We start from the raw sequence: 57671 nt of genomic DNA on the forward strand, positions 1-57671 counted from the left end.
CGCAAGTTTTATATGTACAACAAGGAAAAGTACACACTTTTCTAAAAACACAATTTTATGAGTTAAAAATAGCTTTTTTAAGCCTATCAATTTTTGTAAAATTGTCCTTTAATCAAAAAAGAAACCTCGCTTAAATCACTTTAAATGAGGTTACTTTTTTTATTTATTTAGAAAATTTAACTTTTTGGAGAGGTTGTGCAACAGCTACCGCTGTTAGGCGCAGTTTATTGAAAATTTATTGCAACCTTTTCAGCAATTCGTCTAAGTACAAATAGATAAGGAAGTAATTTGTTATTATTAGCTTGAGAAGGTAGTATTACTTTATTCTCTCTAGACTCTCTAAGATGAACTAAAACATTTCGAATTTTTTCAATATTTTTTTTAATTAAAATTAGGTCATCATCTTTTAAATTTTCAACAGAATTTGCGTCTTTCAATATTCGATTGATTTTTAAACCACCTTCAAATTCTAAATCTTGACAAAAGAAATCTTTATTTGCAGAAATTTCATTTTTAATATCCTCGATATTAACATTCTCAGTTATTGTTTTTTCTAATTTTATAGAATCATCTTTTTGTGAAAAATGGTCTTTTAATTCTTCTATAAGTGATTTCGAAAAATCTTCTGGTTTATCATAAATTGCAGGGTTTTTGAAGGTTTTTAAAATTTTATTTTGAATTTTTCCATCTAAATAATAATAAGAAGCATATTCTAAAATTTGGAAGTAGAATATGAATTTTAATCTTATATTTTCAGTTTGATTAGCTACCATAAAAGTATCTAAAAGAGTAGAATCAATATTGACTGCGCTAATTAGTCCTGGAAACGTATCAAATAACTCATAAAGACAAGCTTTGTCGTGTTTCTCTTCTTCAAAATTCTTTGCGTGAATTAATATTTTAGGAGTATTCCTATCAAAATATGCCATGTAAAAATTTAAAGATTTTGATAGCCCAACATAATCATGGTCTATATTTTCAAAATTTCCTTTTACATAAAAGCTTGCAATAAAATGTTCCTTAAAATATTCTTTATAAAAACTATCAGTTAAAACGTCTCTTAGAAATCTTAAATTTCTGTAGTCAGTACTACTGTCGGCTGTTCTTTCCTTGAATGATTTAGCAAGTAAGTTTAGTGAATTTGAAATTTTACCAAAACGACATTTAAAAATATTTCCTTTGTATAAAAAATCAAATTCTCGGTCCTTTAATTTACTTTCTTTTTCAATAATACCATATATGAATTCTAAACTTTTACTTTCACTGTCAAATAATGCAACCAACTGTTCGGGAAACTGTAAATTTTTGATTGAAGTTAAATTTTTCCCTTTTTGAAATTTAAATGATACAGATTTATCATTCCATGGATTTAAAATTTCATATTCTTCATTCAAATCATTTATCTCAATTTGAGAATTATTTGCTAAAAGATGAATAAGATTCTGGTTCATAAATGTGTATTTAAATTGCGCCTAACGTTCTCGCGCTACACGCAGGCTGGGATTAAGAAAGCCTAAACTTTCGGTTAAAAACTATTTTTCCAAATACAAAACCATCTTCAAATTAAGCCAATTGCCCAGCTTGCTTGTAGCGTGTGTTACAGGCAGGCGATCTTTCGGATGTTGCTTTCTATTGATTTATTCGTAAAGTCTCCGAAAATTATTTAGAAACTTGGATACTCAGACGAATTGAGAAACAGCATCAATATACTTAGTTATCTGAAAAATCAAGTTTTACAAAAAAATCTCTTCCTTTTGAGTAATGAAGTAATTCCTTTTTATGAAAACGACCTATAATCATTGCAGGATGTGTATTAAACTTTTTAGCAAATTCCTGAATGCTTTTGATAGTTAATGGAATAGCATTTAACACTTCTTCTTCTTGTTCTTTTGAAAATGTCCATTCAACAGCAAATTCATTTGCCTGAGCTTCTTTTTCTAAGTCTGCATCTGAATATTCAATATCTTCTAAGAAAATATCTTTTTTTCCATGCAATAATATATGACCAGCTTCGTGAAAGAAAGTAAACCAAAAACGGTCATTTTGTTTGTATCTTCCTGTCAATTGTATCAATGGATTATCGTCTATCCAACGAGTTGCCCCACTCAAAGGTGCTTTTTTAATACATGGTGTATAGACTACTTTTACACCACAAGCCAAACATATTTGTTGCAACTGCTCAAAAAAATCGTTAGGCTGTGTAGCCATTATGGTTTTAATTTCTTTCAATGCTTTTTTGAATTTAGCTTCTGAATATTCTCCACATTGAAGATGGCTAGCTTGTATTTCACCTTGCCGTATCCAAGCGGAAATAGCATAAGGTTCTTTTGTGTGTGCTAATGATATACGAAATGCAACTTTCAACTGTTGATTGAAAAAATAATCTTTCCAAGCATCTGGAGAACTCACTCCAAAAAAATGAAATAATTCTGCTACTTTTTCTTCAGCTTTTGTTTTTGCGTTTAGCCACCCACATTTCACCATATCGGCAATTGGGAAATATTTTGCCCAGTCTTTTGCTTCCTCTATAACTAAAGCTCTTTTTTCTCTAGCTTTATATTCGTCAAAACTAAACTGTCGTTTAATCCAAAAACTGGCAGGAATTTTTAATACACTTTCAAAAAGAACCGCCATTTCGGGTGTGATGGAACTATCACCTTTAATAATAGCAATGATTGTTTTTTCGGGTTTACCTGTACGGATTGCAAATTCTTTAGGTCCCATTTTCAGCTCTTCCAATTTCTCAGCCAAGGTTTCACCTGGATGGAATGCTATGTCTGTATAAAATTCGTTTACAGTTGCCATAATTGCTGTTTTTTTAATGGTAATCTACTATTTCAATAATCTCCACACCTATAATTTCGAACCAAATATATTGTCCATTTTCATTAGTAGGTATAGGGTTTTCTTGTGGTATAAAAATAAGGCGATAAGGGTGGTCAAGGTCGCAAGCCCATTGTCCTTTGCGTGTTTCTTTGAGCTCGTGATACCGACCGGGTAGGTGTCTTACTTCTTCCAGTGTTTCGGCATCTCGTAAATCAGTCAACCTTTTTAAAAAGAGATTTGCTCTTCTTTCACCCATTTCTTGTTTACACTTTCTCGGGTCGTTAGCTAATTTTCCTAATTTCTTATGTCCAAATTTTATATCCACTGCAAAAGTACTGTATTTATTTTTAATTTACACCAAATGTAAGTTGTTTTTATTTTAAAACAAAATAATATTGTTTGAGCATATAGCTCTGTTGGTTTCTAGTTTGGTAGTTATGTTGTTTAAATTCTCTTTTTGATTTTGTAGAACTTTGAAGATTTTTCTTCTATTGTAAGTCATGAAGTTGATTGTTTTACGGTTGTCATACGCTTGCCTGTAACTTGTTTATATGTATAACAAAATCATACAAAGCCATCCAAAAATAGGTAGATATGTATGATAAATTACATTTTTATACATACAAATCTAAACCATCCATTTCAATCACACAATACGTATAAATACGTATTTTTCATGGTTTTTTGTACGTATTTATACTGATAGGATTATTTTCTTATACGTATTTATACGTACAAAATGGGTTTTCTTGTTTGGTAAAAGTAAGAAGTGTTGGGTTTAGTTTTTTACAGGAAACCGTAGGAAAATGAAAAACGCTTTTGAGGTGGCTGGTTTTGTAACTACTATATATTAGCAGGGCTTTAGTGGTTCTTATGCCATTTTTCAAATGTCATTTCAAACTTTATTTCTCCATTGCCATGGGTGCCTATTTCTGTCCATCCTGTTTTTCTGTAAAATAGTTCGGCTCTTGTATTGGGTGCTGTTCCTAACCAAATATTTTCTTTGGTTTGCTCAAAATACCAATCTAACATTCTATTATGCAATTTTCTTCCGATACCTTGCTTTTCGAATTCAGGTTTTAAAAAGAGTGCCCAAATGTTTTTCTCTTTTAAGTCTACAATTGAAAATCCTACAATTTCATTGTCAATTTCGCAAACCCAACCTTTTCCTCTTTGGGTAATAAATACTTCACAGTCTTCATCGGTAACTAAGTTAGGATTCGATAAGGTGTTTTCTTTTACCGAATTTCTAACCTTTTGAATTTGCTTAATATCGCTTACTTTTGCTTCTCTAAAAATCATTTTTTTGAATATTAGTCTTGTTATTGTATTGTTTCTCTATAGTTTTAATTTCGTCCTTTACAATATCCTCTATAAAATATGCTTCTATTTTTTATAGTAGTACTATTTCAGCAATTTATCTCTTTTTTAAATTTCTACTTTCCAATTAAATAATGTATCGGTCTCTCCAATTTTAATAAAATTGTTTTTTTCAAGAACTTTAAAAGAAGCTTTATTCGTTTTCTCTGTTGAGGCAACTATTGCTTTTATTTCTGGTTGCGTTTTAGCCCAAGTAATTATTCCGTTTACAGCTTCAGTCATAAAACCTTTATTCTGAAATTCGGCATAAGTTCCGTATCCAATTTCAATTTCTCCGTTAGCATTTGGTTCACCGATAATACATAAATCGCCTACCATTTTGTTTTCGCTTTTTGAAATTGCAGTCCAAAGAGTTGAATACAAGTAATTTTTACTTTTGTTGGCTACGTTTGGAAGAATTGTTTGTTCAAATGCTTCTTTTAATTCTGGTGACATTGTTTTTGAAGTTTCTTTCAAGTTTAATTCTTTCTCCAGAGAGTTGTCGCATTTTGCATATTTTATTAATTGTTCGTAGGTAAGTGGTTTTAAAACAAGACGTTCCGTTTCTATCATTTTTATAATTTATAGCTTTTGTATGGGTTTGCTCTTATTTAATAGTAAATTGTAGTTTCTGAATTTGGAAATTTCACTTCGTTATTACCTGGATAAAAGCCATTCATAGTTGGTAAAGTTTTCCTTTTCATTACCATTTCTTCTTTCTCTACTTTTGAAGTATCATTTTCACAATCTTCTGTTTCTTTTTCATAATTGATTTTACCGTTTGAAAGATTATAGTCCATAGTCTCAAAATAATCACAAGGAGAACCAAAATTCACTGTTGCTCCAATTAATTGAAAATCTCCTCCTTGATACCTAAATCTATGTGTATAATTCCATTTTTGACGGCTTCCTCCAAAATGATTAATTACAATACAATTTCTTTCTATTGAGATTTCATCAAAAGGATCGCCCATCATTCCTCCATGTTGACTTGGTAATACTGCTCCAATTGCTTTTTTCCAGAATTCCCATTTGCCATTGTTATTCTTGTAAATGTATATTTGTCTTTCTGTTCCCAAATCTGTTTCCTTTTCGGTATCGTACACAATAACTTTTTCTGGAATTCCATCTTTGTCTAAATCTCCTTCTGTTTCATCCAGAATTTTAAATGTCTTTGGAATTTGGATTTTTTCAGTTTTTTCTAAGGTATCTTGTACTAGTGCTTCTGTAGTGTTTTCTTCTGTTTCGTCAGAAGTTGCAGCAGTTTCTACTGTTTGGGTTTCCGTTTTTTTATTTTCTTCTTTTTTACATGATAGTATCGAAAAAAGAAATAGCACTAACAGGTATTTGGACATACTTTTTTTCATTTGGTTACCAACTAATAAAATAGGTTATAATTGAATTGAAATTTTAATTTATACTTTTTTAAAAGTATAAAAGTAAGCAAATTTAAGTTTTACTTCTTTGAAAGATTTTTGAAAAGGAAATTGGATAGTTTTTTCTTTACTTTTTAAACTCAGCTAGCGTTTTATCTATTAAATAAGCAATACTCATAAAATTATTTGCTAATGCTACTATATCCTCTTGAGCTTTATCATTGTCTAATTTTATCCATCCTTCCATTAAGGTTAATGGACCAAAATTAGTGCTTACATTTTGCCAATTTACTTCTTGCTTTTTAAATTCGTTTCTAAAACTAGTAGCAAACTTTTTGCTTTCAATGGCATATCCACTTAATTTGCGAAGTTTTAATGCGTGGATATTATAAAATATTTTGTTCTTTTTTATGCTTTCCTCATTTACCCAAACTGCAAAAAAGATTCTTGTTGTTGCGTTTACTGGATCTATTTCATCATTTGTCCATTCCTTTTTGTACAATTTTAAAACAACAGAGTTCAAAGTAACACCTACATGCATCTGAAGTTGTTTTGCAGTCCTCTTTTTCTTGTCAAGCTGGTTTGCTGCTTTTTGGAATTTCTCTATATAATATTCAAAGTCCATCATTTCAAATTTAATTGTGAGCTAGAATGAATGTAAACTAATAATAAGCTTCATAAAGATACACTAATTTTAGTTATTGGTATTTAATCAGCTCTTTTTTAAGTAGTTACTTTTAGAAGTTTCTATTTTATTTTCTTCTTCTTACAAACTAAAAAAGCTATTTCTTATGGTTGAAACAGCTTTTTAGTAGTATTAAATTTTATTGTTTACAATCTATTATTCTAATTCTAGAACTATAATAGAAAACGGAGGAATGGTTAAATTTACCTCTTTATTTTTCTTTTTAAAATCAGAAAATGGTTTAGGTGTAATTACATTTGGATTACTAAAAGAATTAAAATCATTTATTTGTTTAGAAGTAAGAATAGTTCCTTTAATTGATTTGTATTTTTTAGTAGAAAGATCAATCTTTATATCTTGTTCTTTTTTAGAATCGATATTCACTATTGATAAGTGTGTCTTATTATTTTTATCAATAGAAGCCGAAACCGAAAGAGCTGGCAATTTTTCATTGTTAAAAACATAGTCATTACAAGTTACTTTTAAAGGAAGTAAAGTTGCTTCTTGATGTACTTTATACAGGTTCATTACATGATAAGTGGGTGTCAATATCATTTTATCACCTTCAGTTAAAATAATAGCTTGTAGCACATTTACTGTTTGTGCCAAATTAGCCATTTTTACTCGAGCTGCATGATTATTGAATATATTTAAATCAAGACCTGCAATTAAAGCGTCTCTCATTGTATTTTGTTGATAAAGAATACTTTGTTTTTGATTAGGCTCTGGGTCATACCATGCTCCCCATTCGTCAACCACTAGAGCAATCTCTTTTTTAGGATCGTATTTATCCATAATAGCACTATGCTTGTTTACCAATTCTTCCATAAACCAAGCTACTTTCATTGTTTTAAAATACTCTTCATCTGTAAAATGTATGGCAGATCCTTTTTTTTCCCAATCAATGACTGTGTAATAATGTAATGCAAGTCCTTTGACTAAAGTTTTTGGGATTTTTTTCATGAGTGTTTCTGTCCATTCATAATTATCACTATTGGCTCCAGAAGCAATCCTAAACAGTCCTCCATTAGTATAATCAGACATAAAAGTGGCATATTTCTTAAAAATATCTGCGTAATAATCGGCTGTCATATTTCCACCGCAACCCCATGCTTCATTACCTACTCCCCAAAATTTCACTCCCCATGGCTCTTCTTTCCCATTTTGTCTCCTTAAGTTTGACATTGGACTTGATCCAGAGAAATTAACATATTGTACCCAATCGGCTAATTCTTGTACTTCTCCACTGCCTACATTTGCTGCTAAATAAGGTTCTGTTTGAAGCAATTCACATAAATTTAGAAAATCATGTGTTCCAAAACTATTGTTTTCAGTTGTTCCTCCCCACCAAGTATTTACAATAGCTGGTCTATTTTCTTTTAATCCGATACCATCTTTCCAATGATAAGTATCTGCAAAGCAACCTCCTGGCCATCTTAAATTAGGAATTTGCAATTCTTTTAGAGCTGAAATTATATCATTTCTAACTCCATTTGTAGTAGGTATTGTTTTATGATCTTCTCCTACATATATCCCATCATAAATGCATCTACCAAGATGTTCTGCAAAATGACCATAAATATGTTTACTAATAACAATTGTGTCTTCACTATCTTGAATAAAGGAAATTGTATTTTGACTCCACACAAAACTAAACGATAGTAATGTGAGCAAAAAAGGGATACTGGTTTTAGATAAGTTGTTCATTATTTCAATTCAAAATTACTTTTTAAACCCTCTTCTGAATTTCCACCCACCATGATAGTGAAAGTACCTGGTTCAACTAAATAGTTACCTTGATTATCATAAAAGCCTAATTCAGCATCTGTTAGGGTAAAAGTAATGGTTTTGGTTTCTCCTTTTTTAAGATGTACTAATTCAAAACCTTTTAGCTCTTTTATTGGCCTTATTAGACTAGCGGTTACGTCATGAACATATAATTGTACAACTTCTTTACCATCATAGCTTCCTGTATTAGTTACTTCTACCGAAATTTTTACAGGTTCGTTTTTATCAAATTCTTTTTTATTTATTTTTAAATTTTTATATTCGAAAGTAGTGTAACTTAATCCGTGACCAAAAGCATATTGTGGTGTTTTTTCAACATCAATATAATGAGACCAAAATACATTTTTATCTGCATTTACAGGTCTTCCTGTGTTGTAGCTGTTGTAATAGATAGGGCATTGCCCAACATTTCTAGGAATAGATATCGGTAATTTTCCGCTTGGATTGTAATCGCCATATAATACTTCAGCTACAGCATTTCCTGTTTGTGTTCCTAATTGCCATGCTTCTACAATTGCAGGAATATGCTCGTAAGCCCATGGTAATGCTAAAGGTCTTCCATTATTCAATACTAAAACGATATTTGGATTTACTTTAAAAACAGCTTCTAGTAGTTCTTGTTGGTTTCCTGGCAAATTCAAATCTGTTCTACTTCTTCCTTCTCCAGTTTGAAAACCATGTTCTCCTAAAACCATTACTACAACATCTGATTTCTTAGCTAATTGAATAGCAGCCTCAAACCCTGATGTATCATTTGTATTAAACACTAGTTCTGCTGTAAAAGTTGTTTCCCCAACAGTCAAGTCCGTTCCTTTTTCAAAAGTTAATTGATTATCCTTATATTTTTGCATACCTTCTAAGACCGAAACAGCTGTATTATCATCTGAAGCAATTCTCCAACTACCTAAAGGACTGTTTTTATCATTGGCTAAAGCTCCAATCAAAGCAATCTTCTGTCCAGATTTCTTTAATGGAAGCAATTGCTTTTCATTTTTTAACAAAACAATCGATTTTTTAGCCATGTCTAAGACCGCTTCATTGTTTTCTTTACTTCCAATTACTTTTTTCTCTCTTTCCTCATCACAATATTTGTATGGATTTTCAAATAAACCCAACTCAAATTTCACACGTAATATTCTTTTAACAGCATCATCTACTACACTCTCTTTTACTTTTCCAGATTTCACTAAATTCACTAATTCAGCTACATAAAAATGAGATTCCATGTCCATATCTGAACCAGCATTCACTGCTTTTGTAGTAGCTTCTGCAGCGTCTTTTGCAAAACCATGATTGATCATCTCTTTAACGGAAGCCCAATCTGAAATAACAAATCCATCAAAGTTCCATTTTCCTTTTAAAATGTCTCTTTGCAAATAAGTACTTCCAGTTGCAGGAATACCATTTAAAGTATTAAAAGAGTTCATAAAAGTACGAACACCCGCATCTTTAGCTGCTTTGAATGGTGGTAAAACTAAATTATGCAAATTAGAGATACTCATATCAACAATATTGTATTCTTTTCCTGCTTCTACAAAACCATATGCCGCAAAATGTTTAGCACAGGCTGCAATCGTGTTTACTTTTGCTAAATCTTCTTTTGTTTCTCCTTGAAAACCTTGTACTCTTGCTACAGCAATTTTACTTCCTAAATAAGGATCTTCACCTGCTCCTTCCATAACTCTACCCCATCTTGCATCACGAGTAATATCTACATTAGGTCCAAAAGTCCAGTTGATTCCTGATGCTGAAGCTTCATCCGCAGCTACTTGTGCAGATTTTTTTATTGCTTCTAAATCCCAACTTGCTGCTTCTGCCAATGGAATTGGACTTAAGGTTTTATATCCATGAATCACATCAAACCCTATAATAAGTGGAATTCCCAAACGGGTTTCTTCAACCACAATTTTCTGTACGGCTTTCACGTTGGCAACACCACGAACCGTTAACATAGAACCTACCCAACCTTTTCGTAAATGAGCATATTTTTTTTCAGCATCACCATTTTTTGGAGCTGGGCCAGTCACTTCCCAAAACCCGTTATACTGATTCATTTGTCCGACTTTTTCTTCTAAAGTCATCTCTTTTAATAATAATTTTATTCTTTCTTCAATTGGTTTCTTAGTATCTAAATAAGGTTTCTTTTGTGCGTTCATAGTTGTGATTGCAAAAGTCGTAAGTATTGTTATTATTTTTAGTTTCATTTAATTTTAATTCTATTATTAAAGCTATTCAGTTATAAATGACGATGCTGGTAAATTAGCTTTATTAAATAATTGTGCTTGAGCAGTGTTTGACCATGCAAAACGTACTTTAAGTGGTTTTTTAACTTTATTTGAAGTTAAAACTACTTTATCATTTTTTATGACTGCTTTAGCTTGATAAAAAACATTGTCAGCACCTGCTATTTCAAATTGGTTTCCTTTTTTATCTTTAAAATAAAGTCCATCATTATACTTAAAATGTACTACGACTTTATTTTTATCGGTTGTAATTGTATCGAAAAGTGGGCCATTTACTAGATTATTGTTAGTTTTATAATACTCTGCCAAAGCCAAATTTGCTAAACGTATTCCTACTGTTTTTTTGTCTTTTGGGTGAATGTCATCAATGGGTGAAATATCACTAGTTAAAACCATTCCTGTTTTTGGAAGTACCAAAGTCTTTCTTTGAAAATTTCTAATTTCTACTCCTCCAAAATGGTTTTCTCCATATTGATAAGGTGCAATTTGCACAAAATAGAATGGAAAATTATCTTTCCAAAGCGCTCTCCAAGAAGTTATTAAGGCCGCAAATGTTTTATCGTAAATAGTAGACCCTACATTACTTTCACCCTGATACCAAAGTGTTCCTGCTATTTTATAGCCTACTAATGGATTAATCATAGTATTGAACGTTCTACCTGATTTCACTGGACAATATTCTGAGGGAGATCTTTTATTAGCTTCTTCAAGTAGTTCTCTATCAGTTTCAATCACCTTTTCTGGAATCCAAACCTCTGCTGGTGTTCCACCCCATGCAGAAACTAATAATCCAATAGGCACATCTTTTAAGTCTTCTTGTAATCGTTTACCAAAAAAATAAGCTAACGCACTATTGTACTTCATAGTCTCAGGTGTGCAGGTTTGCCAACTTCCCATTAGATTGTTTTGTAATGAAGAAGCGGCTGCTTTTTCTACAGAAAAAAATCTAATTAATGGATAATTTGCATTTTTTATTTCTTCTTCTCCATTTTCTATTCCCCAATTAGCCGACATTTCCATATTAGATTGTCCAGAACAAAGCCACACTTCTCCTATTAAAATATCCGAAAGTACTACTTCATTGTATCCTTTTAAAATAATTGTATATGGTCCTCCTTCTTTTGGTGTTGGAATGCTTATCTCCCAGTTCGCTTGATTGGTTCCTGTTACTTTATATTCTTTATTATTCCAACTAGGTTTAATTGTTATCTCTTCCTTTGGATTTGCCCAACCCCATATTTTTACTTCACTATTTCTTTGCAAGACCATTCCATTTGAAAAGATACTAGGTAATGAAATATTTGCCATCAATAGATTGGAAAAAAACAGTAATATATATAAGGTGAATTTATTTTTCATGTACTATTTTTTTAAAAAAAGGTTCCAATTGTGCTGCCATTATTTTGTGGTCTTCAATATCTGGATGATAGCCACAGCCTTTAGGTTCCATTGGTTTATATTCAAACAAAGCTATCTTTTTATGTGTTTTATCTTTTTCAAAATAAGCCATTACTTTCATCAAACAATTTACAAGAGTTTCGTTTCTTTTTCCAGACACCATAGGACTCGTTAGTAAAGCGATCTTAACTTTTGGATTGTGTTTATAAATTGTTTTTATAAAGTTAATATAATTAGTAACATATTTTTCTTCGTTAAATGGTAATCTTGGTTTGGTTCCATCTCCTTCTGAAAGATCATTTGTCCCTAAACATATGCTAACAATATCTGGATGAAAATTAAAATCATAAGGTTTAGAATTATCTTTATTAAGGTATAAATTTTCGTACACATCTGGCATTATAGCTTCTTCTAAGTGTTCATCATTCCAGTTTCGGTACATCCCAATTCCTGATACTGAACTTAATTGAAAATCTACCTTTAAACTTCTTGAAAGAATAGATCCATAAGCCCAATATGCATTATGTTGGTCATACCATTCTCCTGTTCCGCAAGGTATTTCTTTGGTATCATTTCCCATACCACAAGTGATAGAATTTCCTATAAATTCAATTCTTTTTCTAGTTTTATTTTTGCATTTATTCTTTACAACTTCAGCAGTTGTACCTGAAAACAAAACGGAACCATTTGCTGCTTCTGTAGCTTTATATATTGTAAGATGATGTTTCTTCTTCTTTTCAGAGATAGCTATTGGATAAGCTTTAGATTCTCCTTTTTCAACTTTTAATCTTCCTATATATTTACCGTCTAATTCTAAAGAAACATAATTATGATGTTCATAAGTATCGTCACTTTTTAAATACACACTACAATTATTACCTTTAAAATTAAATGAGATAGATGAAGCTGAAGAAATGAGTTTTACATTTCCGTTTGGTACTCTTTCTATTCTACCACTGCATATAAATTCTTTTTCTTTTGGATTAGTATTTGTTTGCTCTTTTTGAAAAGAACATAAAGTTAAACCTATTAAAAAAGGATAGAAAAACGAGGATAATTTCATTTAGATTTTAGTATTTCAAATTAGTAAAACAAACTTATTTCAATTTACAAGAAAAGAGTAATACAATTGCATCAAATTATAATAAAAATAGTTCATTTCCTTTTTTTATGCCTTTTTTTTATAGCATATAGACAATTAAAAGTACTCATTTTTGATGAAATAGTATTAAATTTAAAATAACACTCCAAGTAATTTTACAACATAAAAACTAAGCCAATAAATTATGAAACTAAAATTATTAGCATTCCTTACACTTTTTTTTCATTTTACATTGGGACAAACTCAAGAACCTTGGCACAATCATAAAAACTACAAAGAGGAAATAATTAAAAGTATTAAAGAAAATTCTGAATTTAATTATAATAATAGCATTATTAGCCCACAAAAAAATAATACAAGTAGTTTACCTGTTACTAAATCTAGTAATTTCCAATTTATCAACGGAATTAATATTGCTTGGGTCAATTATGGTAGAGATATTGGTAAAGAAAGTAACGGTACTGAATATCATCCTGACCTAACTACTTTTTCAAACATTATGGATCAAGTAGTAAATGCTGGTGGTGACGTAATTCGATGGTGGTATCATACTAATGGGTCTACAAATCCCGTTTTTGATACTAATAATGATTTTGTTGCACCAAATCCTACTTTTTTTGCTACAGATTTAATTGCCATTTTAGATTTAGCAGCTTCTAAAGGTTTAAAAATACAAATTTGTTTGTGGTCATTTGATATGTTGAAAGGAAGTCAATGGAATGTAAATTCCTCTAGAAATAAAAAAATCATTACTCAAGATGCTTATTTACAGGCTTATTTAAACAATGCTTTGCTTCCTTTGGTAAATACAGTTGGTAATCATTCCGGTTTATATGCATGGGAAATTTTTAACGAACCTGAGGGAATGACGCTACAATATGCTTCTGGTTGGCCCGATTTTACTGATAGGGTAACAATGACTAACATTCAATGGATGATAAACAAGACTACTGCTGCTATAAAAACAGCTCAACCGAATGTAAAAGTTACCAATGGAGCTCTTGGTTTCATAACTGCTATAGATAATAGTTCTAATGGATTTATCAATGAATATACGGATCAAAAGTTAATTGCTGCTGGTGGACAAACGAATGGTACTTTAGATTATTATAATTTACACTATTATAATTGGGCTGGAACCAATGGTTCTCCTTTTCACAATGATTATAGTGCAATGAATTTAGATAAACCTACTGTTATTGCCGAATATTATCCAATTGACACTTTTGGTGTTACGGCTTCTAATCTAGGGACTACTTTACTACAAAGAGGCTGGGATGGTTCTTTAGTTTGGTCATGGACTGACAAACCTTGGAATGAAATAGAGCCAGTTCTTTTAAATTTATCTAGCTTTCTTTCCATTAGCTCTTTTGCTAATCAAAATGAGTTAAATTTATACCCAAATCCTGTAAAAGATAGAATTACCATTACTGGATTAGTTACTAACACTACGATTGAAATTTATGATTTAATGGGTAAAAAAATCTTAACTAAAACTGCAAGTCTAAACCATGATAGTATTGATTTATCTTATCTGTCAAAAGGAATTTATGTATTGTTTTTAAAAAATGATTCACAAACGAGAGGAATAAAAATTAGCAAAGAATAAAAGTTCGTTACTGTTTATTAACCCTGTTTTCTTAAAAAGAACTGTCACAAAATTGATGGTTCTTTTTTTTTGAAAAACTACTATCTATTCATTCAAAACCCTATTTACTTGAATAATTCTAGAGGCAAAATAAGGTTCTTTACTTGATGAAATCATTACACCAGAAGAGGTTGAAGCATGAATAAACTTAATTTCGTCTTCATTTACTTCTGTAATCATACCTACATGAGAAATACGATTTTTTCTTCCAGTAGCAAAGAAAATTAAATCTCCTTTTTGAGATTCTTTCATTTTAATTTTTTCACCATAGTTTGCTTGTGCAGAAGAGGTTCTTGGCAAACTTAAATCGATTTCTTTAAAAGTAGTACACATTAAACCAGAACAATCAAAACCTTTTGGAGTTGTTCCTCCATATTTATATTTGATTCCAATATATTGCGAAGCCTTTTCCACTAAAAAGTCTGCTTTTGAATTAAAATCATTAGACATTTTTTCTACCATTTCTTCCTCATCATAAGAAAGACTTGTAGTATCTTGTTCTGTTGAATTATGAGCAACAACAACTTGTTGGTCTTTTTTAATAATCAATTGGTAACCTACTGGAAAATCAGAAGGTAGATTTGGATTTAAAGTTTCTAATTCATGAATACTTATTCCGTATTGTTTAGAAACACCATATTTTGTTTCTTTACGTTTAATTATGTGAAGTACTGTGAATATAGAATCTTTGTTTATTAATTCATTATCAATCTCATTTTGTTGATTCTCATCCTCTTTATTATTCGCAACAATTTCAACAGTTTGTGTTTTTTCAGTTGCAACTACTTCCTGTGCATTCGGTTTTTGAATATTTAAACGAGTTCCTTTTTTTAGTTTATTGGGTTTGATAGTTGGGTTTAAGGATTCTAAATCTGTAATACTCAATCCATATATTTTTGAAATACTATAAAACGATTCTCCTTTTTTAACTTTATGAAATTGAGGTTTTTCAGTTGTAGCTAGTGTTTTATTTTCCTCTTGTGTTGGTAGTGATAAAACTGCATTTATTTGTAACGTTTTCCCTTTAATTTTGGGGTTTAATTGGTAAATCGTTTCAACTGAAGTATTGTATTTTCTAGCAATGGCATAAATTGTTTCCCCTGCTACTACTTTGTGTTCCAATGTATTTTGCCCAAAAGCAAACGTATTTATCAATACTAAAAGAAAGGTTATTAACTTAATTTTATTCATTCTCAACATTCTATACACTATATTTTGTCTCTAAAAGTTAGAAACAAATATAAACAATATTTATTTTAATCTGTTTTTAGTAGAACTTAACTCTAGTTAAATAAAATGTAATTTATCAAAACCACTCTATATTTACTATTATCTATAGCTTAAAAGGGACTAATTACAATTTAAAAAACTAATTCTTTCTATTTTTTGATATACTTTTTTATTATAAAATAAAGTTTCTCTTTATCAATTGGTTTAGAAATAAAGTCGTTAAAACCTGTATTATTTATCTTATCTATTTCCTCAGGGAACGAGTAGGACGTTTGAGCTATAATTGGAATATTTTTATTAAACTCTCTTATTTTTGCAAATGCTTCATGACCATCAACACTTGGCATTTTAATATCCATCAAAATTAAATCGATTTCTTTATTATTTTTACAAATAGCTACAGCTTCTTGTCCGTTTTTTGCTCTAATTACTTTAAAATTTAATAAATTCAATAACTTTTCAATTAATAAGAAATTGATATTATCGTCTTCGGCTACTAAAATAATTTCTTCCTCACCCAACTCTGTCTCATTAAAAATTTCCTTAGCGACTTCATTTGCCTCATTGTCAAATTGAAAAGGAATTGAAAAGGTGAATGTAGAGCCTACACCTAACTCAGATTTTAAAGAGATAGTGCCTCCTAACATTTCAATGTAAGCCTTTGAAATAGCCAAACCTAAGCCTAAGCCTTTGTTATCTCTATCTGAAATAAAATCGACTTTATTAAACCTTGAAAAGATTTTCTCTTGCAAATCATCTGGAATTCCTTTACCGGAATCTTTTACCGAAAAATGAATTATACTATTCTTTAAATCTAAATGATAGTCTAGAACAATAAAACCTTCATCTGTAAACTTAATAGCATTGGTCAACAAATTAGTAATTACTTGGCTTAACTTGACGACATCTGTAATTACATTACGTTTGGAAATCCTCTTAGGACCAATTAGTTTGAAATCTATATTCTTATAAGATGGAACCGTTACTTTGATAGATTCGAAAGTAGCATGAATCATATTGTTCAAATCAATACTACTGTACTTAGGCTCAATTAAATCGGAATCTATTTTTGACATTTCTACCAAATCATCAATGATATCAATTAAGTTTCTCCCACTTATTTGAATGATTTTTAAATATTCATCCTTTTCTGTATCATTTAAGTTCTTTTTTAGTAACAAATCCGAAAAGCCCATAATAGCGTTCATGGGTGTTCTAATTTCGTGAGATAAATTCATTAAAAAAGCTGATTTCAATTTATCACTCTCTTCTGCCTTTTTTTTTGTTTTCTCTAATTGTATTTTTTGATTGTAATTTTGTTCAAAAAGTTTTCCAATATGTCTAAATTCTCCCCTTATACTTTTTAGCGAATCAATTGCTGACATATTTCCTTTTTCTAGAACTTCTTTAATTAATCTTATAGGTTTTTGTGCCCATTTTTTTGCATAATAAAGAAAAATTAATATTGATATACAAAAAGCAACTAACATTATATATAAAATGTTTCTTGTATTTGTAAAATCTACTTTTGCTTCTCTTTCAAAAAATAAAGAGGCTATTTTCTCTCCTTTTATATTTTTTAAGTCTTTAATGTAATAAATACTCTTTTTACTAATTTTCTTTTCAGGGTCATAAAATACTACAGATGCACTACTTACATTATGAATGTTTAAAAAATATTTTTCGTCTAATAATTTTGCTATAAAAAAATAGCCTTGAGGTGCCGTTTTGTTCTTAAAAGGATCTATTGAAGAATGAATAGTTGCTCCATAAACAGCTACAATTCCTTCTGGAATTTTGGTGTAAAATTTTATTAATTTTTCATTCTTTAATTTCGGAAAAACTTCTTTAGGAATAAAATTTTTAGAATTTATTTTTGTAGTGGAAGCTTTAGATACAAATTCTTCTTCCATCGTGTAAACGTCTATGTAATCTACCTTATAAGAATCAATTAAATATACCACAGAATTATCAAACCATTCTATATCCTTTGTTTGCACAAAATCTACTAAATCATCCCAATAAGTAATTTCATTGATTAATGAAATATAAGAATCTGAATTTAAATCTATTAATCCATTAATTTCTCTTTCAAGACCTGATGAGGAAGTAGTATAAAACTCTTTCTCTTGTTTTTGATTATAATAAAATAAGGAAGCAAAAAGAAGAAGAAAACCAATAGACACAATTAATAATACAAAAACTACTTTTGAATAAGTGGTAACCCTTAGGTTTTTTCTAGCAGCAGTAAATGACATATTAAGGATTTAATTTAATAAACTTAGTTAAAAAATTAAATATTACAAAAATAAAAAACTAATTAATTACAAATAACGAAACTATTAAAGAGTAATCAATCCGTTATTCCTAATAATTTGTAATGGTTTTGAATGCCAAAATAATTCAAAATCTTCAAAATTTTCTTCAAATTCTTTTTTAAGTTGTCCTAGTGTTAGGTTAGCTATATTTTTGACATCTATTTTATCTAAAATTGCATAAAACCATTCTCCTTTTTCTTTATCAAGAGTAATTTCAAATGAATGTATTTTATCATGAAAAATCATTTGTACCATTTCCCAAGAATTTCCCTTTTTAGATTTTGTAAACGTTTTAATTATTGGACTTGTTCCTAACCAAACCACTTTTGCATTTGATTTTAATGAGAAATCTTGTTCTTTTTCTAAACAGTTTGAAATATACTTAGCAGCAATTTTAGTTTTAGGAACTTTAAAATCAAACCAGTCTTGTAAATCATAGTCAAAACAAATCCCATGCATATAATTGAATAATGATTTCTTTAATCCGAAACTAAATTTATCATGATTAATACCCGTTTTATCTTTGAAAACAATATCATTATTTGCAAAAGTCACTTCATTCTGTTGTGGAATAACTCCAAAAGCATCTGGATCTAGTCCAACAGGACTATGTGCTGTCATGGCAAATTGATGCCAAAAACCGGATTGTAAAACTCCTAATTCAAACAATTGACGTACCATTTCTAAACTATCAATAGTTTCTTGAATCGTTTGTGTAGGATAACCGTACATCAAATACGCATGAACCATTATCCCCGATTCAGTAAAATTGCGGGTTACTTGAGCTACTTGTTCTACTGTAACTCCTTTTTTAATTAATTCTAAAAGTCGATCAGAAGCTACTTCTAAACCACCAGAAACGGCAATACAACCAGAAGCTTTTAATACAACACATAGATCAGCAGTGAAACTCTTTTCAAAACGGATATTGGTCCACCAACTCACCACTAAATCTCTTCTTAAGATTTCCAAAGCTACTTCACGCATCAAAGCAGGTGGAGCAGCTTCATCTACAAAATGAAATCCAGTTTCTCCTGTTTGAGCGATGAGTTCTTCCATTCTATCAACCAATAGTTTTGCAGCAACTGGTTCGTACAATTTTATGTAATCCAATGAGATATCGCAAAACGTACATTTTCCCCAATAACAACCATGAGCCATAGTTAGTTTATTCCATCTACCATCACTCCATAAACTATGCATTGGATTCGCAATTTCAATTACTAAAATGTAATTATCTAATTGCAAATCAGAATAATTTGGAGTCCCAACTTCACTTTGCTTATAATCTTTTTTTAAAGTATTGTTTTTATAGACTACTTTGTTGTTTTCTAAGAGAAAAGTACGCTTGAACTCTTTCTCAACACCGCTCGAAATGACAAAATTATATAAAAGCTCAACAGGGAGTTCTCCATCATCGAGTGTAATGAAATCAAAGAATTCGAAGACGCGTTTGTCTTTTAAATCTCTTAATTCGGTATTAGGAAAACCACCACCCATTGCGATTTTTATGTCTGAATAGTTGGCTTTAATAAATTGGGCACAACGAAAGGCACTGTATAAATTTCCTGGAAAAGGAACTGAAAATAATACTAATTTTGGTTGGACCTCTTCTACTCTATGCTTTAGAATGTTTAAAGTAATAGTATCAATGTAAGTTGGTTTATTTTGTAATTCAGCATACAAATCATCAAAGGAGTTTGCACTTCTACCTAAACGTTCTGCGTATCTACTAAAACCAAAATTAGCATCAACACAGGCAACAATAAAATCAGATATATCTTCTAAATATAACGTAGCTAAATGTTTGGCTTTGTCTTGCATTCCCATAGATCCAAAAGCATATCCTAAAGCATCTGGGTCTTCATTAAATAAATCGAAACGAGAAGCTTCAGGTAGAAAATTTCCGCTACATATTTGACGAGCTAAAGAAGGATTTTTTCCTTGTAAGAAAGCAATAACGGCATCAATTGTTTTAATATACTCGTTTTGAAGCGTGAAGATACGCTGTATGTTGTCGGTTTTGGGTTGTTTGTTTTGGGTTGAAAAAATAGCAGTTAAGCCATGTTTGGAAAACAATTCTAGTATTACTTCTATTCCTAAATCCATTTGGAAGGCTGTAATATCTTTGGTATTTAAAAAACCTTTTATATAGGCTGTTGCTGGATACGGAGTATTCAGTTGGGTAAAAGGTGGAGTGATTAATAGAATGTCTTTCATTATAATTTAAAATGAGGACAAAATTACTCCATCTCTTTTAGAATATTATGTATTTGTTGAATTTTATCTATTGGTAAGGCATTTATTTTATTAATGAGTTCGTTGTCAATTTGTTTTTTAGTTAGTGTGTGGAGCGCATGATCTTTAGGAATGGTATCATTTGCGTCAGGTCTGAAATCTAAAATGTCGTTTGGAGTACAATTAAAATCCCTGCAAAATTTTTCTAGACGTTCTAGATTTATTTCCTGTACTCTATTATTTGATAGTTTCGTTGCGTATCCTGATGAGTACCCGTTTTTGGTTAGATAACTAAAGGGTCTAGCGATTCCTTTTAGTTTAAAAATGCGTGCAAAATTGAAATAGATCATGATTTTTTATTTCAAAAATACTAAAAAAGTAATAAGATGTAGAAATAAAGTCTCAATTAGTATTAATGTAGTCATAAGAACACACTATAAAATCGTAAGTAATATTTATTCAGTCGTAAGAATATTATATAAAATAATAAGTAGTATTCATTTAGTCGTAAGAATACGCTATAAAGTCGTAAGTAGTATTTATTTAATCGTATAGATACTCTATAAAGTCACAAGAAGCATTAATAAAATAATAAGTATTAATAACTAAATCACAAGATGTATGAAATAATTAGCGAGATCTCTAAAGTACTTAATTGTCTTTTAATTTCTTCTTGCTGTTATTATGGCATTATTGAGCTATTATTTATTAGAAATAGTTTTAAAATAATGCATTGGTAAAACTACTTCTATATTTAAATACTATTTTTGCCGGATTATTTTAAAGTTTAATATATGAAGCCATTTTATGTTTTATTTTTATTGGTTAGCAATTTAACCGTTTTCTCACAAAAGCAAACTAGTTCTATTGGTTTTATTGAAAACAAAGGACAGATTGTTGACCAAAAAGGGAAAGAGAATAGAAACGTAAAATATCTATTAAACACTAACGGACTAAATGTTCAGTTGAGAGCTACTGGTTTTTCTTATGATGTTTATGAGACAGAGCGCATACCATTAACAAAAAAGGATAGAGAATTTAATGGGGCTAACCCAAATTTTGATACTGGAATAAAAACTCCTGATTACTCTCTAAAATATAATTTTCATAGAATTGATATTGATTTTTTGAATTCTAATAAAAATGGTAAGTTCGTTTTAGATGAAAAATCTTCAGATTATGATAATTATTACAATGTAGCTCATGCTCCTAATGGGATAACGAATGTTCATAAATATCAAAAAGTAACGTATCAAAACATTTATAGTAATATTGATGTCGTTTTCTTCATTCCAAAAGATAGTACAAAAGTGGTGGAATATAATTTTATTGTTAAACCTGGAGGAAAAATATCTGATATTCAGTTAAAATTTAATGGTGGAAAAACGGAATTGGTTGATAACAAAATAAAGATGAACCTTCGTTTTGGACAAATGGAAGAAACGTTGCCTTTGAGCTGGGTTGAAAATGATAATTTAAAAGAAGAAATTGCGATAAGTTATAAAAAAATTAAGAAGAATGTTTATGGTTTTGAAGGGGAAGTAAATCATTCTAGTAAGGTGATTGTTATTGATCCTGTTCCTGTGCGATTGTGGGGGACTTATTATGGAGGGGCTGGTTCAGAATTTCCTAATGAAATTACATCCGATGTTAATAATAACATATATATTTCAGGATCAACAACAAGTTTAAATAATATTGCAACAGCAGGTACACATTTATCTTCAATTCAAAACTCAGCTGGTTTTATTGCTAAATTTGATACTAATGGAGTTAGAATATGGGGCACTTATTATTTTGCAAATGTTATTAGACTTAAAGTAGACAATAATTTTAATGTCTATTCAACTGGAAATGTATTGAATCAATTAAACCTTGGAACACCAGGTTCGCATCAACCTACAAAAAACAATTATAATGATGCATACTTAATAAAACTTAATAGTGCTGGAATTCGTGAATGGGCAACGTATTATGGAGGTGAAAATAATGAAAATGGCTCTGATATAGCATTTGACAATTCAAATAATGTTTATTTATGTGGAGGAACTAATAGCAATACAAATATTTCAACTCCAAACTCACATCAAGAAACAAGAAATTCCTCAAATCAAAATTATGATGGTTTCATAGTAAAATTTAATGAGAATGGTGTTCGTCAATGGGGCACATATCTTGGTGGAGATCAGCCAGATGGACTATTCAATTGCTTTGTAAATGACGATAATTTTCTATATATAACCGGAGTAAGTTCTAGTAGCAATAACATAAGTACAACTAATTCATATCAACCAAATAAAATAGGCACTACTGATGCTATTATTCAAAAATTTGATTTAAATGGGTCAAGAATTTGGGGAACATATCTTGGTGGTGAAGGTTCAGAAAATTTTTCATTCAAAGGTGATTTAGTAAATAATTTTATCTACCTAATTGGTGCAACAACTAGTCAAACAAATATAGCTACTTCAGGAGTATTTCTTGAAACTTTCCAATCAGTTCCAAATAGTTCTGAATCGTATGCAATTATAAAATTTGATATCCTAAATCAAGTAAAAGTTTGGGGAACTTATGTTAATGATCGTGCTGGACAATTATCTGTCAGCAATTTAAACGAAGTGTTTTTTACAGGTGAAGCTCATTCAAACTCTGTAATAGTATCAACACCTAACTCATATATGCCAATAAAAAATGCATATCATAATGTTTTTTTAATTAAACTTAATGAAAATGGGCAAAGAGTTTGGGGTACTTATTACTCAGGAGATAAAGCAACTCAAAATTCTAGAATAGAATTAGACAATCAAAATAATATATATTTATACGGAAATTCTAATAGCAATGTAATAGGTATTGCAACTCCTAATGCTCATCAAACAACTCAAGGATCAATGCCTGAGCAAGATAATTTCATCGTTAAATTTCGAGACTGTCAATCAGTAACTGTTGCAAATTCCAACTCTCCTATATGCATAGGAGGTAACCTTGAATTAACCGCTTCTGGTGGTACAAATTATTCATGGACAGGACCAAACGGATTTACATCAACTGACCAAAACCCAATTATTCCTAATGCAACTGCTATAAATAATGGTCAATATTCTTGTACTATTACAGGAACCGGTGGTTGCGATGACACTGTTACAGTAGATGTAATTGTAGGTGATAGTGAAGCTCCAATTCCTACGATTACAAATTTACAGACTCTTACTGGAGATTGTAATACAACTATTGCTATTCCAACAGCTAATGATAATTGTGCTGGAATAATTAATGCGACCACTACAAATCCTCTTACTTATACAACTGCTGGAAACTATGTAATTACTTGGATATATGACGATGGCAATGGGAATAGTAGCAACCAAACACAATCCATAATAATCACAGCTACACCTGTTCCAGTAACAAATCAAAATTTTTATTTCTGTCCTGGACAAAGTCTTACTATAAACGACATTCAAATTACAGGACAAAATATTATTTGGTACAATGCTCAAACTGGTGGAACTACTTTACCAACTTCTACTCTATTACAAAATGGAGTTACTTATTATGCAAGTCAGACTATCAATGGATGTGAGAGTGATCGTGTTCCTGTAACTGTTACTATTCAAAATATATTAGCACCTACGGGTAATAACAATCAAAGTTTTTGCAGTACTGCTAATGCCACTTTAAATGAGATTGTTCTTACTGGAACTTCTATAACTTGGTATGATAGCTTAAATGGAAATGTAATTTTACCCAATAACACAATGTTAATAGATGGAACTACTTATTATGCCACACAAACGATTAACAGTTGTGAGAGTATCGCAAGGTTTTCAGTAACTATTAGTTTAATCAATACTTTAAATGCTATTGATTATTCGGAATCTTTGTGTGATGATTTAAATAATGGTTTTGAAAGTATTAATCTTACTTCTTACAATTCTAATTTAATTACTTCAATAGGAAATACATTTAGCTATTACAATTCGTTGAATGGAGCAGAAAACGAAATTACTTCTGATGAAATCACAAATCCAACGAATTATAATCTAACTATTGGCAATCATATCATTTATGTTAGAATTGATTCTCCAAGTACTTGTCATCAAGTGGTTACTTTAGATTTTACACTTTACAGTAAACCTTTTTTAACTATTAATGATATTATGCCTATTTGTGAAGGCAGTTACATTACTATTTTTGCTGGAAATGGATATGATAATTACCTTTGGTCAACAGGAGAAATAACTCCTTCTATTACTGTTTTTCAACCTGGAAATTATTCAGTAAATGTTTCAGAAAATCATGGTAATCTGACTTGTTCTACATCTAAAAATTTTACCGTTGTTAATTCGAATATTGGAACTATTTCTCAAATTATTTCTTCTGATTGGACGGATAATGAAAATACGATTAGTGTTTTATTACAATCTAATAGTGAAGGTAATTACGAATATTCTTTAGATGGTATTACTTACCAAGATAATCCTGTTTTCAATGGATTACCAAATGGTGAATATACTGTTTATGTGAATGATAAAAATGGTTGTGGTGAAGTAAAAGAGGAAGTATACCTACTAATGTATCCAAAGTTTTTCACTCCAAATGGTGATGGTTATAATGATTTTTGGAAGATTAAGTTTTCTGAAAACGAACCTAATTTGAGTATTAAAATCTTTGACCGTTATGGGAAATTTCTAAAACAATTTGGATCCAATTCACAAGGTTGGGATGGTACTTATTTAGGCCAACAAGCTTTTTCAACAGATTATTGGTTTACCGTCACACGAGAAAATGGAAAAGAATACAAAGGTCATTTTACTTTAAAACGATAAAATTACAAATAGAAATCTACAAAAAAGAGAGACTGCCTTTTCAGGTAGTCTCTCTTTTTGTATCTTGTAGACTTTATTTTTAGCCTAATTTGCTAAAAAAGATTCCAGAGTACACCACTTAAAAGGCTTTAATTGCTCTTACGGACTTAAGATCGGTTTTTGCTCTTCCACCTGTACCGCCAGACATATAGACTGTTTGAGCGTGTCCATCAGTAGTTTGTCCTCCTTCACGTGAAGTCCAATATTCTCCAACTAAATTGCTACCTCCCATCGTTGTAGCAGTGGCATTGATTACGTCTTTGCTACCTTGCATAAGTTGAAGTTCAACTATGTTAGGTAAGTACCAATTACCATATACTAGACCTAGACTAGTACTATAGGTATAGTATCTTGAACATAACTTTGCAGCGTAATTAGCATCGTAGTCCCCTCTTTGAGATGCAATAATTAGCATGGTATTCGCATATCCCCCACCAATTCCATAGAATTGCGCTCCAGTCATTTCGTTGCTAGTAATCTGCCATGGAGCACCAGTACTTTGGTCTTCAATGGCACATAGTAAGCCATGTTGACCACTTTCATCAACGTAAAACACAATACCTCCTTGCAATTGATCCCCTATTGCATACGTAGTGTAGTTTCCAACACTTTCAGCAGTTTTAGCATGTAAAGCATAAGGCACACTCATTAATTGACTCGTACCAGTAATGGTATAATTTGTGCCACCATCAGGGTCAGTCTCCGTTTTTATAAAAAAGGTATCACTTCCCCAATTAATAGTACTAAATACTCCAGATACATTGGTTCCAGAGCCAATCTCTATACTAATTAAACCATTATTGTTAGTTGTAGGATTTTGTGTTTCTACATATACTGCTGTACCAGTAGTAGAACCTTTAAGAATACTTATTTGCACACCTACAGATTGATTTGTTATTAAAGCATTACTGGCATCTCTAATGACTGCTTGATAGCTCATTTTTTCTGGTGCTTGTGCCAATGCAATTGTATTAAGCAATAATACAGCGATAAGAGTAATTATTTTTTTCATATTTTTTATTTTTTGATAATTTTGAAAGTTTTGATAATGGTGTTGTTTTGAGTTACAGTAAGCATGTAAATCGCTTTTTGATATGCTGCCATAGGAATAGTAGTACTTTGATTTGAAATTGTACTACTTTTAATCACTCTGCCATTAAAATCAATAAGTTGATAGGACATATCCGAAAGTACGTCGTTTTCTTCAATTGTTAAATTTAAAACGTCTGTAGTTGGATTTGGGTAAGCCAACATTTTTAATTGAATTGAAAACAAGTCGGTTCCTAATACCTCTTGAATTTCAAAAGGCTGTTGCACACCTTGTGCTACTGAACCATTTGTACCAGTACTAGTGGTGTAAAATGGTTGCCCTACTGAATAAGCAACACTTCCTTGTGCAGCAGAAGCATCTCCTCCTGAGCTAACGGTTCCATTTTGAGCATTTACAATGGAAAGTCCTAAACTAAAGAGCAAGGCAACATAATACTTGGATTTTTTTTGATCCATAATTTTAGTTTTTTTGGTTAGACATTAATTTATTATTTAAAAAAGACGTGTTGTAAAAACTAACCTGTCTAATTAAAAAAAAAGAATCAATATTAATTATAACAGTAATTAATTCTCATCAAAGATATTTAAAAACTGATGGGATAAATAAAAAAATGGAATAAGAAGGTAAATTTTAGGAACAAGAGTATCAAACTTTCTCTTAAGCACATGACAAAAATCACGTTTCATTGACATTCAAAAAAAAATTAAGATTAATTAATTTACAAAAAGAATCGACATTTCGTACATTATAGAATTATTACTATATCATTTTTAAAATGAAGAATACCAGTCTCGAAGGTAAAAAACACAGTACTTATTTCAGTTTTTATTAACTCACTTAAACAAAAAAAGAGGCAACTTTATTGTAAAAGTTAAACCTCTCTTCTATATATTTTATTCTTTCGTAGATAATAAGAACCTTATTAAAATGTCGACTTACTCTACAAGTAACCTTCTTTTTACACCATTAATAGACAAAAAATAAGTGCCCGATTCTAAAAACTCGATAGGAATAATCTCAACTTCAGCTTTCGCTTTTATTTGAACTCTATTTTTTCCTTTATTATCTGTTATCATAATCACATCGTCCACTTTTACTCCTTGGAGAGTTACTAAATCACTAGCAGGATTTGGATACATTTTAATGTCATTAACAATAGTAACTTTATCTGAATTTTTCTTATTCCTATTTTCAGATTTTAGTATAGGAACAAGCGTTTTTTCTGAAGTGTTTGAAGTTATTTCAAATTTATTATCATCCATCGAAACCGACTGTTGAGCCATCGAGAAAGATGTCACAACTAGGGCCATAATAAGGCCTAATTTAACTTTTTTCATAATCTTTTTTTTATAGTTATTGTTTGTACTTGCAAAAGTATCTTTTTTCATAACGCAACAATTTGCCCATTTATTTTTTTATTAAGAAAATTTGTTAATAAGTTTAACTTTTCTTTAATAAATCATTAAAAAAAGTATATTTCTTTTACATTTACAACAAAAAAAGAAGAAGTACAAGGTTCTTATTTAAAAGCAATAATTTTAAATTTAACAACAAAATAAGTTCACTTCCATGCAATTAAATCATTTTCATCATAGCTATCCAACAAATTAAAACTAAAAAAAAGGACGCTTTTTAGCACCCTTTCTTCTTCTTGTTTTTCTTGGATCTCTTCTCCTTTTTCTTTTTGGGTTTTAAAAGTTCTAGTTTTCCTTTAATTCTTGCTTTAGTCTCATCCAAATAATAATTATACTCATTATTCACAACGGTTAACTTCATTTCTTTTAAAAGTTCTTTTACCTCTTTGAATGCTCTCTTAGCTTCAAAAAGTTGGATCTTCTTCATTAAAACATCGGCTTTGTTGATTCCTTTTACGGTTAGAGCAAAATCGATTAACTTTTCTGCTTCTTCAAAATCTTCATTGGCTAACAAAGTTTGAATATAGTAAGGATACACTTCGATAGCATTGATGTTGATTCCTAATGCTTGCTCGAAATAATTTTTTGCTTCTTCATAATTGAATAATTGCTCGGCTTGTATTCTTGCATACAAACATAAAGCTGTAACATTCTTATCATCATACGATAAAGCATAATCTAAGGATTCTATGGTTTCTTCCAAACAATATGGATAGTTATCCATGGCTTGAAACAAGTATTTATCTATTGACTTCATATGTCTAGTAATTAGTAATTAGTTACTATTTCGTAATTCATTTTTATATTTTAATCGTTCTTTTTTGTAGCTTTTATCTACTTTTTGTTTTTTAAAATCAGAACCTTGAAACACTCTTATAGGATTGCCTCTTTCAATTTGCATTTGGTTGTTCCAAGTGTTTTGTTCTTGGTTTTTAAACTGATTCAAATTGTTTGCTTCAATCTTTTGTTTTAAGCGTTCGGTTGCTAACTTTTTGTTTTGGTGTTGCGAACGGGAATCCATAGCAACGACTGCGATTCCTGTTGGAACGTGAGTCGCTCTAATTGCCGAACTCACTTTATTCACATGTTGGCCACCAGCTCCTGAACTGCGCATGGCTTGGTATTGGACATCCTTTTCATGAAACTTAGTTTCGTTTGATTGTTTAATTTCAAAAATTCCGATGAACCAATTTTTACGTTGGTGAAATTTTCGAAACGTACTTTTTCCAATCCATTGAATAGTACCTAACCAAGACGTTACAAATTCGTTTGCTTTTTTGCCTTCTATTTGTATAATAGCTGTTTCTACGGTTCCGTTTTCGCTACCTGATTCTCTTTGCAAAACGGTTGCTTTTAATTGTAACTCGTTTGCTTCTTCCAACACTTTTTTAAGCACTTGAGCTACGACCCAAGTGCATTCTGCTGGTCCTCTTCCTGAGGTTATTTGTATGAGCCTATACTCCGAAGAGGGAGAAAATGACCCGTTTTTATTATTGTTCATAATTTTACTATTTTGGAATTTCTGAGAGTTCTTTTCTTCCTATTGGATTGACTCCTTTCTCTAAAAACTCTTTTGCTTTTTTTACTGCCCAACATTTATCACTTGAATGTATATTGGAATAAAAACTTAAAAGCATTGCTGGTGAAACGACAGTAAATCCATTACAGTTTTCTGTTTTTAAATCGGCTTTTTCGAAAAAATCTATGGTTACTCTAAACGGCTTTTCTCCATTTGGTTCCACTGTTTTTTCATATCTTCTAAAGTTTTCTTCACTATACAAATGATCGTATCTTGTCCATACTTTTTCAAAGTGATTTTCCAATAAAATTTCCATTACTTTTGAAACGTTATTTGGATGGACAAAAATGTCGATATCTTTATGATCGTGAGCGTGTTTGTATTCTTTGTGATTGGGTACACTCATGAAGTGCCAAGCCCAACCACCTGAAATAACTATGAAATCTTTAAGTAGTTCAAGAATTTTTAATCCTTCGTCTATTCTATTTTGATTCCATAGTTCTCCATATCTATTTTTATTATGTGGTGCTCCCATATATACATGTCGCTCCTCTGGAGCTAGTTTTTAGTTATAAACCTATCGCTCCTCTGGAGCTAGATTAATTTACTTTGCTATTTTATTACATGACAAAAATTCCAATGGTTTCCTATCTAGCCCCGATTGTAGAAAGTAGCTCCCGATTTCATCGGGACTACTTCGTAAAGCGGGAAAATGGTTGGCTGAAAATGCCCAAGCCATTCGCTCCTAGAAAAACAATTCTCCTTTTTATTATCTATCCATTCGCACTATTTTTGGAGTAAACGTACCTAAAACCTCTACTAATTCGGTTTGCAAAGCCATTACTTTATTGATGTCTTTGTAAGCCATAGGTGCTTCATCGATGCCTCCTCCTATCAACGTTACTTCATTATCTGCCAAGACTTTTTTAATCTGACTTTGCGTGAAACTAGTCTTACACTTGGCTCTCGAAAACAAACGTCCAGCACCATGAGAAGCGGAATTGAGACTTTCTTCGTTGCCTTTTCCCATCACGATAAATCCTGGAGCCGTCATAGAACCTGGAATGATTCCCAAAACACCTTTTTGTGCTGGTGTCGCTCCTTTTCTATGCACAATACATTCTTTGCCGTCCACTTGTTCTTTCCAAGCAAAATTGTGGTGATTTTCTATAGTAACCACTACTCTTTTCCCTAATGCTTTAGCAATTCTGCGGTGAATGTCATCGTGACAAGCCTTTGCGTAATCTCCTGCTAAGTTCATTGCCAACCAGTATTCTTGTCCGTCATGAGTGTTCAAGTCGAGCCATGCTAGATGTTGGACATTCTTAGGCAACGGACATTGTTTGGTTGCCAAATACGTGTAATGTTTCGCAATATTAGCCCCTAAACCTCTTGAACCACTGTGTGATAACACTGCTAAATATTCTTTTGGTTCTAGTTTCCATTCTGGTAACGGGTTATCTAATTTTACGATACCAAATTCCACAAAGTGATTCCCTCCTCCTGACGAACCTAATTGTTTGTAGGCTTTGTCTTTTAGTCTTTTCAACAAAGGAATGTCATCAAACTCGTTGCGATAAAAGACCTCGTGATCGGCTTTTATTTTGTGCGTTTCGGTCATACCAAATTTAGTATTGTCTTTTAAAATCGCTTGCAACTGATGGTCCTTTCCTTTTAAAAAAGAAGCTGGTAAATCGAAAATGGACAAGCTCATTCTACAGCCGATATCTACTCCAACTCCGTAAGGAATCACTGCATTTTCAGTGGCTAAAACTCCTCCAATTGGCAAACCGTAACCCGAATGTGCGTCAGGCATTAAAGCTCCTTTGACTGCGACTGGTAGTTTTAAAGAATCATACAATTGAAACTTGGCTTGTTCGTCGATTTCGTTTTCTCCAAAAATTGAAAAGGGTGCTCTTGTGTTTCGTAATTGGTTGAATTTCACTTGAACTGGATTGACTAATCCTTCTGCTACTTTTCCCCAAGTACCGTGCATTTTAAAATTTTCTGGATGCAACAAAACTTCTTTGGCTTCGTTTAAAATGCTTTCCTTTTTTTCTCTTTTTCTATATCTATTAATTTGCCCTAAAGCAATATTGATTGAATTGTTCTTTGGGAAACCCAATTTGATTAGGTCTTTCCCAGATAATTTATTTCCCATGAAATTTTTAATTATTGTATAACTGTTCCTTTTTCAAAATGAAATACATCACAATGAATTAGGTAAAATCAGCATCCTCTTAAAAAGACGATGTAAAAGTTCGTGTATCGGGAATTTCTGAAGGGTCTAGAATTAAAAAAGCCCGAATCTAATTAGCTTCGGGCTTTTTCATATATTCTTAACTGAATTTTCTATGAATGAAATAAGCCACGAAGAAAAGCATAACCAGTATCAACTGATGTGTTGCTTTGGAAGTATGAATTGTATAATGTCATTTTTTCTTCGTTTTTAAAATTGTTATTTTTTCTGAGCACAAATTTTTGTAATTATTTTTTACATTTCCAAATTTATTTTCAAAAAAATATTTTTTAATAGTATAAAACTATATTAAGTGAATGTTAAAGCGTTTACTCACTTGTTTTAATTTCTCTATTTTTACAAAAAATTTAACCTATGCCAACCGACTGTATCAGCTATCAAAATTCAGGATATTTTTCTAACTTAATGATTGATTATTTAAACGAAAAAGAGGAACTGAAACAACTGTACAATCGTTTTCCAAAGTTGGAGAATTTCAAAGCACAACTCACTGAAAAACAAGGTAATTTTCCTATTGAAAATAGAAAAATTTTAGTTACTACCTTAGAAAAACAATACGAGAATTTTGAGGTTTCTGAAACTACTTTAAACCACATTAAACTTTTAAATAACACAAACACTTTTACAATCACAACTGGTCACCAATTGAATTTATTTACGGGTCCGTTGTACTTTTTGTATAAGATTATTTCTACTATAAATTTGTGTAAAGCATTACAAAAAAAATATCCAGAAAATAACTTTGTACCTATTTATTGGATGGCTACTGAAGACCATGATTTTGAAGAAATCAATTATTTTAACTTAAATGGGAAGAAAATCCAATGGAAAAAAGACAGTTTTGGCCCTGTGGGACGATTGTCAACGGAAGGTTTAGAAGTTGTTTTTGAGGAATTTTCGAAAGCCATTGGAATTAGTGATAATGCTAACCATTTAAAAGAGTTGTTCCAAAAAGCCTATTTAGAGCATTCGAATTTGGCAGCTGCTACTCGTTATTTGGCAAACGAATTGTTTAAAAATGAAGGTTTGGTTATTGTAGATGGTGATGATAAAAGTTTGAAGCAACTATTTATTCCTTATGTAAAGGAAGAATTATTGCATCAAACGTCTAGTGAGGAAGTTTTAAAAACGAATGCACATTTAGCCGATTATAAAATTCAGGTCAATCCTAGAGAAATTAACTTGTTTTATATTGAAGATGATTTAAGAGAAAGAATCGTCTTTGAAAACAATCAATACAGTGTTTTGAATACCAAAATGACTTTTTCGGAAACAGAAATTCTTGCCGAATTAGAAAATCATCCAGAAAAGTTTAGTCCGAATGTGATTTTGAGACCTTTGTATCAAGAAGTGATTTTACCTAATTTATGTTATATTGGTGGTGGTGGTGAGTTGGCTTATTGGTTGGAACTCAAATCCAATTTTGAAACGAATAAGGTTACTTTCCCGATGCTTTTACTGCGTAATTCTGTTTTATTGGCCACAGAAAAACAAGCTCAAAAAGCAGATAAATTAGAGTTAAGTTGGGCTGATTTATTTAGTACTCAACATGATTTGGTAACCAATAAAACAAAAGCCTTATCTCAATTTACAATTGATTTTTCAGAGCAAAAATCCCATTTACGAGAACAATTTGTTGGTCTACGAGCAATGGCAAAGCAAACCGATAAATCCTTTATAGGAGCTGTAGAAGCACAAGAGAAAAAGCAATTAAAAGGTTTAGAAAACCTAGAAAAACGTTTATTAAAAGCTGAAAAAAGAGTTTTAGCAGAAAAACTAGAACGAATGACCGCTTTGCAAAATGAGTTGTTCCCTGGGAAAAGTTTACAAGAACGAAAAATTAATTTTGCTGTGTTTTATGCAGAATTTGGACCAACATTAATTGAGAAACTTTTGAAAGAGTTGAAACCTCTGGAACAGGAGTTTAGTGTGGTGGTTTTGTGATTTTTTATATTTTAGCTGAATATAATTTGGTCACATAATAGTAAAATACTAACCAAAAAAGGTTAGATTATTTTAGAATTAATGACTTAAATAAAAAAAGCAAACAGTAATAATCAGAAAATTGAAATTAATGAACCAATATATTTCGGATACAGAATTTGCCACCAAAGCATTAATTGAAATAATATATAGAGAAGAAATCCAACAAAATGAGCTATTTTTAAAGTATCGATCTTTGGAAAAAATCTTTGAAGATTTATTTCTAAAATTCACAATCGGAAATGAAAAAGATGATATTTATGGTTCTCAAATGAAACAGAAACTATTAAAAGTTGCTGAATTTAGTCGAGATAACAATTTAAATGACAAAAAAAATGAATTAACAAACATTGAAAATTCAATTATTGCAAAAAAGCAATCAATAAATTCTCTATCAATGAGTCTACTACAAATTGCAAAACAAGGTATTTCTGCATCATATGGAAATCTAAACGATTGTCCAAGCGGTAGGACATTAGGAACAGAAACATTAAAAAATATTATTTGGCAAGCTAGAAATCAATCTCTTCATTGTGAAGAAGGTAGTCCACATAATGCTGTAAAAAATTGTTTTCAAAATTTGCAAAATGATTTTGGTGAAAAATTTAATTTGTCGAATGACTATAAAGATAATAAAGCAAAAAATATTATTGATTTATTATGTTGGAATAAATATGAAAACTATAAAAGAGATCTAATATACCTAATTGGTTAAATTACTGCTACTAACAAATATTTTATTTATTAAGAAATTTCTGATTTTTATAGTAGTTTAGTTGAAAATCCTTTTTCTAATATTAATCAAATAAAAAAACAAAATTGTCAAATAAAATCACCCTTATTTTAGTCTTTTTATGTACTCAATTTATTTGTTCTCAAACAATAAGACCAGAAATTCAAAAATTAGTTGATGAAATTCAAAAAGAGAATATAATTACTTCAGAGTTTATTAATTATGAAGGTAGTAAATCTTTACAATTTGATCGTTGTTTTTTATTTGATTCTTTAGTTTCAAAAAAAGAGACTTTAGAATTAATTAAGCACAAATCATCAATAATTCGAAGCATTAGTTTTAAAAAATTATGCCAAATAGATTCTGAATTAGCGAAAAAATTTCTACAAAATAATCTTTATGATTATGAAACAATTAGAATTAAACAAGGATGTATTGTATCTTATATAAAAGTTAGTGATGATTTTATAAAGTCTTTTCTTTATTATTCTCCAAAAGAAAATTATGAAAGTAATAAAGAATTTTTTGAAAAATTAAAGACTCAAATATTACTAGATTCAAATTGTCACTTAGATTATAAGTCTTCATTAATAAGACATTTAGAGATAAATGAGAATAATTATGAATTAATTAGAAGACTAGCTATCGAAGGCAAAGAACCAGATGCAATAATTTTAATTGCTAAATACAAAAAACAAGAAGATAAATCTATCATAATTAATTGTTTTGGAGAAGAAGATATTGAATCGTATGCAATCCATGCAGTAAAATATTTTCCTGACAAAGATTTTTTTCCTTACTTAATAAAAGTATTTAAAAATGAATGGAAAGAACGATATTATTCATATCCAAAATGGAGAAATTTATATCAATCTTTAGCACAATATCCTGATGAAATTGAAACCCTAAACATATTTAATAAAACTATATCAGCTAGAAATAAATTTAGGAAAAGGACATTAGGTAAATACCTTTGGATTGCTACTACAAAATATCCAAATCCAAAATTTGAAATTTATAAATCTCAGATTAAAATTGAAGAAGATAAATATTTACTTCAAAGAGAAATGGAAATTGATTAAACTTTATTATATTGTTTTTTATGAAACAACAACTCTCACCTCTACTAACCGCAACCCAACTTTTAACTTTACACCAAACCTCATCTATCATCTTAATAGATGCCAGCAATGGTAAAAATGCGTATGACAATTATTTAGCAAATCATCTTCAAGGGGCTTTGTTTGTCGATTTGAATACGCAATTGGCAGACATAAAAGAAGACGTGGCTTTTGGTGGTCGTCATCCTTTGCCTACTCTAGAACAATTTTCAAAAGTACTTTCTGATTTAGGCATTTCTCCTCAAAGTCATGTGGTGGTTTATGATGATAAAAATGGAGCAAATGCTTCGGCTCGTTTTTGGTGGATGCTGAAAGCAGTTGGTTATGAAAAAGTACAAGTTTTAAATGGTGGAAAAAGTACTGCTGAAGCTGTTGGCTTTCCATTGGCACAAGGAATTGAAAAAGTGGAAAAAGTGGAACTTTATCCCATTACGAATTGGCAATTACCACAAGTTACTATAGATGAAGTAGAAAAAGCGACCACAAATACTGATGCAATTATAATTGATGTTCGAGAAACGGCTCGTTATAAAGGTCATGTAGAGCCTTTGGATTTAATTGCAGGTCATATTCCAAATACTGTGAATGTTCCTTTTTCGATTAATTTAGATGAAAACGGTTTGTTTTTGTCTCCTTCCCTATTAAAAGAAAAATACGAAACGGTTTTTCAAAATATTCCTGTTGAAAATCGGATTGTGCATTGCGGTTCTGGTGTTACGGCTTGTCATACCCTTTTAGCGATTGCTAGTGCTGGTTTGGAAATTCCAAAATTGTATGTCGGTTCGTGGAGTGAATGGTCGAGAAATGGGAAGGAAATTGTGACGGAGGAATAGGTTTTATGAATAAGGAAATACAACTAACTGATCTAATTAAATCATTGCAAGTTAAATCAACTTTTGCAAAGGAATGTTTATATTGTATTCAAAATAAAACGATTTTATTTAATGCTGGAATTAAAAAAGACAAAATTGAACTCGCTACCCTTTATAAATTAAGATTAAATTTTGCTAAACATAATGATTCATTTAAAGAAGATGAGATCTTATCTTGGAAAAAAGCGATTACAACTTTAGAAGCCTCAAAATCAGTAGCTTTATTTTTAAGTATAGTAACATCTGAAAGAAAAACTTATTTTATATTTTCTGATGTTTCGACAAAAACAGTAGAAGCTATTTATTTTTTAAACAATATTACTTCTATTGAAGAACAAGAAAAGAATAATGACCAAATAATTGAAAAAGGATATAGTGTAAGTACAATAAAATATTCTAAAGGAGAAGAAGTTAGAAGATGGTAATAGTCTAAAACACACTCATTATTCACTTTTATTAAATTTACTAAAAACGATACAGTAAAGTAAAATTACTATCTAACATAACAATTCACAAATAAACATCTAATTATCAATACAAAACAGGTAATTCTACCTGTATTTCTTATTCTTTTATGAGTTAATTTTGAATGGTAAAATTTTCAATAACAAACATTTAAAACCAAACATCATGAATGCAATCATTAAAAAAACAACATTTTTAGTACTAAGCTTATTACTTGTAAGCTGTGGTGACTCCAAAAAAGAGGAAGAACAAAATAAAGAAACTTCAACTTCAGAGATTGTTCAACCTGTAGAGACTGTCTTAACCCAAGAACAACAACAAGCATTAACTCCAGTGGAAGTAATCCAACGCTTAAAAGATGGAAATCTACGTTTTGTAACTAATGATAGAACCTCTCGAAATCATTCTGCTCAAATAAGAAATAGCATTACTAGTCAATTTCCAAAAGCTATTATCTTATCTTGTGTAGATAGTAGAGTGCCGATAGAAGATGTATTCGATCAAGGAATTGGAGATTTATTTGTTGCTAGAATTGCTGGTAATTTTGCTAATACTGACATCTTAGGTAGTATGGAATTTGCTTGCAATGTATCTGGGTCAAAAGTAATCTTAGTTTTGGGCCATGAACATTGTGGTGCTATTAGACATGCCATTATGGATACAAAGTTAGGAAATATCACTAGTATGCTTGCAAATATAAGACCTGCAGTTAATTTAGTTACTGATTTTGAAGGAGAAAGAGTTGCTACAAACCAAAAATTTGTACATGAAGTGTGTATTAGCAATATTAAAAACACTATCAACTACATTAGAGACAATAGTGTTATTTTAAAACGTATGGAAAAGAGTGCTGATAGTTTAAAAATTATTGGAGCAGTTTATAATATGAGTACTGGTGAATTAGATTTTATGGAATAATTTAATAAAAATAATAAGGTTTAAAGTTTAATAGCTATTAAATATTGTACTCTATTGCCAATTTATAGAATATTAAAAAAAATAAAGGATACTTTTGTCCTTTATAAAAAAATTATATCTTTGCAGTATTAAATCAATAAGCTATGTTTTCTAAATCATGTGAATATGGATTGAGGGCAATAATTTATATTGCCCAACAAACCGAGCAGAATAATAAGGTAAGTTTAACTACTATATCTGAAGCTATTGATTCTCCACAAGCATTTACAGCTAAGATTTTGCAACAGCTTACAAAAAACAATGTTATTACGTCTATAAAAGGTCCTTATGGTGGTTTCATTATAGAAAAAGAGAAAATGAAAACTGTTACACTTGGTGAAGTTGTCAAGATTATAGATGGTGATTCTATTTATACAGGTTGTGGTTTGGGTTTGACACAATGCAATGCAAATTCTCCTTGCCCTCTCCATTTTAAATTTATAGCTATTAGAGAGCAGCTAAGAAAAATGCTTGAAAGTACTTCTTTAGAAATGCTAGTTAAAGATATGAATACTCAAAATTTCTGTTTAAAAAGATAATTTTTTAAAAAACAAATAAAAGATAAAAAGATCTTTTACTATTTTAATATGAAAACTAAATTAAAAATAACAATTGCTACCCTCTTTATTTGGATAGGTTTTGTTTGTGCAATTAGCTTCATGGAAGCTTGGTTAAAATTTAGAGCACCAAACATTACAACAGCTCTAGGCTTAGGAATTGGGCAACTTGTATTTGCCGCACTCAATAAGGTTGAATTATTCTTAAGTAGTAGTATTATAATTTTATTTCTACTCCAATTAAAAAATAGTAGAACAATCAATCTCTATTTTGGTATTGCTTATACAATTCTTTTATTACAAACCTTTTGGATATTACCTGAATTAAATGAAAGAGCTACCAAAATTATACAAGAAATTATAGTCCCAAAAAGTCAACTTCATTTTGTTTTCGTAACATTAGAAATCATAAAAGTAGTCTGCCTTTTTTTATTTGGTAAAAATCAATTTAAACAATTATAATAATGAAAAAAACGTCGCTTATAGAAAACTGTGTCTATAATGAATTAAAGCCTGTAATAACGGTACTCTTAGAAACAGAGTCTTCAAAAGAAATTAGAATTTTACTTCAAAAAGATCAAATAATGAAAGCACATAAAGCTCCTTTCCCTATTGTGATAGAACTGTTTGAGGGCGCAATTCAATTTGGTGTAGACACTACAAAACATCATTTAAAAAAAGGAGACATCATTTCGCTTGAAGCCAATGTAGCTCATGATTTAACTGGTATTGAAAATTCAATTATTCGATTAACATTACACAAAAAAGACACCGTAGAGCGTGTTAACAAAGTACTTTAAAAACTTAAAAAGAAGAAAATGAAAAAAATATGGCTTGCATTTATTAGTGTTGTTGTGCTATCCTTTATTGCACTAATTTGGGTGGGAACTGAGATCTATCAAACCCAACCTCCTATTCCTGAAAAGGTAATCATAAAAAACTCTAAGGAAGTAGTTTACACCAAAGAAGATATACAAATAGGTCAAAACGTTTGGGAATCTATTGGTGGTATGGAAGTGGGTTCAATTTGGGGACATGGTAGTTATGTGGCTCCAGATTGGACAGCAGACTGGATTCATAAAGAAGCTGCTTTTATGCTAGAGGCATGGGCTAAAAGTAATTTTAACATGTCGTATGAACAATTAGATACAGAAAAAAAAGCTGCTTTAAAAGCTAGGTTAATTCAACATATTAAAACGAATACTTTTGACACTTCCACTAATACTATTACAATATCACAAGAACGTTATGAAGCTATTCAAAATAACATAAAACATTATACAAAAATATTCTCAGAAGGAAAAACTGAATATGCTATTCCAAAAGGAGCATTAGTTGACAAAGAAAAATTAGCTCAATTGAATGCTTTTCTTTTCTGGACGTCTTGGGCAGCAAGTACTAATAGACCTAATCAAGACTATACTTATACTTCCAATTGGCCACACGAACCATTAATTGATAACAATATTACGGATGATTCTATAATTTGGTCAGGATTATCAATCGTTTTGTTATTGCTCTTCATTGGAATACTTACCTATTATTATCTATTAAATCATGAAAAAGGAGATTTAATAACCAAACCTGAAAATGATCCGTTGATTAATTTGAAATTATTCCCTTCACAAAAAGCTATTTTAAAATATTTTATTGTAATCTCCTTATTAATTGGCTTACAAGTCATTTTAGGAATAATTACTGTACATTATACTGTAGAAGGCCAAGCGTTCTTTGGGTTTAACTTGGCCAACTATCTTCCCTACTCTATTTCTCGTACTTGGCATACACAATTAGCCGTATTTTGGATTGCAGCCACTTGGCTAGCTACTGGCTTATTCTTAGCTCCAATGATTTCAGGTAAAGAAATGAAATATCAAGTTTTTGGTATCAATTTCCTTTTCGTAGCCTTATTAATTATTGTTTTAGGTTCTATGTTAGGAGAATGGTTAGGTGTACATCAATTTTTAGATTTAACTACTAATTTCTTCTTTGGTCATCAAGGTTATGAATACATGGATCTAGGACGCTTTTGGCAGTTATTTCTTGCGGTTGGATTAGTGCTTTGGGTTGTAATGGTTGGTCGTCATATTTTTTATGCAATTCGTAAGAATGATGAATCAAAAGATTTATTAATTATCTTATTGGTATCGGTAATAGCTATTGGAATGTTCTTCTTTTCTGGGTTAATGTATGGAGAAAATAGTAGTTTGCCTGTTATTAATTATTGGAGATGGTGGTTGGTCCATTTATGGGTAGAAGGTTTCTTTGAAGTATTTGCTACTGTAGTTATTGCTTTTATTTTTTCACGAATGAAAATTATTGCAACTAAAACAGCTGGAAGAGTTTCTATTGCTTCTGCCACAATTTTTCTAGCTGGTGGAATTATTGGAACATTACATCATCTATATTTTTCTGGAACACCAATACAAGCCATTGCTTTAGGTGCCACATTTAGTGCTTTAGAAGTAGTTCCACTTACCTTAATGGGTTTTGAAATTAGAGAAAACTGGAATCTCTTAAAAAGTAAAGCTTGGATGCAAAAATACAAATGGCCAATCTTTTTCTTTATAGCTGTTGCTTTTTGGAATTTTATAGGTGCTGGAGTTTTTGGTTTCTTAATTAATCCACCTATTGCATTATATTATATTCAAGGGTTAAATACAACCGCTGTTCATGCACATACTGCATTATTTGGGGTTTATGGAATGTTAGGAATGGGATTTATTCTTATCTGCTTACGTTTCTATTCAGATCGTGTATGGGAAAGTACAAAACTGAAAAGGGCTTTTTGGTGTTTAAATATTGGACTTGTTGCTATGGTAATTTTTAGCTTACTTCCTATTGGTATTATTCAAGCTTATACATCAATAACAATAGGATACTCTTTTGCAAGAGATTCAGAATTGTTATATTCACCTACTGTGCAAACCTTAAAATGGTTACGCATGATTGGTGATATTATTTTCTCAGTGGGTATTTTCTACTTCAGTTGGTTTACCATAAGGGAAACTATTTATAACTTTAAAAGGAAAGAAAAATAAACACACTTATTATTTATAAAACCATTATAAACACAACCTCATTTTAAAAAAATAAGTGAGGTTGTGTTTTAAATTCTATTATTACATCTCCATATCTTCCTCTACAACAACCTCATTATCTACTTCTTCAATATCTAAAGGATCTTCCATTTCATCAACTTCAATTTTAGATGCTTTAATTGTGTTGAATTTTTCTAGAGCAGCTAAATCTCCTTCTTCTCCACTAAAATAAGGAAAAACATCTATAATAGGTGATTCTGAAATAGCAGGAATTGTATAATCGCCCATAGTGTCTTTCATCGCATGAACCGTATTATCATACGCTTCTTTTACATCATTAGCTTGCACTAATAAATACATGCTTGTTTTTCGTTCTTTACCACTTTCTTCATCATAAGCCACTAAAGAGACTTTGGATTTAAACCATCGATCTGCTTTTTCAAAAGGATGAATTTCTGCATAGTTAGCAAATTTTATATTCGTAATCTTAAATTCTTCACTAACATAAGCTGCCATTTCTTCATTGATTCTTTTTTCTGCTTCTGTATAAGAAATAGCATCTACTAAATAAGGTTCGGTAGTTACTTTTTGTACTCCGTTCTCATCAATTTTTCTATACTTCACTTTACATTCATACCAAATTGCACTCATAATTCTATTTTTTTAAGGATGCCAAAGATAAATTTTAATGAAAAAGAATCGTTATTTTTTTAGAAATAGATATTCACAATTTTTGTTTTTCGATTTATTACAAAAATTTTATTCCTAATTAAATTCATCCTAATAAAAATGTAAATAGTTTGTACAAAACTTTTTAAACTAAAAACAAAAAGACTACTTTTGCACCAAATTTAAAAAAATAGATAAACGTTATGGCAACGAATAGAACTTTTACAATGATTAAACCAGATGCTGTTGAAAACGGACATATTGGTGGTATTTTAAACATGATTACTGAAGGTGGTTTTAAAATTGTATCTTTAAAATTAACACAATTAACAGTAGCAGATGCTCAAAAATTTTATGCTGTTCACAGTGAAAGACCTTTCTATGGTGAATTAGTAGCATTTATGTCAAGAGGACCTATTGTTGCTGCTATCTTAGAAAAAGACAATGCTGTAGAAGATTTCAGAACCTTAATTGGTGCTACTAATCCTGCTGATGCTGCTGAAGGAACTATTCGTAAAAAATATGCTAAATCAATTGGTGAAAATGCGGTTCATGGTTCAGATTCTGATGAGAATGCTGCTATTGAAGGTGCTTTTCATTTTGCTGGAAGAGAGCAGTTTTAATTTAGAAATTAGAATTCAAAAATTATATATAAAAAATCCCGTTTTGAAATTTCAAAACGGGATTTTTATTATGACCTTTTCTCGATTACAATTTATAGGTTAAACCAAAAGAAGTCGCGTTAAAGAAATTATTAAATATATTTAAATCACCCCCAAAGCCAGAACCTCTTCCTTCTGTTTCATTTAATTTATCTTTATATTTATTGGAACTAAAATAAAAGAGATTGGTTAAACTAAAATTTATTGCCATTCTAGATGTTAGAAAGTATTGAATTCCTAAATCTAAGCTTGTATTGAAATATTTATAAGAATTATCATCAATTAAAATAGGATTTCCAATCTCTGAAGTTTCAGATTTAGAAGAACCAAAAATAACTCCAAGTTCAGTATAGGTTTTAAACCTTTTACCTAATTCCAAGAAGTAGTAACGGCCAAACAATCCTCCACTAAAAGCATTACTTTTAGTTTCGCGCACTAAATTAGGATTAGTAAATTGAGTACTTTCAAAATTAGAACTGATAAGATTTAATCTAAGCCCTATTGCTAATTTATCCGTAACAAAATAACCCACTTTAGGATTGAAATTAATTGAATTACGTTTATTCTCATTGTAATCTCCAATAACATCAGAATTAGTATTTTTTGAGCTTGAAAAACCAAAGTTCCCTTCCACAAAAATATCTTTTTGTTGAAAACCAAATTCTTGAGGTTGAGCTTCCTCTTGTGCGCTAGCAAATGTGAACGTAAATACTGTAAATACAGTAACTAAAAAAAATTTCATTGTTTTTGTTTTAAAAATTAATTCCTCAAATATATTTGCGAAACAACTATACTTGAATCGGTCTTAACTTTTAATTACAAAAGATTAACTATAAATTATTATACTTAACTTTTCCTTTACATATTTAAAATTTTCCCAGGATTCATAATATGATTTGGATCGAATACCTTTTTTATTCCTTTCATTAAGTCTAATTCCATTTGAGTAAAAGCGATAGACATATAGTCTTTTTGTACATAACCAATTCCATGTTCGCCTGAAAGTGTTCCTTTTAATTTTACAGTCAATTCAAAAATTTCGACAATACCTTTTGGAACTTCTGTTTTCCAATTTTCGTCAGTCATATTTCCTTTTACAATATTGATGTGTAAATTACCATCACCAGCATGACCATAACATATAGTATGAAATCCATATTTTTTTCCTGCTTCTTTTACTCCCTTTAGTAAAGTTGGCAATTCATATCTTGGCACAACAGTATCTTCTTCTTTATAAACCGAATTGGATTTCACTGCTTCACCAACAGCCCTACGCAATTTCCACAATGCATTTTTTTGTTCTTCGGAATCCGCAAATAAAACCTCATCAATTTCAAATTTCTCTAATACTTCTGCAACTTTTTCAGCTTCTTGAAATAAAACTTCTGGATAATTGCCATCCACTTCAATTAGTAAATGAGCTTCAATAGTCTCTTTTATGGGTACACTAACTCCATCCACATACTTCATGGTCCAATCAATTGCATCTCGTTCCATAAATTCCAAAGCACTTGGTACAATTCCTGCTCTAAAAATTGCAGAAACTGCTTCACAGGCCTGTTCGGATTTATAAAAAGGAACCAACATTAATACATTATGACTCACTTTGGGAATCAATTTCAATACAATTTTAGTAATTACTCCTAGTGTTCCTTCACTACCAACCATTAATTGCGTTAAATTATAGCCTGTTGAATTTTTTAAGGTATTAGCCCCTGTCCAAATGATTTCTCCATTTGGTAAAACCACTTCTAAATTTAAAACATAATCTTTCGTTACACCATACTTCACTGCTCTTGCACCACCAGAATTTTCTGCAATGTTACCACCTATCCAACAACTTCCCATACTACTTGGATCAACTGGATAAAACAACCCTTTTTCCGCAACTGCTTCTCTTAAAACTTGTGTAATTACTCCAGGTTCAACTAGTACTTGTAGATTTTGTTCATCAATAGTCAGAATTTTATTAAAACGTTCCATAGATAAACCAATACCTCTATGAATACTCAAAGCACCACCACTCAAACCTGTTCTTGCTCCAATAGGTGTAACAGGAATTTGATGTTTGTTAGCCAATTTCATAATGGAAGAAACTTCTTCAACTGTAGCTGGTTTTACAACAACTTGAGGAGGAAAATTATAGTCTTCCGTTTCATCATGACCGTAATTCCTCCTAGTTTCTTCATCTGTAAAAATATTTTTACTACCTACAATTTGTTCAAGTTTATTAAGATATTCTGATATAATTTGCATTTTATAAGGAATTTTAGGTTATAAAAGTAGAAAAAAAACGTGGTTTTTACGAGAAAACGAACAATTTCAACTTTAAATTTAAAAAAGCACAAAAATAAGCTAAACATTCACAAAACCCACTAAATAATTGATAACAAACCACTTATCAACTAAAAAACAATAGAGAGTATTTTGACAAAATGACATTTCAAAGAAAAATTGTGATGCTATTGAATATTTTTTCAACATTTTTTGGTTGATATTTTTTTTTGATTAAATTTGGATAACCCAAAAAAAACTTAAAAATGTCAAACACAATGATTAATCGTACAAAATTAACTTTAGAAAAACTTAGTTTTGACCCTGCTTTATTTAGTAGAGAATTAGTAAAAGCAATAAAATTTTTATTAGTTAATGAATTAGAAGAACTAGCTGTATGGTTTGTGAATTTCACAAAAGAAAGACCTGAATTAAGAAATGTAAAATTCTCTGCTAATGAGTTATAAAATTACTTTAAAAGCTTAACGATATAAAAAATACACATAAATTATTTTATTGTGTATTTTTTTTTAAAAACAACTTAAAATATAATACCAGAAAGCCAATGTTAAAAATGACAATGGAATGCCAATTCCTATCATCATACTAGCTAACTTTGGTTTTAAACCATAACTTGATGCTAAAATGGTTCCTGTAATCATTGGTGCCATAGCTGCTTCTATAATTGAAACATCAATCATCAAGCCAGATGCATTAAATAATTTTCGATATAAAATATAAAAAAACAAAGGAGTAAATAGTAATTTGAATCCTAAACCTAGCCAAAGAAATTTCCAATGCTTACTTTCTCTTTCTATCTTCAATTGTAATCCTACAGCTACTAAGGCAATTGGAGTTACTGTCTCTCCTATTCGTTTGAAAACACTTTGCAATATTAGTGGAAAATCGATTTGAACAAAATTCATTAATAAAGCGATTGAAAATGCTAAAAAAGGAGGAAATAAAGCAATTTTCAACACCATTGCTTTAGTACTTAAACTTTCTCTAGAAAATAAAGTGGCTACAATAATTCCTAAAGTTGCCATTACTACAAAAGACCCTGGTTGGTCCACAATAATAGCCGTCTCCATTCCTTCACTTCCATATAAAGCTTCAATGACAGGAAAACCAACAAAAGATGTATTTCCTAAACCAGCGGTTACAATTAAACAACCCGTTAATTTTTTAGACCAACCGTACTTTTTTCCTATTGAATAAAAAAACAAAAATGACAATCCAAATCCTAACCAAGCAATTCCTAAAGGATACAATAAAGCTGTTGAAATTTGAATTTTAGGAATATAGTATAAACCTAAGGCTGGTAATGAAATATAAATAACAAATTGATTTAAAGACAAATGCATATTTTTAGGAAATGCTTTTACAAATTGAAAAGCTACTCCTACAAACAAACAAATGAAAATTAAAAGAATATTACTCATATTTTGAAATGAAACACAAAGGTAAAAGCATTATTTGATTATTGATTGTAAAGTCGTTTTTTTTCAAAAAAATTGTACTTTTACACAAAGACTTATTTTCATTGGAAGACAAAAAAAACAAATCGGCTTTATCAGAAATTAATGGAGTGAATCAACCAGAATCCATTAGTAATACTGTTGCCAAAAACATTCAGCAATTTAGAAGAAAACAACCTTCTGCTACTGAATTAATTGATTCGATTTGTAGCGGTGACAAAATTGCTTTAAGTAGAGCTATTACCTTAATTGAAAGTACCAATGTGAATCATTTGACAAAAGCTAATGAAGTAATACAAGGTTGTTTACCTTTTGCTAATAAGTCAGTTCGAATAGGAATAACAGGTGTTCCAGGTGTTGGAAAAAGTACTTTTATTGAAGCTTTTGGGAAACACTTAACCTCTTTAGGTAAAAAAGTAGCTGTTTTAGCAGTTGACCCAAGTTCGTCTATAAGTAATGGTAGTATTTTAGGTGACAAAACTAGAATGGAAGAACTAGTTAAAGATGAAAATGCTTTTATTCGTCCGAGTGCCTCTGGTGACAGTTTAGGAGGTGTTGCAAGAAAAACTAGAGAATCAATCATTTTATGTGAAGCTTGTGGTTTTGACACCATCATTATAGAGACTGTAGGTGTTGGCCAAAGTGAAACTGCTGTTCATAGCATGGTAGATTTCTTTTTACTATTGAAAATTGCTGGTGCTGGTGATGAATTACAAGGTATAAAAAGAGGAATTATGGAAATGGCAGATACAATTGTAATCAATAAAGCAGATGGTGATAATATTTCCAAAGCTAAGTTAGCAAAAACTGAATTTAACAGAGCATTGCATTTATTTCCTGCTAAAAAAAGTGGTTGGGTTCCTAAAGTAACTACTTGTAGTGCTATTACCAAAGAAGGAATTGACGATGTTTGGCAAATAATTTCAGCCTATTTAGAAATGGCAAAAGCCAATGTTTATTTTCAGGTTAAACGTAAAGAGCAGAGTCAATTTTGGATGTTAGAAACGATTAACGAACAATTGAAAACTCGGTTTTACAGTCATCCTGATATTATTCCTTTATTAGAAAGCAATAAAAAAGCAGTGCAAAACAATGTCATTTCACCTTTTGCAGCTGCTCAAATTTTATTGGAACACTATTACAAGTAATTATACCACTTGTTCTTTTACCTCATATTTTTTTCTAGCTATTTGTCCTTTGTAATATCTGGACAATAATTCGTATACAACAAATTCATTCGTTCTATTTTTTCCCATAAATAATCGGTCTAAATTCATGTGTAATAAACTTGCTATTAAATTATTGATAGTTACTTGTAGTCTTTTCTCTTTTTCAATTTGCAGTAATTGCTTCACTAAAGGCTTATTTGACAAACTTCTATTTTCTATTAATTCAATTATTGGATAATACTCTTCTTGCGCTTCACTACTTTTGTCTAAAAGCTGTTCCATCTGTTTTCTTAGATTTCTATATTTAGTATTTAAGGAGACTTTTAACATTTGTTGTCCTCCATGTTCTTTAAAAAAAGAATCACTAAGAACATCAATAAGCTCATATTTTTGATTTAAATCAAATCCAAAATCATCTAGAAAAGCATCTACTGATCTTATAGCCATTTGCCATCGAATAGTTCCACCGTTTTCTGTATCGAGTAAATCTAACATTTCTACGACAAATTTACTATCGTTATAAAAAAACAGCTCAGCAAGTTCTATAGTATTATCACCATATCTATATAGTTCGCGTTTATAAGTTTCATTTTGAATTTTAGAAATCCTATTTTCATTGATAAGTGGTTCTAATTCTGTATTAATATAGTGTAGAATATAACCATATTTTACTATATCTTTAATATGTAATCTAAATCTTAAATGTGTCTCTGGGTCAGAATATCGAATAAAAAACCAATGATCTATTACTTTCTCCTCAATCAGTTTTTTAGTGATTTTTTTTATTTTTTCAGTCAATATATAATCAGCAGTTTTTGCTCCACTATATATTTTATAGTATAGCCATTCACTTCCTATAGAGAATTGCTGTTTAGTAATATTTTTTAACTGAAAATCATTCTGGATTTGATGTCTTTCTTTTTGTTCATTTAAAACAATTGCGATACACTCATTGGTAAACATTTCATTATTGGTATCTTGCACTAATGCTTTTTTACTTGTGAATAAATATTCTTCAAGTATAACTTCGTTACTTTTCTTAATAATGTCTATGAAAGTATCAACTGCAATAGGGTTATTAGTATCAATTAATAATTCATTATCACTTTGCACAATTAGGAAAAGATCTGGAAGTTCTATTTTATTTTTCAACTCGAAAAAATAGTGATGTTTTTCAACATTACTTTTCTTCTTATTTTGTAATGGTGCTAAATCTTTTTGTTTTAATTGCCATTTTGCTGCACTTAGTATTGAATTTTGATATTCCACTCTTGGCAAAAAATCAAATTGATTCGCTAATATTCCCCAGTGAAAACCTACAAAAGATTTTGAGAAATATTGAGTTTGTAAATCACATAAAAAATGATAAACTGGTAAACTATTAAATCCGAAATTATGCGCATTTCCTAAACGAGGAATAATTTCTTTTTGTAATCTTTTATCGAATAATATGATTTTATTATTTCTTATTTTAATAAAGAGGTCTTCCATTTTTATTTGAAAATCATCTGCTACTGCACTTTTTGCTAAATAGGGAATTTCATATTTTCTAAAAGCTGATCTAGCCAAAATATTCCCTGTTCTACTTTCTGGTAAATGTACTATTTCAGCGAGAATTTTATTGGGAAACTGTTCTTGTTCAAATTTTGAGATTGTATTTACTATTTCGTTTACTGTTTCATTTCCTACTGCAAATCTTCCTAATAAATTTATAGCACTACTTCCTCCTGCTCCACTTATATATATATTATTGGTTTCTGCATCCAATAACTTAAACATAGCTGAAAAAGAAGATGGTAAATTATTTTCTGAAAAATCTATTAATGGAAAATCTTTTTCTGATATTTCAATACATTTTTTCTTTTCTTCTCTACTTTTTGTAAGTAAATGTAATAAACAAGATTGTAATGCGTTCCATTTCAATTCGCTTCCATAGTTTGCATTTGGAATATAAACATCTTCAATTAAATCATTAATTCCATGATTTCCTGTTTCCATATAACCAACACCTGTTTCTACATCAAGTGCCAACAATAAAGGAACTGTATCATCTTCAAACCTATTTAGAAAACGTTTTTTAAAACTTTCTAGTTTCTCATTAGTGTTTACTGGTGTAATTTTATTTAAAAATTGTAGTGTCTCTTTTAATTGTTCTTGCACTTTACTATCTATTTCTGATTGTACGGTTTGTTTGTACAAATCGGTTTGGAATAAATTGGTTTCTGCCAAATCAGGTAAAATCGTTTTTAGTTGTTCATGAATTTGCCTATATGATTCCACTTCATTTAAAATAGTTACATCTATTTTCTTTATTGAATGATTTACTGAAATTAATGTATTCAATACTTGAAATAAATTAGCATCTTTATTTAACTCGTATATTTTTTGCAGTTTATTTAATACAGAATTAAAATAGTCTGCTCCTGTAACAGTAGGCTCGAGTTCGTTTATTAAGATTTGAGAATCTATCAATTCCTGTATGAATTCTGATGCTTCTTCAATTGTAATTTCATCATCAACGAGTAAATTTATTAATTCAATAGTAGTCAAACCTTTACTTGATTGATTCAAAATATACTCTAAATATTCTGAATAATCTACTTTACAAATTTTATGAAATCGTTTAGCATTACTATAATAATATTCAATATATCTATAATTCTCTCCTACTTGATAAATACTTGTATTAGGGAAAAATTTCAAATATCTCTTTACACTTTCTAATTTAGTTAATTCTTGTACTAATGAATTTAAGACATTCATATCTAATCTTGTACTACGAATTAGTGTTTCATTTAAATCTGAATTTATTACAATTTGATTTTTATCTTTCCATTCTCCTATACTTAATCCTGCAAACAAGCCAAATGGTGTACAACGCTGACTAGCTCTAGATTCGTATTTGTATAACGAAACGTTAAGTTTTTTTAGTCCTTTTTCAGTCTCAATCGGTTTAATAATATGTTTTTTATATTCATCATATAAAACAGGTGTTGATAAATATAATGCTTCAGAAAAAATAGCTTCATCTGTTTTGTTTCCAAATGACACTAATGGTGTTCTAACGATAAATTGTGGTAAAAACTTCATAACTCCTTAACTTAATAATAAACATTTATCCCAATTCAAATCTTCTATATCCTCTGTTAGAAATCCTAACATGGCCAACCCAATTCCTGCAATTCCATCTAACAAACTATAATCTAAAGTCCAACCCTTTATTCCGTGAAATGATTTAAAATTTTCTAAATTATTTTCATCTTCAAGTTTTACAAATGTTTGTTCTAACCAATACCAACGTGCCTCATCAAAATCTTGAATTCCTGTTTCTTTATAAAACCTATTAAAAATATGAGCTAACCCTGAAGTCCCATGACAGAACGCTGCATCAACAACTAAATTGTCTTTTAAATCTCTTCTTTTTGAAGCATGTAGCATGATTTGAATAGCTTCATTTTTCCATTCTTCATTATTAAATAACTTGCCAGCTTGCCAAAAAGCAAATGCTACACCAATATCTCCATAACACCAAGCCAATCTTGATTTATATTCAATTTCATGACCCACTTTTATAACACTTGGATAAAGTGAAAGAGTATGAGATGTTGATTCATAAGATTTAATTAATTTTAAAATATTGCCAACAATTTCTTTGCTTTCTGGAATATTTATCTGAGACAAAATGATTACAACTGAAGGTAATCCATGTGATAAACTCAAATTGATATCCGTATTATCGGCAACTCTTTTGTTCACTTCAAAGACACTCAACCAATTGTTATAATAACTTCCCCTTTCATTGGATTTTAACCCTTTCAAAAAATCTGTTGTTAAATCCATTACAAATTTTTCTCCTAACAGTTTTTTACAACTATTTGTTACAAATAATAATCCTAATGAACCATGTAAAAAGTCATAATTTGTTATTTGATTAAAGTTTTTACTATTCAAAGACAACAAATCCTGTATTTCTTTATTTATTGTTGGCAATAAATCTTCAATTAATTCATTCTGTACCAAATAATTTAATAACCAAATGTTTCCTGAAATACCTTCGCTAAAAGTAATTTCTTTAGACTCTTGAAAGTGTTCTAAAAAATCAATTAGCTTATTTTCAAAAACATCATGACTCTTCTCTGCTACTCCTAATTTGGTAAACAAAAACTGAAACAACAAAAAACCTCCATGAGTATAATATAAATTATACTCTACTTGATTTTGCAATTGCAATTTGCTTTCAATTAGTGAAACTGAATCTTTGACTTTTTGTAACATAGTATTTTATTTAATAGAAGATTAAAATAAAAGAGACTGACATAAATATCAGCCTCTCATTATCTGATTTATTTTAACAAATCATTTAACTAAATAGTTCTTACTATTTTTTTACAGCTGCTCCATTACCAACTGCAACAGTTGCATCTCCTCCAGAAGGACCAGCAACATTACCGCCACAATTCATTCCTTCACAATTACAAGTATTTCTTCCACTTGTACCAACAGCCCATTCCATAGTTCCTCCTAAATTTTCAATATTTGATGGAATACCCAAAATAGGATAACCACCACTAATATTTTTCATTTGATCTTCTGTCAATTTTGCCACTGTCTCTTTGTTCAAGTTTAATTTTCCTGAGAATTTAAGTTTTTTCATGATTAAAATTTTTTAAAATTAATATTGTTTATTTCATTACGTGAACTAATCGGATTATAAGGTTTACTCCCAAACATGTATGTGCACTTACATGTATTTTTATAATCGTTCTATTATTATATCAATAATAAAGACTAAATGTTACCTTATTTAGTCGAATAAAAGATTCATAATATCATTCAATATTAATAAGTGTAGCATTTAAAAAAACATTACCCGATTTTCTTCATTTTTTAACATTCCTATTTTAAAAACAGAAATAATCTAAGAAGGAATCTTTAAAATGGGTGATTTAACCCTAACTAAAAGCGTTTATCAACTATTTAAAAAAAATCAGAAGAGTTGTTTCTTTGTAATGAATAAAAAAAGTAATTTCATAAACTTAAAAACAAACAATATGATAACTGGAATTTTAATCGCTGTACTATTTGCCTTTGGAGTTTATATTTATAAATTCCCGCCAAGAAAAACAACTTCAACACCTTGTCCATGCTCAAACAAAATATGTATGGATTATCCTGATGATTCTATAAGTAAATTATCTGTAGATTTAATTCATACTATGGTTAAAGGTTATAAAAAAAATCAATTAGATTTCATAAATACACATTCCCGCTTTGTTCCTAATGATGATGCACATTCTATTTGGTTTGATTTAGAAACTTTAAAAAAGTTTATTTATCATATTGAAAAAACTACACTTAATAAAGCAGCAACAGTAGAAGATTTAAAAAGCATGGACATCACTAAAGAAAAATTAGGTATTAGAATCTATTATACTGCTTACCCTGAAAACAAAATTTGGAGCAGATTTAATGATTTAATGGCATTTCTTGAAGTTAAAGATGAAAAATTAAAAAAAGAAAGATTAGCATATGGGAATTTACATAGCCTAGTAATGGTTCCCACTTTAGATGCTAAAGGTAACGGAACAAATTCAGACTTTAATCCTTTAGACCCTATTACTTATCCTAATGGTCTTTTTGATCGTCTAGGTTATACTTTTGATCCAAACAATCTTAACTCATTAAATAGAACGATGGGCTTATCTGGTCTTACTTCCAATCAAAATTTAAGTACGGGTGCTCAAAATCACGGAAGCTTAATTCCTCCAGCAACCTCAAATGGTGTAGAAGGCTTTTAATATATGTATCAATATCAACCAGAAATAAGTACATTGCTACTATGGATTCAATTTTTGACAGCCATAATAGCAATTGTATATTATAAAAAAGTTAAAGAATCTTATTGGAAGTGGTTTATTCTCTATCTTATCTATGTATTTCTAATTGAAAAATTTGGTGATACATTTTTTAGACTTGTCCATTTAAAAAAAGAAAAATATTTTGCTTTTATTGGAATCCCTATAGAATTCATTTTCTTTTATTGGTTATATGCAATGCAATCATTAAAAAACAAAAAAATATTTTATAGTTTTTCATTTTTATACTTTTTATCTTTCATTCCAGTTGAATTATTTTTTGAAAAAATAAAAATCGTTTATTCTTTCAATTATACTATTGGTTCATTTTTACTAATGATACTCGTTTTTTTAGAATTTAAGAAACAAATACAAAATGATGATATATTAGCATTCAAAAAGAATAAAATGTTTTATATTAATATTGGAATAATGTTATTTTATGTTGGAACATTACCTTTTTTTAGTTTGTACTATCTCTTATTGAAAGAACCTGATATATGGAATATCTATTACCTTTATTTTTTAATTTCTAATTGTATTATGTATATATTATTCACAGCATCTTTTATATGGGGAAAACCGAAATCATAGTTACTATCATTCTTTTTAATTTATTCTTTATCTTATTTCTTATAGGTATAGTCGTTTTTATCAAACAATATAAATTAAAAAAGAAAGAGCACGAAGATAAGTTACAGCATCAACAAAGGGAACACCAACAAGAATTACTAACGACACAGTTAGAAATTCAAACTCAGACGATGCAATATATAGGAAGGGAAATTCATGATAATATTGGTCAGAAATTAACTTTGGCTAGTTTGTACACCCAACAATTAGCTTATGAAAACAAAGCTCCTCATATTAACGAGAGTATTGAAAATATTAGTACTATAATTAATGACTCATTAAGTGAATTAAGACAATTATCTAAATCCTTAACCGATGACAGTATTGAACAAAATCCAATTGCTGAATTACTAGAAGAAGAATGTAAAAAGATTAATGAACTAAAGAAATGTAGCGTTCATTTTTTATATATTCCAAAAATTGAACTGCAAAGTTATCAAATCAAAAGCATCTTATTAAGGATTACACAAGAGTTTTTACAGAATAGTATTAAACATTCTAACTGCAAAAACATTAAAGTTACATTTAAAAAAAATAACGGTTTTATAGAGTTGCAATTGGAAGATGATGGAAAAGGTTTCGATACTATTAAAATGCAGTCTAATGGAATAGGGTTGCTTAATATGAAAAAAAGAGCTGAAATAATTGGAGGAACATATGTTTTTGAAAGTTCAATTGATAAAGGCACAAAACTAACTATAAAAATACCTCATTAAAATGAAAAAAACGATAGTTGTAGTTGATGATCATCTTTTAATCGCAAATGCATTGAGTAGCATCATATCAAATTTTGAAGCGTTTGAAGTGTTATATGTTTGCGAAAATGGATTAGAATTACAAAATAAAATCAATCAACATCCAATACCTGATATTGTTCTACTAGATATTAGTATGCCAATAATGGATGGTTTTGAAACGGCCAATTGGTTAAAAAAAGATTATCCAAATACTCTAATTATGGCTTTGAGCATGCAAGATGACGAACAAAGTTTAATTAAAATGATAAAAAATGGTGCTAAAGGATATATGCTAAAAAATGCACATCCAAAAGAACTAGAAGAAGCCTTACAAAAAATTTTAAAAAACGGACAATATTTTCAAGAATGGGCTACTAGTAAAGTCCTTTCTACCTTACATTACAACCACAATAATTCAAACGAAATAAAAATCTCAGATAGAGAAAAAGAATTTCTTAAATATACTGTTACTGAAATGACCTATAAGGAAATCTCGGAAAAAATGTTTTGCAGTCCTAGAACCGTTGAAAATTATAGGGATAGCCTTTTTGAAAAATTAGAATTAAAAACTAGAGTTGGTCTTGCTGTATATGCTATAAAAAATGGATATGAAGAGTAGTTTTACTCTTCATATCGTTCCATTTCTCTATCGTAAAATTCACCTGCAAGTGTAATTAAATGTTCCATTTCAGACTCTAGTTCTTTCTCATCTTCTTCTTCTATATCATCTAAAAACTCTACCTCATCATCTTTCAAGTTGATAATGAATTGAGGGAAATCTAAATGGATGATAAAAATATCATCCGGAAAATCGGAGTTGTCTGCAATGACAAATTTTGGTAAAGTCATATTTTTAATTATTTATCTGAAAGTAAAATGGGTACATTTCCTTTCCCGTTCATTAGTATTACTTTTGAATTAGTTGATTTAGCTAATTCTAATTGTGCTTTGATGGACTCATATTGTAATTGTTTATCAGTTAAGCCAGAAGAGATAATTTTTTGATAATCTGCAATTCCTTGAGCTTCCACTCTTTTACGTTCTGCCTCTTGTTTTTCTTTTTGCAAAACAAACTGCATTTTTTGAGCTTCTTGTTCGGCATTAATTTTTGATTCGATAGTCGTTTTAACAGAAGCAGGTAAGTTAATATTCCTGATTAATAAATCCTCTAAAATAATACCTCTTTTCTTAAAGTCATTTTCAATAGATTTATAAATTTTATCTTGAAATTCATCTCTTTTTGAAGAATATAATGCCACTGCATCATAAAAAACAGCGTTGTCTCTAATTCTTGTTCTTGTAACTGGTCTAACAATTTTATCAGAATAAGTTACTCCTAATTTTTTAAAAATCACTGGTGCTTCTACTGGATCAACCCTGTAAAGTACGGTTAAATCTATCACTACTTCTAAACCATCTGCAGAAAGTACTCTTATAGCATCGTCTCCTTGTTTTGCTCCTTCTTCATTTAGAGCAGACATAGTATAGTTTTGCGTTTGAATATCAAAAGGAGTTACCTCTATCATTGGATTTACAATATGTAAACCACTTTCCAAGATAGTGGGTTTTACCTCTCCAAATAACGATTTAACACCAACAGTTCCTGCTTCTATTTGTACAAAAAGTGAAGATAAAACACCTATTATAATTATAAATAAACCAATAAACTTTAAAGGATTAACCAATTTATTAAAAGCTCCATTTTGAGATTTAATAACAAGGCTTATTACCATTAATATGATTCCAAATATTGCTGCTACTATCATTTTTGTAAAATTAATTTTTTGGTTAAATAATTAAAGCGAATATACAATAAAATTGCAGCTACTGATAATCCTGCTAAAAGTCCTATCCAAATTCCTGATGCTGCAAGTGATGTATATAAGCCTAAATAAATTGAAATTGGAAAACCAATTACCCAATAGGCAATAAAAGTAATATACATAGGTATTTTAACGTCTTGCAAACCTCTTAAGGCTCCTAAAACAACTACTTGTATACCATCTGAAATTTGAAAAACAGCAGCTACTAATAATAATTGAGCTGCAATAGCAACCACCTCTGTGTTTTTAGTTAAATCTTCTAAATTATTTAAATCAACGAATAAACCTGGTAATTTTTCATGGAAAAGCACAAAGAAAGTGGCGAAAATGATCTCTAGAAAAATAGCCAATAAAAAGATAGAAAAAGCAACTAATCGTAACTTCTTATAATCTTCTAACCCTTTCTGATTCCCAACACGAATCATTGCTGCAACACTCAATCCCATAGCAAACATAAAAGTAAAGGAAGCTAAACTTAAAGCTATTTGATTGGCTGCTTGACTTGTAGTTCCTAAATTTCCTGAAAGCCAAATAGCACCTGTAAATAATGCCACTTCGAAAAACATTTGCATGGCTGAAGGCGATCCTAATTTGATTATTTTTATATTGACCTCTCTTTTAATTTCTTTTAGCGAAAAACCTTTAAAGTAAGGATGAAATTTCTTTTTTAAATTCATCATGTAATGCATATACCCTAACATTACAAAACGAGAGGCAATAGTTCCAATGGCAGCACCAACAATACCTAATTTAGGAAAAAACCAAATTCCATAGATTAATAAGTAGTTTAAAACAACATTTACTACGTTTGCCAAAATGGTTGCCCACATAGAATATTTTGTTTCACTCATTCCATCAGCAAATTGCTTATAAGCCTGAAACATGATTAGTGGAATCAATGAAAAAGCTACAATATCTAAATAAGGTTTTGCTAATTCCACTACATGGCCAGGTTGTCCCATAAAAGCAATTAATGGCTTTGAAAAATAGATAATTGTAAAAAGGAATACTCCTAAAATTGTGCACAAATACAAACCGTGATGAAAAGCACTTCTACCCTTTTCAACATTTCCTTTTCCATCTGCTTCAGCAACCAACGGTGTTATAGCTGTTGAAAAACCAATTCCAAGTGACATAGCAATAAAAACGAAGCTATTACCTAAAGATACCGCTGCTAATTCTGTTGGACCTAGTTTACCTACCATAATGTTATCCACAATACCAACAACAGTATGACCTAACATTCCTAAAATAATAGGATAAGCCAATTTTAAATTATATGAAAATTCTTTCGTATAGGTCGACAGTGTCATTTTTT

50 protein-coding genes are annotated in these 57671 nt (G+C 30.1%); 18 read left to right on the plus strand and 32 right to left on the minus strand.

The genetic code is table 11. The features are described from left to right. Window positions 1–224 precede the first annotated feature (224 nt). The 11 genes from FIA58_RS04900 to FIA58_RS04950 all read right to left on the minus strand — a co-directional run bounded on the left by FIA58_RS04900 (window position 225) and on the right by FIA58_RS04950 (window position 12738). Window positions 225–1451, minus strand: coding sequence for a hypothetical protein (locus FIA58_RS04900; RefSeq protein WP_140960694.1), 1227 nt, complete (start codon window positions 1449–1451; stop codon window positions 225–227). Between the two features lie 259 nt (window positions 1452–1710). Beyond that, a complete protein-coding gene (locus FIA58_RS04905; RefSeq protein WP_140960696.1) occupies window positions 1711–2805 on the minus strand; it encodes an ImmA/IrrE family metallo-endopeptidase in 1095 nt (364 codons plus the stop codon). A 13-nt stretch (window positions 2806–2818) separates the two neighbouring features. After that, window positions 2819–3151, minus strand: coding sequence for a type II toxin-antitoxin system RelE/ParE family toxin (locus tag FIA58_RS04910; RefSeq protein WP_140960698.1), 333 nt, complete (start codon window positions 3149–3151; stop codon window positions 2819–2821). Window positions 3152–3687: 536 nt separating this feature from the next. Further along, window positions 3688–4128, minus strand: a complete 441-nt coding sequence (locus tag FIA58_RS04915) for a GNAT family N-acetyltransferase (protein ID WP_140960701.1) — start codon at window positions 4126–4128, stop codon at window positions 3688–3690. Window positions 4129–4254: 126 nt separating this feature from the next. Then, window positions 4255–4758 carry a GNAT family N-acetyltransferase gene (locus FIA58_RS04920; RefSeq protein ID WP_140960703.1) on the minus strand — a complete coding sequence of 168 codons (504 nt, stop codon included), beginning with the start codon at window positions 4756–4758 and terminating at the stop codon, window positions 4255–4257. A gap of 38 nt (window positions 4759–4796) precedes the next feature. Next, a complete protein-coding gene (locus tag FIA58_RS04925; RefSeq protein WP_140960705.1) occupies window positions 4797–5540 on the minus strand; it encodes a hypothetical protein in 744 nt (247 codons plus the stop codon). A 148-nt stretch (window positions 5541–5688) separates the two neighbouring features. After that, window positions 5689–6189 carry a hypothetical protein gene (locus FIA58_RS04930; protein WP_140960707.1) on the minus strand — a complete coding sequence of 167 codons (501 nt, stop codon included), beginning with the start codon at window positions 6187–6189 and terminating at the stop codon, window positions 5689–5691. Window positions 6190–6402: 213 nt separating this feature from the next. Continuing rightward, entirely contained in the window at window positions 6403–7953 is a 1551-nt protein-coding gene (locus FIA58_RS04935; protein ID WP_140960709.1) for an alpha-N-arabinofuranosidase, read from the minus strand. Beyond that, the gene (gene bglX, locus FIA58_RS04940; protein ID WP_140960711.1) at window positions 7953–10238 is read right to left on the minus strand and encodes a beta-glucosidase BglX; all 2286 of its coding nucleotides are present in this window, start codon (window positions 10236–10238) and stop codon (window positions 7953–7955) included. The genes FIA58_RS04935 and bglX overlap by 1 nt, the downstream gene beginning before the upstream one ends. Window positions 10239–10262: 24 nt before the next feature. Continuing rightward, complete coding sequence (locus FIA58_RS04945; RefSeq protein WP_140960713.1) at window positions 10263–11636, minus strand: sialate O-acetylesterase; 1374 nt, start codon at window positions 11634–11636, stop codon at window positions 10263–10265. Continuing rightward, window positions 11626–12738 (minus strand): SGNH/GDSL hydrolase family protein, encoded by a 1113-nt coding sequence (locus tag FIA58_RS04950; RefSeq protein ID WP_140960715.1) that lies wholly within the window; start codon window positions 12736–12738, stop codon window positions 11626–11628. Before FIA58_RS04950 ends, FIA58_RS04945 begins: the two co-directional genes overlap by 11 nt. A 223-nt stretch (window positions 12739–12961) precedes the next feature. Here FIA58_RS04950 and FIA58_RS04955 point away from each other — a divergent pair, with 223 nt between their 5' ends. Next, window positions 12962–14386 carry a T9SS type A sorting domain-containing protein gene (locus tag FIA58_RS04955; RefSeq protein WP_140960717.1) on the plus strand — a complete coding sequence of 475 codons (1425 nt, stop codon included), beginning with the start codon at window positions 12962–12964 and terminating at the stop codon, window positions 14384–14386. An 84-nt stretch (window positions 14387–14470) separates the two neighbouring features. On the opposite strand, the gene FIA58_RS04960 is transcribed toward FIA58_RS04955, so the two are convergent. The 4 genes from FIA58_RS04960 to FIA58_RS04975 form a co-directional block, all read right to left on the minus strand. Then, window positions 14471–15616: a C40 family peptidase gene (locus FIA58_RS04960; RefSeq protein WP_165928853.1), complete on the minus strand. Its 1146-nt coding sequence runs from the start codon at window positions 15614–15616 to the stop codon at window positions 14471–14473. A 188-nt stretch (window positions 15617–15804) separates the two neighbouring features. Then, entirely contained in the window at window positions 15805–17913 is a 2109-nt protein-coding gene (locus FIA58_RS04965; protein WP_140960721.1) for an ATP-binding protein, read from the minus strand. Between the two features lie 84 nt (window positions 17914–17997). After that, window positions 17998–20193 (minus strand): B12-binding domain-containing radical SAM protein, encoded by a 2196-nt coding sequence (locus tag FIA58_RS04970; protein WP_140960723.1) that lies wholly within the window; start codon window positions 20191–20193, stop codon window positions 17998–18000. Window positions 20194–20216: 23 nt separating this feature from the next. Next, window positions 20217–20561 (minus strand): helix-turn-helix domain-containing protein, encoded by a 345-nt coding sequence (locus FIA58_RS04975; protein WP_140960725.1) that lies wholly within the window; start codon window positions 20559–20561, stop codon window positions 20217–20219. A gap of 444 nt (window positions 20562–21005) precedes the next feature. Here FIA58_RS04975 and FIA58_RS04980 point away from each other — a divergent pair, with 444 nt between their 5' ends. Continuing rightward, window positions 21006–25040: a DUF7948 domain-containing protein gene (locus FIA58_RS04980; RefSeq protein WP_140960727.1), complete on the plus strand. Its 4035-nt coding sequence runs from the start codon at window positions 21006–21008 to the stop codon at window positions 25038–25040. A 118-nt stretch (window positions 25041–25158) separates the two neighbouring features. Here FIA58_RS04980 and FIA58_RS21285 read toward each other — a convergent pair whose 3' ends face one another. The 7 genes from FIA58_RS21285 to FIA58_RS05015 form a co-directional block, all read right to left on the minus strand. Next, a complete protein-coding gene (locus FIA58_RS21285) occupies window positions 25159–26091 on the minus strand; it encodes a hypothetical protein (RefSeq protein WP_208022759.1) in 933 nt (310 codons plus the stop codon). 5 nt (window positions 26092–26096) lie between these two features. After that, a complete protein-coding gene (locus FIA58_RS04990; protein WP_140960729.1) occupies window positions 26097–26585 on the minus strand; it encodes a T9SS type A sorting domain-containing protein in 489 nt (162 codons plus the stop codon). 480 nt (window positions 26586–27065) lie between these two features. Beyond that, window positions 27066–27467, minus strand: coding sequence for a T9SS type A sorting domain-containing protein (locus tag FIA58_RS04995; RefSeq protein WP_165928854.1), 402 nt, complete (start codon window positions 27465–27467; stop codon window positions 27066–27068). A gap of 295 nt (window positions 27468–27762) precedes the next feature. Beyond that, window positions 27763–28302: a tetratricopeptide repeat protein gene (locus FIA58_RS05000; protein WP_140960733.1), complete on the minus strand. Its 540-nt coding sequence runs from the start codon at window positions 28300–28302 to the stop codon at window positions 27763–27765. Between the two features lie 18 nt (window positions 28303–28320). After that, complete coding sequence (gene prfH, locus FIA58_RS05005; RefSeq protein ID WP_140960735.1) at window positions 28321–29046, minus strand: peptide chain release factor H; 726 nt, start codon at window positions 29044–29046, stop codon at window positions 28321–28323. 7 nt (window positions 29047–29053) lie between these two features. Beyond that, window positions 29054–29599 carry a nucleotidyltransferase family protein gene (locus FIA58_RS05010; RefSeq protein WP_140960737.1) on the minus strand — a complete coding sequence of 182 codons (546 nt, stop codon included), beginning with the start codon at window positions 29597–29599 and terminating at the stop codon, window positions 29054–29056. Window positions 29600–29833: 234 nt separating this feature from the next. Next, window positions 29834–31225, minus strand: coding sequence for an RtcB family protein (locus tag FIA58_RS05015; protein ID WP_140960739.1), 1392 nt, complete (start codon window positions 31223–31225; stop codon window positions 29834–29836). Between the two features lie 453 nt (window positions 31226–31678). Here FIA58_RS05015 and bshC point away from each other — a divergent pair, with 453 nt between their 5' ends. From bshC to FIA58_RS05065, 10 genes are all read left to right on the plus strand, one after another. Then, window positions 31679–33268 (plus strand): bacillithiol biosynthesis cysteine-adding enzyme BshC, encoded by a 1590-nt coding sequence (gene bshC / locus FIA58_RS05020; RefSeq protein WP_140960741.1) that lies wholly within the window; start codon window positions 31679–31681, stop codon window positions 33266–33268. 130 nt (window positions 33269–33398) lie between these two features. After that, window positions 33399–34022 carry a hypothetical protein gene (locus FIA58_RS05025; RefSeq protein WP_140960743.1) on the plus strand — a complete coding sequence of 208 codons (624 nt, stop codon included), beginning with the start codon at window positions 33399–33401 and terminating at the stop codon, window positions 34020–34022. 104 nt (window positions 34023–34126) lie between these two features. Continuing rightward, on the plus strand, window positions 34127–35122 hold the full coding sequence (locus FIA58_RS05030) for a hypothetical protein (protein WP_140960746.1): 996 nt from the start codon (window positions 34127–34129) through the stop codon (window positions 35120–35122). 20 nt (window positions 35123–35142) lie between these two features. Then, entirely contained in the window at window positions 35143–35994 is an 852-nt protein-coding gene (locus tag FIA58_RS05035) for a sulfurtransferase (RefSeq protein WP_140960748.1), read from the plus strand. Beyond that, window positions 35955–36458, plus strand: a complete 504-nt coding sequence (locus tag FIA58_RS05040) for a hypothetical protein (protein WP_140960750.1) — start codon at window positions 35955–35957, stop codon at window positions 36456–36458. Before FIA58_RS05035 ends, FIA58_RS05040 begins: the two co-directional genes overlap by 40 nt. Before the next feature lie 205 nt (window positions 36459–36663). Continuing rightward, window positions 36664–37416, plus strand: coding sequence for a carbonic anhydrase family protein (locus tag FIA58_RS05045; RefSeq protein ID WP_140960752.1), 753 nt, complete (start codon window positions 36664–36666; stop codon window positions 37414–37416). A gap of 143 nt (window positions 37417–37559) precedes the next feature. After that, entirely contained in the window at window positions 37560–37994 is a 435-nt protein-coding gene (locus tag FIA58_RS05050; RefSeq protein ID WP_140960754.1) for an RrF2 family transcriptional regulator, read from the plus strand. Window positions 37995–38042: 48 nt separating this feature from the next. Beyond that, window positions 38043–38474, plus strand: coding sequence for a hypothetical protein (locus tag FIA58_RS05055; protein ID WP_140960757.1), 432 nt, complete (start codon window positions 38043–38045; stop codon window positions 38472–38474). Window positions 38475–38476: 2 nt separating this feature from the next. After that, complete coding sequence (locus FIA58_RS05060) at window positions 38477–38812, plus strand: cupin domain-containing protein (protein WP_140960759.1); 336 nt, start codon at window positions 38477–38479, stop codon at window positions 38810–38812. 18 nt (window positions 38813–38830) lie between these two features. Continuing rightward, window positions 38831–41053, plus strand: coding sequence for a nitric-oxide reductase large subunit (locus FIA58_RS05065; RefSeq protein ID WP_140960761.1), 2223 nt, complete (start codon window positions 38831–38833; stop codon window positions 41051–41053). A gap of 81 nt (window positions 41054–41134) precedes the next feature. Here FIA58_RS05065 and FIA58_RS05070 read toward each other — a convergent pair whose 3' ends face one another. Beyond that, window positions 41135–41704, minus strand: a complete 570-nt coding sequence (locus tag FIA58_RS05070; protein ID WP_140960763.1) for a DUF4494 domain-containing protein — start codon at window positions 41702–41704, stop codon at window positions 41135–41137. 221 nt (window positions 41705–41925) lie between these two features. On the opposite strand from FIA58_RS05070, the gene FIA58_RS05075 reads away from it, so the two are divergent. Beyond that, entirely contained in the window at window positions 41926–42345 is a 420-nt protein-coding gene (locus FIA58_RS05075) for a nucleoside-diphosphate kinase (RefSeq protein WP_140960765.1), read from the plus strand. An 85-nt stretch (window positions 42346–42430) separates the two neighbouring features. Here the strand turns inward: FIA58_RS05075 and FIA58_RS05080 are convergent, their stop codons facing one another. Together FIA58_RS05080 and FIA58_RS05085 are read right to left on the minus strand one after the other, a co-directional pair. After that, window positions 42431–43126 (minus strand): outer membrane beta-barrel protein, encoded by a 696-nt coding sequence (locus tag FIA58_RS05080; protein WP_140960767.1) that lies wholly within the window; start codon window positions 43124–43126, stop codon window positions 42431–42433. 116 nt (window positions 43127–43242) lie between these two features. Further along, a complete protein-coding gene (locus FIA58_RS05085; RefSeq protein ID WP_140960769.1) occupies window positions 43243–44640 on the minus strand; it encodes an FAD-binding oxidoreductase in 1398 nt (465 codons plus the stop codon). Window positions 44641–44924: 284 nt separating this feature from the next. Between FIA58_RS05085 and FIA58_RS05090 the strand changes: the two genes are divergently transcribed. Beyond that, window positions 44925–45125 carry a hypothetical protein gene (locus tag FIA58_RS05090; RefSeq protein ID WP_140960771.1) on the plus strand — a complete coding sequence of 67 codons (201 nt, stop codon included), beginning with the start codon at window positions 44925–44927 and terminating at the stop codon, window positions 45123–45125. 63 nt (window positions 45126–45188) lie between these two features. Here FIA58_RS05090 and FIA58_RS05095 read toward each other — a convergent pair whose 3' ends face one another. Then, complete coding sequence (locus FIA58_RS05095; protein ID WP_140960773.1) at window positions 45189–46100, minus strand: AEC family transporter; 912 nt, start codon at window positions 46098–46100, stop codon at window positions 45189–45191. 101 nt (window positions 46101–46201) lie between these two features. Between FIA58_RS05095 and meaB the strand changes: the two genes are divergently transcribed. Further along, window positions 46202–47284 carry a methylmalonyl Co-A mutase-associated GTPase MeaB gene (gene meaB / locus FIA58_RS05100; protein WP_140960774.1) on the plus strand — a complete coding sequence of 361 codons (1083 nt, stop codon included), beginning with the start codon at window positions 46202–46204 and terminating at the stop codon, window positions 47282–47284. On the opposite strand, the gene FIA58_RS05105 is transcribed toward meaB, so the two are convergent. The 3 genes from FIA58_RS05105 to FIA58_RS05115 all read right to left on the minus strand — a co-directional run bounded on the left by FIA58_RS05105 (window position 47285) and on the right by FIA58_RS05115 (window position 51959). Further along, complete coding sequence (locus FIA58_RS05105; RefSeq protein ID WP_140960775.1) at window positions 47285–50395, minus strand: lantibiotic dehydratase; 3111 nt, start codon at window positions 50393–50395, stop codon at window positions 47285–47287. A 6-nt stretch (window positions 50396–50401) separates the two neighbouring features. Next, entirely contained in the window at window positions 50402–51580 is a 1179-nt protein-coding gene (locus FIA58_RS05110; protein WP_140960776.1) for a lanthionine synthetase C family protein, read from the minus strand. 103 nt (window positions 51581–51683) lie between these two features. Continuing rightward, complete coding sequence (locus FIA58_RS05115) at window positions 51684–51959, minus strand: class I lanthipeptide (protein ID WP_140960777.1); 276 nt, start codon at window positions 51957–51959, stop codon at window positions 51684–51686. A 397-nt stretch (window positions 51960–52356) separates the two neighbouring features. Here FIA58_RS05115 and FIA58_RS05120 point away from each other — a divergent pair, with 397 nt between their 5' ends. From FIA58_RS05120 to FIA58_RS05130, 3 genes are all read left to right on the plus strand, one after another. Next, the gene (locus tag FIA58_RS05120) at window positions 52357–53103 is read left to right on the plus strand and encodes a hypothetical protein (protein WP_140960778.1); all 747 of its coding nucleotides are present in this window, start codon (window positions 52357–52359) and stop codon (window positions 53101–53103) included. A 629-nt stretch (window positions 53104–53732) separates the two neighbouring features. Beyond that, on the plus strand, window positions 53733–54509 hold the full coding sequence (locus FIA58_RS05125) for a sensor histidine kinase (RefSeq protein ID WP_140960782.1): 777 nt from the start codon (window positions 53733–53735) through the stop codon (window positions 54507–54509). A gap of 1 nt (window position 54510) precedes the next feature. Further along, complete coding sequence (locus FIA58_RS05130) at window positions 54511–55149, plus strand: response regulator transcription factor (RefSeq protein WP_140960784.1); 639 nt, start codon at window positions 54511–54513, stop codon at window positions 55147–55149. A gap of 2 nt (window positions 55150–55151) precedes the next feature. Here FIA58_RS05130 and FIA58_RS05135 read toward each other — a convergent pair whose 3' ends face one another. The 3 genes from FIA58_RS05135 to FIA58_RS05145 are packed head-to-tail and all read right to left on the minus strand — an operon-like array spanning window position 55152 to window position 57666. After that, window positions 55152–55379, minus strand: coding sequence for a hypothetical protein (locus tag FIA58_RS05135; RefSeq protein ID WP_140960786.1), 228 nt, complete (start codon window positions 55377–55379; stop codon window positions 55152–55154). A gap of 8 nt (window positions 55380–55387) precedes the next feature. Further along, window positions 55388–56296: a prohibitin family protein gene (locus FIA58_RS05140; RefSeq protein ID WP_140960788.1), complete on the minus strand. Its 909-nt coding sequence runs from the start codon at window positions 56294–56296 to the stop codon at window positions 55388–55390. Then, on the minus strand, window positions 56293–57666 hold the full coding sequence (locus tag FIA58_RS05145; protein WP_140960791.1) for an MATE family efflux transporter: 1374 nt from the start codon (window positions 57664–57666) through the stop codon (window positions 56293–56295). The genes FIA58_RS05140 and FIA58_RS05145 overlap by 4 nt, the downstream gene beginning before the upstream one ends. Between the last annotated feature and the right edge of the window lie 5 nt (window positions 57667–57671).

Origin of the sequence: Flavobacterium jejuense (genome assembly GCF_006491595.2) — a bacterium.
GTDB lineage: Bacteria > Bacteroidota > Bacteroidia > Flavobacteriales > Flavobacteriaceae > Flavobacterium > Flavobacterium jejuense.

What these genes read in the sequence shown, in the direction of transcription:
- FIA58_RS04900 (WP_140960694.1), bottom strand. Translation starts at nt 1,451, where the DNA reads ATGAACCAGAATCTTATTCATCTTTTAGCAAATAATTCTCAAATTGAG.
- FIA58_RS04905 (WP_140960696.1), bottom strand. Translation starts at nt 2,805, where the DNA reads ATGGCAACTGTAAACGAATTTTATACAGACATAGCATTCCATCCAGGT.
- FIA58_RS04915 (WP_140960701.1), bottom strand. Translation starts at nt 4,128, where the DNA reads ATGATTTTTAGAGAAGCAAAAGTAAGCGATATTAAGCAAATTCAAAAG.
- FIA58_RS04920 (WP_140960703.1), bottom strand. Translation starts at nt 4,758, where the DNA reads ATGATAGAAACGGAACGTCTTGTTTTAAAACCACTTACCTACGAACAA.
- FIA58_RS04925 (WP_140960705.1), bottom strand. Translation starts at nt 5,540, where the DNA reads ATGTCCAAATACCTGTTAGTGCTATTTCTTTTTTCGATACTATCATGT.
- FIA58_RS04930 (WP_140960707.1), bottom strand. Translation starts at nt 6,189, where the DNA reads ATGATGGACTTTGAATATTATATAGAGAAATTCCAAAAAGCAGCAAAC.
- FIA58_RS04935 (WP_140960709.1), bottom strand. Translation starts at nt 7,953, where the DNA reads ATGAACAACTTATCTAAAACCAGTATCCCTTTTTTGCTCACATTACTA.
- bglX (WP_140960711.1), bottom strand. Translation starts at nt 10,238, where the DNA reads ATGAAACTAAAAATAATAACAATACTTACGACTTTTGCAATCACAACT.
- FIA58_RS04945 (WP_140960713.1), bottom strand. Translation starts at nt 11,636, where the DNA reads ATGAAAAATAAATTCACCTTATATATATTACTGTTTTTTTCCAATCTA.
- FIA58_RS04950 (WP_140960715.1), bottom strand. Translation starts at nt 12,738, where the DNA reads ATGAAATTATCCTCGTTTTTCTATCCTTTTTTAATAGGTTTAACTTTA.
- FIA58_RS04955 (WP_140960717.1), top strand. Translation starts at nt 12,962, where the DNA reads ATGAAACTAAAATTATTAGCATTCCTTACACTTTTTTTTCATTTTACA.
- FIA58_RS04960 (WP_165928853.1), bottom strand. Translation starts at nt 15,616, where the DNA reads ATGAATAAAATTAAGTTAATAACCTTTCTTTTAGTATTGATAAATACG.
- FIA58_RS04965 (WP_140960721.1), bottom strand. Translation starts at nt 17,913, where the DNA reads ATGTCATTTACTGCTGCTAGAAAAAACCTAAGGGTTACCACTTATTCA.
- FIA58_RS04970 (WP_140960723.1), bottom strand. Translation starts at nt 20,193, where the DNA reads ATGAAAGACATTCTATTAATCACTCCACCTTTTACCCAACTGAATACT.
- FIA58_RS04975 (WP_140960725.1), bottom strand. Translation starts at nt 20,561, where the DNA reads ATGATCTATTTCAATTTTGCACGCATTTTTAAACTAAAAGGAATCGCT.
- FIA58_RS04980 (WP_140960727.1), top strand. Translation starts at nt 21,006, where the DNA reads ATGAAGCCATTTTATGTTTTATTTTTATTGGTTAGCAATTTAACCGTT.
- FIA58_RS21285 (WP_208022759.1), bottom strand. Translation starts at nt 26,091, where the DNA reads ATGAAAAAAATAATTACTCTTATCGCTGTATTATTGCTTAATACAATT.
- FIA58_RS04990 (WP_140960729.1), bottom strand. Translation starts at nt 26,585, where the DNA reads ATGGATCAAAAAAAATCCAAGTATTATGTTGCCTTGCTCTTTAGTTTA.
- FIA58_RS04995 (WP_165928854.1), bottom strand. Translation starts at nt 27,467, where the DNA reads ATGAAAAAAGTTAAATTAGGCCTTATTATGGCCCTAGTTGTGACATCT.
- FIA58_RS05000 (WP_140960733.1), bottom strand. Translation starts at nt 28,302, where the DNA reads ATGAAGTCAATAGATAAATACTTGTTTCAAGCCATGGATAACTATCCA.
- prfH (WP_140960735.1), bottom strand. Translation starts at nt 29,046, where the DNA reads ATGAACAATAATAAAAACGGGTCATTTTCTCCCTCTTCGGAGTATAGG.
- FIA58_RS05010 (WP_140960737.1), bottom strand. Translation starts at nt 29,599, where the DNA reads ATGGGAGCACCACATAATAAAAATAGATATGGAGAACTATGGAATCAA.
- FIA58_RS05015 (WP_140960739.1), bottom strand. Translation starts at nt 31,225, where the DNA reads ATGGGAAATAAATTATCTGGGAAAGACCTAATCAAATTGGGTTTCCCA.
- bshC (WP_140960741.1), top strand. Translation starts at nt 31,679, where the DNA reads ATGCCAACCGACTGTATCAGCTATCAAAATTCAGGATATTTTTCTAAC.
- FIA58_RS05025 (WP_140960743.1), top strand. Translation starts at nt 33,399, where the DNA reads ATGAACCAATATATTTCGGATACAGAATTTGCCACCAAAGCATTAATT.
- FIA58_RS05035 (WP_140960748.1), top strand. Translation starts at nt 35,143, where the DNA reads ATGAAACAACAACTCTCACCTCTACTAACCGCAACCCAACTTTTAACT.
- FIA58_RS05040 (WP_140960750.1), top strand. Translation starts at nt 35,955, where the DNA reads ATGGTCGAGAAATGGGAAGGAAATTGTGACGGAGGAATAGGTTTTATG.
- FIA58_RS05045 (WP_140960752.1), top strand. Translation starts at nt 36,664, where the DNA reads ATGAATGCAATCATTAAAAAAACAACATTTTTAGTACTAAGCTTATTA.
- FIA58_RS05050 (WP_140960754.1), top strand. Translation starts at nt 37,560, where the DNA reads ATGTTTTCTAAATCATGTGAATATGGATTGAGGGCAATAATTTATATT.
- FIA58_RS05055 (WP_140960757.1), top strand. Translation starts at nt 38,043, where the DNA reads ATGAAAACTAAATTAAAAATAACAATTGCTACCCTCTTTATTTGGATA.
- FIA58_RS05060 (WP_140960759.1), top strand. Translation starts at nt 38,477, where the DNA reads ATGAAAAAAACGTCGCTTATAGAAAACTGTGTCTATAATGAATTAAAG.
- FIA58_RS05065 (WP_140960761.1), top strand. Translation starts at nt 38,831, where the DNA reads ATGAAAAAAATATGGCTTGCATTTATTAGTGTTGTTGTGCTATCCTTT.
- FIA58_RS05070 (WP_140960763.1), bottom strand. Translation starts at nt 41,704, where the DNA reads ATGAGTGCAATTTGGTATGAATGTAAAGTGAAGTATAGAAAAATTGAT.
- FIA58_RS05075 (WP_140960765.1), top strand. Translation starts at nt 41,926, where the DNA reads ATGGCAACGAATAGAACTTTTACAATGATTAAACCAGATGCTGTTGAA.
- FIA58_RS05080 (WP_140960767.1), bottom strand. Translation starts at nt 43,126, where the DNA reads ATGAAATTTTTTTTAGTTACTGTATTTACAGTATTTACGTTCACATTT.
- FIA58_RS05085 (WP_140960769.1), bottom strand. Translation starts at nt 44,640, where the DNA reads ATGCAAATTATATCAGAATATCTTAATAAACTTGAACAAATTGTAGGT.
- FIA58_RS05090 (WP_140960771.1), top strand. Translation starts at nt 44,925, where the DNA reads ATGTCAAACACAATGATTAATCGTACAAAATTAACTTTAGAAAAACTT.
- FIA58_RS05095 (WP_140960773.1), bottom strand. Translation starts at nt 46,100, where the DNA reads ATGAGTAATATTCTTTTAATTTTCATTTGTTTGTTTGTAGGAGTAGCT.
- FIA58_RS05105 (WP_140960775.1), bottom strand. Translation starts at nt 50,395, where the DNA reads ATGAAGTTTTTACCACAATTTATCGTTAGAACACCATTAGTGTCATTT.
- FIA58_RS05110 (WP_140960776.1), bottom strand. Translation starts at nt 51,580, where the DNA reads ATGTTACAAAAAGTCAAAGATTCAGTTTCACTAATTGAAAGCAAATTG.
- FIA58_RS05115 (WP_140960777.1), bottom strand. Translation starts at nt 51,959, where the DNA reads ATGAAAAAACTTAAATTCTCAGGAAAATTAAACTTGAACAAAGAGACA.
- FIA58_RS05120 (WP_140960778.1), top strand. Translation starts at nt 52,357, where the DNA reads ATGATAACTGGAATTTTAATCGCTGTACTATTTGCCTTTGGAGTTTAT.
- FIA58_RS05125 (WP_140960782.1), top strand. Translation starts at nt 53,733, where the DNA reads ATGGGGAAAACCGAAATCATAGTTACTATCATTCTTTTTAATTTATTC.
- FIA58_RS05130 (WP_140960784.1), top strand. Translation starts at nt 54,511, where the DNA reads ATGAAAAAAACGATAGTTGTAGTTGATGATCATCTTTTAATCGCAAAT.
- FIA58_RS05135 (WP_140960786.1), bottom strand. Translation starts at nt 55,379, where the DNA reads ATGACTTTACCAAAATTTGTCATTGCAGACAACTCCGATTTTCCGGAT.
- FIA58_RS05140 (WP_140960788.1), bottom strand. Translation starts at nt 56,296, where the DNA reads ATGATAGTAGCAGCAATATTTGGAATCATATTAATGGTAATAAGCCTT.
- FIA58_RS05145 (WP_140960791.1), bottom strand. Translation starts at nt 57,666, where the DNA reads ATGACACTGTCGACCTATACGAAAGAATTTTCATATAATTTAAAATTG.